We start from the raw sequence: 55,833 nt of genomic DNA on the forward strand, positions 1-55,833 counted from the left end.
TCCTGAGGGTCGGGCGGGTGGCGTCCTGGCCGGTCTCGCCGATCGAGGCGTTTCCGACCTTCCTGCTGGACTTCAAGGTCTTCCCCGGCAACTCGGGCGGGCCGGTGTTCTGGACGGCGAGCGCGCGGCGACGGCCTGACGCGCCCGCGCCCGATCACCCCTTCATCGCGGGCCTGCTGGCCCAGGAGGTGGTGTCGGGCGGCGAGCGTCTGGACCTCGGCGTGGTGGTCCACGCCGAGTATATCCGCGAGGCTATCGCCCTGCTGGACGTCAGCCCGCCAAGACCTCGGCGCTGATCCGCTGCAGCAGTTCGCCGCCCTGGCCAACGGCGGCCAGGCGGCTGGAGGCGTGGCCCAGCACATTGGCGGCATAGACTTCGTAAAGGTCCATCCGGCCGCGCAGCCAGCCGTCGTCCGATCCCTGCGCCAGGCTGGCGTTGGCCGCCAGGGCGCCCTTGGCCAGCATCCAGCCGCCGATCACGTCGCCCAGCAGCGTCAGATAGGCGTCCGCGCCCGCCAGCACGTCGGCGGCGGCGTTCGGATCGGCCTTGCGGTCCAGCAGCCACAGGGTCGCGTCCTCGACCGCCTCGATGGCGGTGGCGAACCGCTCCAGCGGCTTGCCGTCATAGACGCGCGCCAGTTCGACCAGAGTGGCCTTCATCTCGGCGATCACCAGCCGAGCCGATTCGCCCCCGTCCTGGCTCAGTTTGCGCCCGACCAGGTCCATGGCCTGGATGCCGTTGGTGCCCTCGTAGATCGGGGCGATGCGCGCGTCGCGATAGTATTGCGCCGCGCCGGTCTCTTCGATGAAGCCCATGCCGCCGTGGATCTGAACGCCCATGGAGGCGACCTCGCAGCCGACATCGGTCGACCAGGCCTTGGCTATGGGGGTGAGCAGGTCCTCGCGACCCTTCCAGCGCCGCCGATCCTCTTCTGTGGCGGCGTGGCGGGCCAGGTCGGCGGCGACTCCGGTGGACAGGCAGATGGCGCGCGCGGCGGCCGTCTTAGCCTTCATGACCGCCAGCATGCGGCGCACGCCCGGGTGGTCGATGATCGGGGTGTTGACTTGGCCGGTCCAGACGCTGCGGCCCTGGCGACGCTCCAGCGCATAGGCCAGGGCGTGCTGATAGGCGCGCTCGGCTATGCCGACGCCCTCCATGCCCACCGCCAGACGCGCGGCGTTCATCATGACGAACATGTGCGACAGGCCCTCGTTGGGCCGGCCGACCAGTTCGGCAGTGGCGCCCTCGTAGCTCATGACGCAGGTCGGCGAGGCGTGGATGCCCAGCTTGTGCTCGACGCCGACGGGGCGGAAGGCGTTGCGGTCGCCCAGCGTCCCGTCCGCCTTGACCGCGAACTTCGAGGCCAGGAACAGGCTGATGCCCTTGGGGCCCGGCGGCGCGTCGGGCAGGCGGGCCAGCACCATGTGGACGATGTTGTCGGTGGCGTCGTGGTCGCCCCAGGTGATGAAGATTTTCTGGCCGTTCAGGGCGTAGGTCCCGTCGCCCTTGGGCGTGGCCGTGGCGGTTAGCGCGCCCAGGTCCGAGCCGGCGTGCGGCTCGGTCAGCACCATGGCCCCGGTCCATTCGCCCGACACCAGCTTGGGCAGATAGGTGGTCTTCTGATGCTTGGTCCCGTGCGCCTCCAGCGCCTCGATGGCCGCCAGCGACAGCATAGGGCACAGACCGAACGCCATGTTGGCGCTGTGCACCGTCTCATAGGCCGCGAGTTCCAGCGCCTTGGGCAGGGCCTGGCCGCCGGCCTCGGTCGAGGCGGTCAGGCCGGTCCAGCCGCCCTCGGCGAACTGGCGATAGGCGTCGGCGAATCCGGGGGCTGCGGTCACGGCGCCGTTGGCGTATTTCGATCCGGCCTGATCGCCGAGCCGGTTCAGCGGCGCCAGCACCTGTTCCGAGAACTGCGCGGCCGCCTCGATTACCGCGCCGGCGACTTCCGCGTCGAAGTCTGGAAAGGCGCCCGTCTCGGTCAGGGCGTCGCCGCCGGCGACGAACCGCAGGGTGAAGGCCAAGTCTCGAACAGGGGCGCGATAGGTCATGAGCCGTCTCCTGGAAACGCTTTGGCGTTTCTTGCGACGATGCCGTGACGGCAGGCAAGAGGCGAGGTCGCCGCGCATGCATCAGCGCTTGGCCTGAGGGCCCCGCTGGGCCAAGCTGGACGGCGAAAAGGGGAGTGGCTGATGGCCGAACCGCGCAACCGCTATTCGACAGTCTCGCTTACGCTGCACTGGCTGATCGCCGTGCTGGTCGTGGTGCAGATTTTTCTGGTCAGCGACGCCAACACAGATGGTCCGAACGCGGGCTTCTGGATCGGCCTGCACAAATCGACGGGGCTGAGCATTCTGGTGCTGACCCTGGTCCGGCTGGGCTGGCGCATCGCCAATCCGGCCATCGCCCTGCCGGCGGATCAGCCCAAATGGCAGCGGGTCCTGGCGCGTGCGACCCATGTGCTGTTCTACGTCGTTTTATTGGCGCTGCCGCTCACCGGCTGGCTGGCGTCCTCTGCGGCGGGTCGCGACATCGCCTGGTACGGACTGTTCCAATGGCCGCTGTTGCCGATCGGCGGCGGACGCGAGACGGCGGGTCAGCTGATGGACATTCACCGCGCCCTGCCCAAGCTGCTGTACGTTCTCCTGGCGCTTCACGTGGCGGGTGCGCTGAAGCACCAGTTCATCAACCGCGACAATGTGCTGCATCGGATGATCCCCTTCATCCCCCGCCGGCCGTGACGCCTTCCTCCGCGCGCGACGCCGCCGACGCCCTGCGTGCGGGGCGGCTTATCCTGCTGCCGACCGAGACCGTCTATGGCCTCGGCGCCGATGCGGGTGATGCCCAAGCTGTGGCGGCGGTGTTCGAAGCCAAGGGCCGGCCGCGCTTCAACCCGCTCATTTCCCACGTCGCCGACGCCGTCGCAGCCGAGCGTATCGCCGTGATGGATGACCGCGCTCGCGCCCTGGCCGAGGCGTTCTGGCCGGGGCCGCTGACGCTGGTCATGCCGGTGCGGGACCGTGAACGGGTCTGCGACCTCGCGCGCGCGGGATTAGACAGCGTCGCGGTCCGCGTGCCCGGTCATGCTAGGGCGCGCGAGATATTGGCCCTGTTCGACCGGCCGGTGGTGGCGCCGTCGGCCAACCGGTCGGGACGGCCCAGCCCGACGACCTTCGCCGACGCGGTCGAGGAAACGGGCTTCGCCGTCGCGGCCGCCGTCGATGGCGGCGACTGCGCGGTGGGGGTTGAGAGCACCGTGGCCTCGGTGCTGGACGGCCGGGTCAGCTTGCTGCGTCCCGGATCGGTCACGCGCGAAGAAATCGAAGCGGTGGTCGGCGCTCTGTCAGATGACGGGCAGGGACACCGTTCGCCGGGGCGGCTCTCGGTCCATTACGCCCCTGACGCGCCCGTGAGGATCAACGCTGTCGAGGCGCAGACTGGGGAAATCCTGCTGGGCTTTGGGCCCGTTCAGGGTGATCCGCGGTTCGTCTTGAGCCGCGGAGACGACCTGCGCGAAGCCGCGGCCAATCTGTTCCGGCGGTTTCGGGAGGCGGATCGCGAGCGGCCGACCGGCATCGCCGTCGCCCCGATCCCGGCGACGGGTCTGGGCGAGGCGATCAATGATCGGCTGAAGCGCGCGGCGGGGTTCGTCGGTTAGGGCTGAACCGCGCGGACCGTCGGGGCGGCCGGGGGGGCGCAGCCCTGCTGCTGACCTATGCCCTTCAGGTAGGCGCGGCGGGTGAGCCCTGCGCGATAGGCGCGCTCGACCTCCTGGCTGTGCGCATGAGCGCCGGTGAGGCGCCGAACCCAACTGCGGAAGGGGATGAAATCTGTCGTGGTGTCGCGCACCAGGCCCAGCGCAGCGTCGGCGGCCTGCTCGTCGGTGCGTGATCCGTCCGGCGCCAGGTCAGAGTCGAGGTCGGGGCCCAGCGCCTCGTCCAGCTTTGTGATTTCGGCGGCGATGGCGGCGCAGCCGGTGATGCCGGCGATGCCGTAGGGGCGATAGCGCGCTTCGATCAAGGTCTCAGGCACCTCGGCGCGACGCAGGTTCAGGTCTTCGAGCGGGGCGGCCACGGCGTCGCCGACCCCGCCCTGAAACCGATCGGTTCCATGCTGCAGGGACATGCCCCCGCCGCATGCGGCGAGCGGGAGGGCGAGGCCGGTGATGACGGCGCAATGGTGAAGCTTCATGCCCCCATAGCGCCGACCGACGCTCTCGGTTCCCTCACGAAGCCGTGGCTATTCCGCCGTCCAGCCGCCGTCGATGGAGAAGCTGGCCCCATTGGCCGACGCGCCCAGGTCTGACACCAGATAGAGGAACAGGCCCGCCAGTTCGTCGGTCGTGACGAACCGCTTGGTCGGTTGCTTCTTCAGGATGACCTCGTCGATCACCCGATCCTTGGAAATGCCGTGGGTGCGCGCCTGATCGGCGATCTGCATCTGAACGATCGGCGTCTCGACGAAGCCGGGGCAGATGGCGTTGCAGGTGATGTTCTCGCGCGCCAGCTCCAGCGCGACGGTCTTGGTCAGGCCGATGACGCCATGTTTGGCGGCGACGTAGGCCGACTTGAACGGGCTGGCGACCAGGCCGTGGGCCGAGGCGATGTTGACGATCCGTCCGCGGCCCTGCGCCTTCATGATCGGCACCGCCGCGCGGGTGGCGTAGAAGGCCGAGGACAGATTGATGGCGATGATCTGCTCCCACTTGTCGGTGGGGAACTTCTCAATGGCTTCGACGTGCTGGACGCCGGCGTTGTTCACCAGAATGTCCAAGCGACCCAGGTCGTGCTTGGCGAAGGCGACCATGTCGGCCACCTCGTCGCCCTTGCGCATGTCGGCGCCGTGGTAGCGCACGCGCACGCCGTTGGCGGCTTCCATCTCGGCGCGGATGCGCTCGATCTCCGACGGATCGCCCAGACCGTTCAGCACGACATCGCCGCCCCGCGCCGCAACCGCGCGCGCCAGGCCCAGTCCGATGCCGGACGTCGAGCCGGAGATCACGGCCACCTGACCCTTCAGTTCGCCGACGCCCCGGAAGGCGGCCTTTTCACCATCGGCGGCCTCGCCGCGTTTGGGCCACTGGAACATGCGCTGCATCCACCCTTGTCGTTATCGTCAGCCCGATCAGCCTAGCCGTTGAGAACGAGCTTGGCGACGGCCGGTTCAGTTATTTCCCTGCCTGGTGAATATCCAGTCGGTCTCTGTCGAGGCCGAGGCGTCGAAGCGATAGCCGTCGCGATCGAAGCCTTTCAGGTCACGGGCGTTTTCAATGCGCTGTTCGACCGCGTAGCGCGCCATCAGACCGCGCGCCTTCTTGGCGAAGAAGGATATGATGCGGCTTTCGCCGTCGCGGATCTCGCGGAACTGCGGCGTCACGATCGGCAGGGTCAGGGCCTTGGCGTCGACGGCGCCGAAGTATTCCTGGCTGGCCAGGTTCACCAGGGTCGGGTCGGCGTGCCCCTCGGCGTCGGCGTTCAGCTGCTTCGAGATCCGATCGCCCCAGAAGTCGTACAGGGTTTCGCCGCGCCGGGTTTTCAGCCGCGTGCCCATCTCAAGCCGATAGGGCTGCAGGCGATCCAGCGGGCGCAGAACGCCGTAGAGGCCTGACAGAATGCGAAGATGATCCTGGGCAAACGCCATGGCCTCGGCGTCCAGAGACCGGGCGTCCAGACCCTGATAGACGTCGCCGGCGAAGGCGATCGCGGCCTGCAGGCCCATGTCGGGGCTGTCCGGGTCGAAGGCCTTGAACCTGGCCTGGTTCAGCTTGGCCAGGTCTTCGGACAGGTGCATCAGCCGGCGCAGATCGGCCTGGGTCTGGCGACGGGCGGTGCGCGCCAGGCTGGCGGCGTCCTCCATCATGCGGGCGCGCGTGGCCGGCAGAGGGGTCTTGGGTTCGGCGAAGTCCAGCCGCTTGGCCGGGGACAGGACGATCAGCAAATCGGTTCTCCGGGGACGGTCGCGTCCAGATAGGGCGCTTCGCCGCCGATTTGAACCGCAAGGCTCAGAACAGAACGGCGGGGTTCATGATCCGCTGGGGGTCGAGCGCCTGGCGGATCGCGCGCATGGTGTCGATCTCGAGCGCCGACTTGTAGCGCCTGGCCTCGTCGGTCTTGAGGCGGCCCAGGCCGTGCTCGGCGGAGATGGAGCCTTCGTAGCGTGCGACGATGTCGTGCACGACCTGCGACCCCTCGGCCCATCGGGCCAGGAAGGCGGGCAGATCGGCGCCGGGCGGGCACAGCACGTCGTAGTGCAGATTGCCGTCGCCGACGTGACCGAAGGCGGACACCCGCGCCCCCGGATGGAAGCGCTCCACCGCGGCGGTCGCCTCGTCGAGGAAGTCGGCGATGCGCGAAACGGGCACCGACACGTCATGCTTCCAGCCGCCGCCCTCGGGCTTGAGCGCGGCGGACTGCTCTTCGCGCAATTTCCAGAAGGCGGCGCGATGGGCCTCGTTCTGAGCGATGGCGGCGTCGGTGATCAGACCACGTTCGAAGGCGTCGACCAGCAGTCGCTCCAGCGCGCTTTCGGCCGCGCCGGGCTCGCCGGAGGCCAGTTCGATCAGGACATACCAGTCCGGCGTCGTCTCCAGCGGCTCGGGGACATCGGGGATGTGGCGGATGGCCAGGCCGACACCCAGTCGTTTCATCAGTTCGAACGCCTCGACGCCGCCGCCCGTCTCGGCCTTGGCGCGGGCAAGAAGTTCGATCGAAGCCGCCGCGCTTTCCAGGCCGACCACGGCGGTGGCGCGGCTGCGCATGATCGGAAACAGCTTCAGGGTCGCGGCGGTGACGACGCCTAGCGTGCCCTCGGCGCCGATCAGAAGCTGTTTGAGGTCATAGCCGGTGTTGTCCTTTCGCAGCCGCTTCAGGCCGTTGAAGATCTCTCCGTTGGGCAGCACGGCCTCCAGGCCCAGCACCAGGTCGCGCATGACGCCATAGCGCAGCACCTGGGTGCCGCCCGCATTGGTCGAGATCACGCCGCCGATGGTGGCCGTGCCCTCCGCCGCCAGACTGAGCGGAAAGCGGCGGCCGGCCGTGGTCGCCGCCTGCTGCGCTTCCAGCAGGGTCACGCCGGCCTCGACAGTCATGGCGTCGTCCAGCGGCGTGACATCGCGCACGGCCCGCATCCGCCGCATCGACAGCAGGACTTCGCCATAAGGAATCTGCCCGCCCACCAGGCCGGTCCCGCCGCCCTGAGGCGTGATGGCCACGCCGTGTTCGGCGCAGATCCGCACGGCCTGCGCGGTCTGCTCCGTCGAGCGCGGGGTCAGCATCAGTGGCGTGTGGCCGCTCCAGCGTCCGCGCCATTCCGTCAGCCAGGGCGCGATCTCGGCCGGATCGTCGGTCCAGCCGCCGTCGCCGAGGGCGGACTTCAGAGCAGCGATCGCGGCGGGGGAGGGCGCGGGCATGACCCGTTCTGGCAAAAGCGTGTGCGCGGCGAAAGCGCAAAGCTATGCTCAGGCATGATTCATGCTCGAGTGCGATCGTGACGCCTGTGCCCGCCGCCGGCGTGGTTTGTCTGCGTGGCGATCAGGTGCTGCTGATTCGGCGGGGTCTCCCGCCGCGCGTCGGCGAATGGAGCCTGCCGGGCGGCCGGATTGAGCCGGGCGAGCGGGCGGCAGACGCGGCGCTGCGCGAACTTGTCGAAGAGACCGGCGTGACGGCGGAGCTGGCCGGGCTGATCGACGTGGTGGACGGCCTCTTTCCAGAGATCGGCCGCCACTATGTGCTGATCGACTATCTGGCGCTGTGGCGCGAGGGGGAGCCCGTGGCCGGCGACGATGCGGTCGAGGCGGCGTTTCATCCGATCGCGGCTGTCGATCACCTTGTCGGCTGGGACGAAACGCGTCGGATAATCCATGCCGGTGCAGCCATGGCGAGCCGCTTTTAGATTACGGCGTTGTCATCGTCGCAGCCTGCGGTTTTCGTGGTCTTTGAGCGGGCTTGCCCGTAAGCTTCGGATATCGAGGGAGGCTGACTGAATGACCTGGTTTCTGATCGCGCTCGCCATATTGGGCGTGGGCTTTGTGTTCAGCGTCGTGAAGATCGTGCCGCAAGGGCGCGAATTCACCGTCGAACGCTTCGGCAAATACACCAAGACCCTCTCGCCCGGCATCCACATCCTGACGCCCTTCGTCGAGAAGATCGGCCGTCGCATGAACATGATGGAGCAGGTCCTGGATGTGCCGACCCAGGAGGTCATCACCAAGGACAACGCCATGGTGAAGGTCGACGGCATCGTCTTCATCCAGGTGATGGACGCCGCCCGCGCGGCCTATCGCGTGGACAACCTGCCGTATGCCATCTCGCAGCTCTGCATGACCAATCTGCGGACGGTGGTCGGCTCCATGGAGCTTGACGAGGTGCTGAGCCAGCGCGACGCCATCAACACGCGTCTGCTGCACGTGATCGACTCGGCCACCGAGCCGTGGGGCGTGAAGGCCAACCGGATCGAGATCAAGGATCTGACGCCTCCGACCGACATCACCAACGCCATGGCGCGTCAGATGAAGGCCGAGCGCGAGCGCCGAGCCGTCATCACGGAAGCCGACGGCGAGAAGCAGGCCGCCATCGCACGCGCCGAGGGTGCCAAGCAGGCCGCCATCCTGGAGGCCGAAGGCCGCCGCGAAGCCGCCTTCCGTGACGCCGAGGCTCGTGAGCGCGAGGCCGAGGCCGAGGCTAAGGCGACGGCCATGGTGTCCGAGGCCATTGCGCGCGGCGACGTCAACGCCATCAACTATTTCGTGGCTCAGAAATACGTCGAGGCCTTCGCGGAACTGGCGCGCAACCCGACGGCCAAGACGGTCATCGTCCCAGCCGAGATGTCCGGCCTGGTCGGCACCATCGCCGGCCTGGGCGAACTGGTCGGCCTGGCCAAGGAGCAGCAGCAGGGCCGCACCGATACGCGCGCCTCCGCACGACCTGCGGCCGCGCCTCTGACGTCGGCCTCGGCGCCGCCGGCCCAGCCCCGTCCGCCGCGCAACACCGGCGGTTCGGTCCCTCCCACCACCTAAGGATAGAGGCGCGAGATCATGGATCCGGTCCTTTCCATCTACGCCGCCCAGCCGTTCTGGATCTGGTTGGGCCTGGGCGTCTTCCTGCTGGCGATCGAGGCGGCCTTCACGACCGAATGGCTGCTGTGGCCGGCCGTTTCGGCCGGCGTGGTCGCACTGATGACCGCGCTTGGCCTGCGCTTCGGCTTCGGCGTCGAGCTGATCATCTTCGCCGTGCTGACGGTGATTTCGACCCTGGCGTCCAAGCGTCTGGTCAAGCGGGTCAATCCGGCCGAGGCCCCGGACATCAACGCCCGCGACACCCGCCTGGTCGGACAGCGTGCGCGGGTCACCGAAGCCTTCGTCGGCGGCCGGGGGCGGGTGTTCGTCTCCGGCGCTGAGTGGGCGGCCGACATTGAGGGCGCCGCGCCCCTGGCCGGTGAAGACGTCATAGTCGACAGCGTGATTGACGGCGGTCGGCTGAAGGTGCGCTCGGCCTAACGCCGCAAAGCGATCTCGGCCACGCCGCGATTCGCCAGCCCGTCGGCCCGTTCATTCAGGACGTGGCCGGCGTGGCCCTTCACCCAGTGCCATTTGACGTCGTGGCGCGCGCGAGCGGCGTCCAGCCTGCGCCACAGGTCGTCGTTCTTGACCGGCTTCTTGTCAGCCGTCTTCCAGCCGCGCGCCTTCCAGCCGTGAATCCATTCGTTGATCCCTTGCATGACGTATTTGCTGTCGGTGTGCAGGTCGACGCGGCAGGGACGCGTCAACGCCTCCAGAGCCATGATGGCGGCCATCAGCTCCATGCGGTTGTTGGTGGTCAGCGGCTCGCCGCCCCACAGTTCCTTCTCGCGGCCCTGGCCGGCCTGAAGGATCGCGCCCCAGCCGCCAGGACCAGGATTGCCCTTGCAGGCGCCGTCGGTGTGGATGATCACGTGACTCATGGGCGCGGCCTTACAGCTTCCCTTGGCGCGCCGCCATCTGTCGGCCTATATGACCGAGTAGGCATCGAGACGGGCGCAGTCGCCCCCATCCAGGAGTATTCGCCGTGGGCGCCATGAGCATCTGGCACTGGGTCATCGTGATCGCACTGATCGCCCTCCTGTTTGGCGGGCGCGGCAAGCTGTCCAGCCTGATGGGCGACGCCGCCAAGGGCATCAAGGCCTTCAAGGAAGGTTTGAAGGACGACGACAAGGGGCCGACCGACGGCGTCAGCTCCCTGCCGCGCACCGATGCCGAGAAGGAAGAGCTGAAGCGCTGATCCCGTCGCTTCGCGAAAGTCATCGATAGATGGGTGGTCTTGGTCCCGGCATAAGCGGGCTGGAAATCCTCGTGATCGGCCTGCTCGCCCTGTTGGTGGTCGGGCCAAAGGACCTGCCTGTCCTGATGCGGCGTGTCGGCAAGGTGATGGGCAAGGCCCGCGCCATGGCCAATGATTTCCGCGCCAGCTTCGACGAGATGGCGCGTCAGTCCGAGCTGGACGAACTTCGCAAGGAGGTCGAGGCGCTGCGCACCGGGCAAGGGATGCATCCGCTCGGCGCAGACGCGGAGGAGGCCTTTCGAGCAATCCGTCAGGATCTGGATGCGCCCGCCGCCTCATCATCGGCCCATCCTGTGCTGACTGGTCCCGAGGAATGGCCCGACATGCCGGTGTCGGAGGTCGCGCCCGAGCCGCCCCCGGACGTCTCCGAGCCTGTCACAAAGCCGGAGCCGAAGGCGACGGTGAAAACCAGAACGGCTCAGCCCAAGGCGCGCAAGTCCGCTACGCGGTTCAAGAAGGTCGACCCATGAGCGCCGCCGACCGCGACGAGGCTGAAATCGAGGCGTCGCGCGCGCCCTTGATGGATCACCTGATCGAGCTGCGGAACCGGCTGCTGGTCTGCGTGGTCGCCTTCATCGCCGGCTTCATTCTGTGCTTCGCCTTCGCGGAGCCTCTGTATGTTTTCCTGGTGAAGCCGTTTGCCGCTGCGGCGGCCTTCCATGCGGCCGTGCCACCGGGCGGGCATGTCTCGCCGCTCGATCTGATCGCAGGGACGATAGGGTTGCGCCCCCTGCCGCATGTTGATGGTCAGACGGTCAATCTGATCTACACCGCGCCGCTGGAAATCCTGTTCACCAAGATGAAGCTGGCGGCCTTCGGCGCCGTCATCGTGGTGTTCCCGATTCTGGCCTGGCAGCTGTATCGCTTCGTCGCGCCGGGCCTGTACCGCAATGAAAAGGGCGCCTTCCTGCCGTTCTTGTTCGCGGCGCCGGTGCTGTTCCTTCTGGGTGCGGCGCTGGTCTATTTCGTCATGCTGCCCTTCGTCATGTGGTTCTCGCTCAGCCAAGCCATCAACCAGGATGGCGTGACCGCGGCCCTGCTGCCCAAGGTGTCGGAATACATGAGCCTCGTGACGGCGCTGATCCTGTCGTTCGGCCTGTGCTTCCAGCTTCCGGTGATCATGACCCTGCTGGGTCTGGCGGGGCTGATTTCGTCCAAGTTGATGGCGGAGGGGCGCCGCTACGCCATCGTCGCCGTGGCCATCTTGGCCGCCGTCGTCACGCCGCCCGACCCGATCAGCCAGCTGATGCTGCTGGTGCCGCTGGTGCTGCTCTACGAGGTGTCGATCTGGTGCGTCCGCATCATCGAGATACGCCGCAAGAAGCGGGATGAGGAAGAGCTCTCGACAAACCGAGCCTAGGTTTTCGGAGCGAGGATAATGGGTCAAGCCGATCGCTACACGCCTGCCGGGGTGTCCCGCCGCGGCTACATGGCCGTCCTGGCGTCGATCAGTGTCGTCAGCGTCGTTACGGACAAGGCCCTTATCAATGCGCATCTCTGGCTTTCGGCGCCGCACAGCTTGGCCGTAAGTGTTGCGTTTTTCGCGGCTTGGCTCTTCGTTTTGGCCCGTTTTAGACCCGTGCCCCCGGCAAACCGATGGCTTGTTTTGGGGACCCTTGCACTCGTTATTTCGCCGATCGTCAGCTGGCTGTGGGGCGGCTGGTGTCTCTTGGTTGGTGACTGTGAGTTCTGATGGGTTGGCTAAACGCAAGACAAAGGGCCGGCGGATCCCTCCGCCGGCCCTTCTTTTCGTTCAGCCGCCGTCGATCAGCAGCTGTAGTACATGTCGAACTCGACCGGGTGGGGGTGCAGCTGCAGGCGCGCCACCTCTTCCTGCTTCAGGGCGATGTAGGCGTCGATGAAGTCGTCATCCATGACGCCGCCCTTCTTGAGGAAGGCGCGATCGGCGTCGAGCGCCTCGAGCGCTTCCTTCAGCGAACCGGCGACCTCAGGGATCGAGCCGCGTTCTTCGGGCGGCAGGTCGTACAGGTTCTTGTCGGCCGGCGCGCCCGGATCGATCCGGTTCTCGATGCCGTCCAGGCCCGCCATCAGCAGCGCCACGAACGTCAGATAGGGGTTGCCCATCGGATCGGGGAAGCGGGCTTCGATGCGCTTGGCCTTGGGCGAGGACACCCACGGGATGCGGATCGACGCCGAGCGGTTGCGCGACGAATAGGCCAGCTTCACCGGCGCTTCGTAGCCCGGAACCAGGCGCTTGTAGGAGTTGGTGGTCGAGTTGGCGAAGGCGTTGATGGCCTTGGCGTGCTTGATGATGCCGCCGATGTACCACAGGCAAAGATCCGAGAGCCCAGAGTATTTGTCGCCCGCGAACAGGGGCTTGCCGTCGCGCCAGATCGACTGGTGCACGTGCATGCCCGAGCCGTTGTCGGCGAACATCGGCTTGGCCATGAAGGTCGCCGACTTGCCATAGGCGTGGGCCACGTTGTGGATCACGTACTTATACAGCTGCAGCCGGTCGGCCATGGTCAGCAGGTCCGAGAACTTCAGGCCGAGCTCGTGCTGGGCCGGCGCCACCTCGTGGTGGTGCTTCTCGGGATCCAGACCCAGCTCCTTCATGACGCTGAGCATTTCGCCGCGCAGGTCCTGGCCCGAATCGACCGGATTGACGGGGAAGTAGCCGCCCTTGGCGCCGGGGCGGTGGCCCAGGTTGCCCTCGGCGTATTCCGAACCGGTGTTGGCCGGCAGCTCGACCGAGTCGAAGCTGTAGCCGGTGTCGTGGGCCGCAGTGGACCAGCGCACGTCGTCGAAGACGAAGAACTCGGCCTCGGGACCGAAGAAGACCTGATCGCCCACGCCCGATGACTGGACATAGGCCAGGGCCTTCTTGGCCATGGAGCGGCTGTCGCGATTGTAGGGCTCGCCCGTGTCCGGGTTCAGCACGTCGCAGAACAGGAACAGGGTCGTCTGCTGATAGAAGGGGTCGATCCAGGCGGTCGACAGGTCGGGCTTCAGCAGCATGTCGGACTCGTTGATCGCCTTCCAGCCGGCGATGGACGAGCCGTCGAACATCGTGCCTTCTTCGAGGAATTCCTCGTCGACCAGGTCGATGTCGAAGGTGACGTGCTGAAGCTTGCCGCGCGTGTCGGTGAAGCGGAGGTCGACGTACTGGACGTCTTTGTCGGCGATGTCCTTGAGGATGGCCTTGGCGCTCATGATCTCGAAGGGTCCTTTTCTTGGTCTTGTCAGGCGTGGGGAGGGGAGGGTGACGAAAAACGGCCGTCGCTAGGACGGCCGAGGGTGGGTTCAGATAGCTTGGGGGCCGGTTTCTCCGGTGCGGATGCGGATGACGTCCTCGACCGGAGAGACGAAGATCTTGCCGTCGCCGATCTTGCCTGTCCGGGCGGCGGACTGGATGGCCTCGAGGACGGATGCGACCATGTCGTCAGGAACCACCACCTCGATCTTCATCTTGGGCAGGAAGTCGATGACGTACTCGGCCCCGCGGTAGAGCTCTGAATGGCCCTTCTGACGCCCATAGCCCTTGGCTTCGATGACGGTCATGCCCTGGACGCCGGCGTCCTGGAGCGCTTCCTTCACTTCATCGAGCTTGAACGGCTTGATGACGGCTTCGATCTTCTTCATGGCGGTCCCGTTGCGTGGCCGTTGCGGCTCTACGCTCGGGCTCTAAAGGGACAGTGCATTGCACTATAAGGCAAGCGTCTTTTCGATTTTCGTCCCCAGCCGGAGCGCGTCATGAAGGCTGAAGTCAATGCGCCGGCGGTCTGGCTCGCAAATTTTCCCTGGCCGGGCGACGACACCCACAAGCACAGCCGCGGGCGCCTGGGCGTGGTCTCGGGCCGGGCTGGCCATACCGGCGCCGCGCGTCTCGCCGCCCGCGCGGGGCTCAGGATAGGCGCTGGTCTCGTCAAGGTGCTGTGTCCGCCAGACGCGGTCTCGGTGCTCGGCGGGGCCTTGGAGGCGGTGATGATTCAGCCGGTCGAGGATCCGGAGGATCTGCGCGAGGCGGCCCAACCCATGGACGCGGTTGTCATCGGCCCGGCGGCAGGCCTTGGCCGTGCAACCGAGGATAATCTGCAGGCATTGGCCCGCACCGGCGCGGTCCTCGTCGCCGACGCAGATGCGCTCAGCCTGTTCGCAGGCCGCTCTGCCGACCTCTTCGCCGTCCTGGATCACGACGACGTGCTGACACCCCATGAGGGCGAGTTCGAGCGCCTGTTTCCCAGCTTGCTGCTCAAGGGCCGTGAGGCGGCCGCGGCCGAGGCCGCCCAGCGCGCCGACGCCGTGGTTGTTCTGAAGGGCGCGCGGACGGTCATCGCTGCGCCGGACGGCCGCATCCGGGTCAATCCGAACGGTTCGCCCTGGCTTGCGACGGCCGGGACTGGCGACGTGCTGTCCGGCATGATCGGCGGACTGGCGGCGCAGCGCATGAACAGTTTCGACGCCGCCTCCGCCGCCGTCTGGATGCACGCCGAAGCGGCTCGCGCCGTCGGGCCAGGATTGATTTCCGAAGACCTGCCCAACCGCCTTCCGGCCGTTCTGGCCGAGTTGCACGGCGGCTGAACCTAGTTGGGCGCGACCCGCCAAACCGTATTGGAGAGATCGTCGGCGATGAATAGGGCGCGCGTTCGGGGGTCGAACAAGACGCCTACCGGCCGACCGCGCGCATTGCCGTCTTTCCAGAAGCCCGTCACGAAATCGACCGGCTGTCCGACCGGACGACCGTTTTGGAAGGCGACCCAGGTGACCTTGAAGCCTGACGGGTCCTGACGGTTCCAGCTGCCGTGCTCGCCGATGAAGGCCCCCTGGCTGAACGCGCCGCCGAAGCCGCCATCAGCGGCGAAGTGCAGACCTAGCGCTGCGACGTGGTTGCCCAGAGCATAGTCGGGCGTCAGGGCGCGCTCGATCAGTTCCGGCTTCTGCTTCTGCGGGGCGACGCGCGGGTCGGGGTTCTTGCCCCAGTAGCTGTAGGGCCAGCCATAGAAGCCGCCATCCTGCACGGCGGTCAGATAATCGGGCACGAGCTGCGGACCCAGCTCGTCGCGCTCGTTCACGACCGACCAGAGCTGGCCCGTCGCCGGCTCGATGGCCAGGGCGGTCGGGTTGCGGATTCCCGTCGCGATGGTGCGCCGCGCGCCGGTTTCGCGGTCGATCTCCCACACGACGGCGCGCTCCTCCTCGACAGCCATGCCGCGTTCACCGACGTTGGAGTTCGAGCCGATGCCGACGTACAAGAATCGGCCGTCGGCGCTGGCCGTCATGGCCTTGGTCCAGTGGTGATTCAGCTGCGAGGGCAGCTTGGTCAGCTCCTCGCCCGGCGTCGTGATCTGGGTCTGTCCGTCCTGATAGGCGAACCGGAGCACGGCATCCTGATTGGCGACATAGAGGTTGCCGTCGACGAAGGCCAAGCCGTAGGGGGCGTCCAGATCGTCGATGAAGACCGAGCGGCTTTCGAACTGCCCGTCGCCGTCGGCGTCGCGCAGCAGAGTGATGCGGTCGCCGCTCCGCACCTGGGTGTTGCCCCGCTTCTTGATGACGCCGGCGATGACGTCCTTGGGCCGCAGCGCTGGGGCCCCGCCGCCGCGGCCTTCGGCGACCAGCAGGTCGCCGTTGGGCAACATCAGCATCTGGCGCGGGATCAGCAGGCCCGTGGCTATGGGGCTGATGGTGAAGCCTGCAGGCACGGTCGGCATCTCGCCGTCCCAAGCGGCAGGCAAGGAGATGTTCATGGCCGGAAGCAGGCTCTCTCCAGCGCTCGGCAGCTGCGGCCGGGCGCCGGTTTCGCGCAGATCGGGGTCGCTCGGGGCGCTGCAGGCAGCCAGCGCGGCCATGGCGGCCAGGGTCGCTACGCGCTTCATCACATCACCTCCGAACGAACAGGGCGGGTGTGCAGAACCCACCCTGCGGCTACCGCCAGAAGCGCCGTCAGGATTGAAAGGGTCAGGCCCACCGCGCCGACAGAGCTCCAGGCGTCGCGGCTGTGGTGCAGCGCATTGATGAAGCCCAAGACAAACATGATGATCAGAATGATCAGATAAATCAGACTTCGGGTGAGGCCGCCTGTTTTGCGGGATCGAACCGCGTCGGCAATCGCCCACAGCAGCACCAGGCCGGCGAAAAGCAGGCCGCCCGCGATCAGCCAGGAGGAGAAGTTCGTCCACTGCATCTCGCCGGTGTTCAGATAGGCCACATCGCTCGCAATGGCGCTGGTGAACAAGGCGATCGGAAAAGCCAGCAGGATGCCGTGAAGCGCCCTCCCTATCCCCGGTGCATACGGCGTGCGTGCGGCCATTCGATCCCTCCTGCCCGTTTGATGGTCATAAGGAGTAATCCCTTGGGCGCGCGGGGGTTGCGAGGTCAGATGAATAACCTTGACCATACGAAAAACGCCCCGGCCTTGCGACCGGGGCGTTGGCGGCGGTTCAGAGCCGGTCTGTCGTCAGCCTTGTGAACGCTGGGCGCGCAGGGCAGGGCGGGGCAGGTCGTAGCGGTCGTTCTCCATGACCTGGACCCAGGCCCTGACGAAGTCGCGCACGAACTTCTCGCCGGCGTCCGCCGAGGCGTAGACCTCGGCCAGTGCGCGCAGCTGGGAGTTGGAGCCGAACACCAGATCGGTGCGCGTCGCCGTCCAGCGCTTCTCGTGGGTTTCGCGATCCGAACCGACGAAGGTCTCGTCGGAGTGGTCGTCCACCTGTTTCCAGGCCGTCTTCATGTCCAGCAGATTGACGAAGAAGTCGTTGGTCAGCTGGCCCGGACGATCCGTCAGCACGCCGTTCTCGGACGCGCCGTGATTGACGCCCAGCACCCGAAGGCCGCCGACCAGCACGGCCATCTGCGGCGCGGTCAGCCCCAGCAGTTGCGACCGGTCGACCAGCAGCTCTTCCGTCGGCACGTTGAACCGCACCTGCAGATAGTTGCGGAAGCCGTCGGCGCGCGGCTCCAGCACCTTGAAGCCCTCGACGTCGGTCTGCTCCTGGGTCGCGTCGGTGCGGCCGGGCGTAAAGGGCACGGTGATGTCGTGGCCCGCCGCCTTGGCCGCCTGTTCAATTCCAACTGAGCCGCCCAGCACGATCAAGTCGGCGATGGAGACATTCAGACCCGAGGACGCCTTGATGTCCTCGTAGGCCTTGAGCACTTTCGACAGCTTGGCCGGCTCGTTGACGTCCCAGTCCTTCTGCGGGGCTAGGCGGATGCGCGCGCCGTTGGCGCCGCCGCGGTGGTCCGACCCGCGATAGGTCGAGGCCGAGGCCCAGGCGGTGCGCACCAGGTCCGCCACCGACAGGCCCGACGAGGCGATCGCCGACTTCAACGCCCCCACGTCGGCGTCGCTCAGCTTGGGACCGGTATGCGCCGGGATCGGATCCTGCCAGATCAGGTCTTCCTGCGGCACCTCAGGCCCGAGGTAGCGGATGCGCGGGCCCATGTCGCGGTGGCACAGCTTGAACCAGGCGCGGGCGAACTGGTCGGCGAAATAGGCCGGGTCAGCGCGGAAGCGCTCCATCACCTTGCGGTATTCGGGGTCGACCTTGAAGGCCATGTCGGCGGTGGTCATCATCGTCGGCACGCGCTTGCCGGGCGTGTGAGCCGCCGGGGCCAGGGTCTCGTCAGGATTGCCGACCGGCTGCCACTGCTTGGCGCCTGCGGGCGAGCGGACCAGTTCGTATTCGTGGTCCAGCAGCATGTCGAAATAGGTCATGTCCCAGGTGATGGGCGTCGGCGTCCAGGCGCCCTCGATGCCGGACGTGATGGTATGATCGCCCATGCCGCTCTCGTGGCCCGAAACCCAGCCCAGGCCCTGTTGAGCGATGTCGGCGCCCTCGGGCGAGATGCCGACCTTGGAGGCGTCGCCGTTTCCGTGGGCCTTGCCGAAGGTGTGGCCGCCGGCGGTCAGGGCGGCGGTCTCGACATCATTCATGCCCATGCGGGCGAAGGTCTCGCGGATGTCGCGCGCGGACTGCAGCGCCTCGGGCACGCCGCCCGGTCCTTCCGGATTGACGTAGATCAGGCCCATCTGGATCGCGGCTAGAGGCTCTTCCAGCGCCATTTCCTTGTCGGGCTGGATGCGGGTCTCATTGCCCTCGTCGCCGACCCAGTTCTCTTCCGTGCCCCAGTAGACGTCCTTCTCGGGCTCCCAGACGTCGGCGCGGCCGCCGCCGAAGCCGAAGACCGGCCCGCCCATGGATTCAATGGCGACATTGCCGGCCAGGATGAACAGGTCGGCCCATGAAAGATTGGCGCCGTACTTCTGCTTGATCGGCCACAGCAGGCGGCGCGCCTTGTCCAGGTTGCCGTTGTCCGGCCAGGAGTTGAGCGGGGCGAACCGTTGCTGGCCCGCGCCCGCGCCGCCGCGGCCGTCGCCCGTGCGATAGGTGCCGGCCGAGTGCCAGGCCATGCGAATGAAGAAAGGACCGTAATGCCCGTAGTCCGCCGGCCACCAGGGCTGGCTGTCGGTCATCAGGGCATGCAGGTCGCGCTTGACCGCATCGTAGTCGAGCTTCTTGAACGCCTCGGCGTAGTCGAAGTCGTCGCCCATCGGGTCGCCGGTGCGGCCCTGCTGGTGAAGGATGTCGACCGCAAGGTGGTTGGGCCACCAGTCACGATTGGTGCGCCCCAGAAGCGAGCGCAGGGCGCCCTTTTCCTTCTTGGGATCCGAAAGCGGGCTCGATCCGCCTGCGTGTCCATCCATGGCCGTTCCTCCTGTCGATTGTCGTTGGAGGTCAGCCTATGCCCGTCGCTTGAGAAAGCAAAATCGATAAAGCTTAATGTCGGGAGCAGAAAAATCTATAGATAACGGCGCGGAGCCGAGCTCCGCGCCGTGGTTCATCAGTGGTCGTGCGAGCCGTGGCCGTGGGTGTCGGCGTCGGTCTCTCCCGGGGCCACGCCCTCGCCGCCGGTCTCGGCGAACCAGAAGGGCTGGCGTGGCTTCTGGCGCGGGGCGACCTCGTTCATGCCGGAATCGTAAACCCGGCCGTTGGCCACCGTGTAGGCGATGGCCGTGGTGTTGCGGATGTTCTCCAGCGGATTGGCGTTCAGCACCACCATGTCGGCCAGCTTGCCGACCTCCAGCGAGCCCAGGTCGCGGTCCATGCCCAGCGCCTTGGCGCCGTTCAGCGAACCGGCGCGCAGGATGTCCAGCGGCGCCATGCCGCCCTGGGCCAGGCTCCACATCTCCCAGTGGGCGGCCAGGCCCTCGCGCTGGCCGTGGGCGCCGATCTGGACGTTGACGCCCTGCTGGGCCAGGCGCGTGGCCTCGCGCGCGACCGAGATGTGGTTCCACTCGTTGTCCGGGGCCGTGCCAATGCGGCGGGCGCGGGCGTCCAAGGTGCGACGCGGCACATACTGGGTCAGGATCGGATCGTCCCAGACCGGGCTTTCCTGATACCAGTAGTTTTCGCCGTAGCTGCCGCCATAGGCGACCACGATGGTCGGGTTGTAGGCGACCTGGGTCTGGCGCCACAGCTGATGCACGTCGTCGTACATGCGCTGGGTCGGGATGGCGTGTTCGATGGTGGTGTGGCCGTCCACGATCATGGTCATGTTGTGCTGGAACAGCGATCCGCCTTCGGGCACCACCATCATGTCCAGCTGACGCGCCGCCTCGATCACCTGCTGGCGCTGTTCGCGCCGGGGCTGGTTGTAGCTCTTGACGCTCCAGGCGCCGGCCGCGCGCATCCGGCGCAGCGTCGACAGGGCGTCGTCCAGGCTGTCGATCTTGGCGGTCGAGGCCGTGGTCGCGCCATACAGGATAGTGCCGGTCGAGAAGATGCGCGGCGCCACCACGCGGCCCGCCCGGCCCAGCTCGCTGTGGGCGAAGATCTCGCTGGTGTCGTTGGACGGGTCGTGGATCGTCGTCACGCCGAAGGCCAGCGAGGCGTAGTTGACCCAGCTCTGCTGCGGGATGATCTCGCTGGAGCCCATGGCCCCGTGCCAGTGGGTGTCGACGATGCCGGGCATGATGGTCTTGCCGGCCATGTCCAGCGTCGGGGTTCCAGCCGGGATGGCCGTCGAGCTGGCCGGACCGATCGCGGCGATGCGGTTGCCGTCAATGATGACCACGCCGTCCTCGATGACCTGGTCGCCGTTTAGGGTGATCAGCCGCGCGCCGGTCAGGGCGATGCGCCCATCGGGCCGGTCGGTCGCCACGCTGAAGCCGATGTCCACGCCGGTCTCATCGGGCTTGGGCAGGGTCTCGGGGGCGCCGTCCACAAAGGCGAAAGCCTGGTTCAGGTCGCGGGTGAACAGTTCGGACCCCAGCGACCAGCGAAGACGACGGGAATCGCCCGACCAGCTCAGCCATTCGCCGGCGTCGCGCGTGACCCGCGCCTGGGGCAGGGCCTTGCCGTCGGGGCTCAGGGCCACCGGGCGGCCCGTCGTCACGAAGGGCGCGACATAGGCGTTGAACCGTTCGGTCCAGCCGATCCAGCGGCCGTCGGGCGACAGCGAGAACTCGGTCGCCCATTCCGAGGTCAGGTGGGTGCGGCGGTCCTCGCCGTTGCGGTCGACCGACACCAGCGCTCGCTTGTCGCCGTCGCGGTCGGTCAGGAACAGCCGGTCGCCGTTCGCGCCGAACTGGGGCGCCGAGCCGCGGTCGCTGACCAGGACGGCCTGGCCGTGGCCCGAGGCCGAGACACGATAGATCCCGGTGTCACGGCTCCACAGGGCCGAGGTCAGGCGGCCGCCCGAAATGGCGCGATACACCACCTCGCGGCCGTCGGGCGAGAAGGTCGGCTCGACATAGTGGCCGGGCCGGCTCGAGACGACGCGGCCGGTTCCGCCCGAGGCGGGGACCACGCGCACCGTGCCCAACTCGCCGTCGTTCCAGGTCGTGTAGACGATCGAGCGGCCGTCGCGCGACCAGCTGGGATAGAGTTCGAAATGCTCGTCCTGACGCGTCAGGCGGCGCGCCTGGCCAGTCGGCAGATCGCGGATCCACAGATTGCCCAGCGCCTCGAACACGACGCGCGAGCCGTCCGGCGACGGCGTGGCCCAGCGGATCATCTTCACGTCGAAGCGGTCGGGCGCGACCTCGACCGGGCGGCGCACGGCGTCCTGAACCCGGCGGGTGTCGTTGACGCGGAACGGGATGTCGGTCGCCTGACCCGAGGCCACGTCGACGCGTCGGATCTTGCCGCCGGCCCACAGCACGATGGAGCGGTTGTCCGGCGTCCAACTGATGGCCGGATAGACGCCGTGGACGGCCCAGGTCTCCTGCATGTCGCGGTCCAGCCCGTCATAGACGGCGGTCTCGCGCCCGGACTCGATGTCCATGATGTAGAGCACCGACTGGTACCGGACGCGCCGGATGAAGGCGATCGACTTGCCGTCCGGCGACGGGGTCGGCCGGATCGAACCGCCGGGGCCGGTGATGTAGGGCTGAACCTCGCCGGTCTGCAGATCCATCCGCCGGATGACGTAGATCTGCTCGTTGACGTCCTTGCTGTATTCGAACACCCCGCCCGGCGTGGCGTCGTCGCTGAAATACAGATAGCGGCCGTCGGGCGAGAAGGCGGGCTCGCCCGTGTCCTTCTGCTGGGTGCGGCGTTCGGTCAGCTGCACGCCGCCGCCGCCCGAGCGGTGGTACATCCAGATCTCGCCGGCCCCCAGCGAGCGGGCCGAGGTGAAGTGCTTGCGCCCCACCACATATTCGCCGTCCGGCGTCCACTCCGGCTGGTTCAGCAGGCGGAAGCTCTCTTTCGACAGCTGCACCGGGTTGGACCCGTCGGCGTCCATGACCCACAGATTGTCGCCGCCGGCGCGGTCGGATGTGAAGGCGATGTGGCGGCCATCCGGCGACCAGCGCGGCTGCATGTCCCACGCCACGCCCGACGCGATGGCGCGCGCCTCGCCGCCGCCGATGGGCATGACGTAGATGTCGCCCAGCAAGTCGAACACCAGGGTGCGGCCGTCGGGGCTAACGTCCACCGACATCCAGGTGCCTTCGGTGACATTGATCGGAACGTCGCGCGCCGGCCCGGGCGGGTTCTGCACATCCCATTTGGGCGTCTCAGCGCGGGGAGGCGTCGCGTCGGCCGCCGGCGTATCCGTCGTCGCCGGCTGAGCCGCATCCTGAGCCCAGACAGGTGAAGCGGTTACGGCCAAAACAGCGGCGCTCGCCAGCAGAAGACGCTTCATGTCGATTTCCCCGATTTGATGCCGAGACATTGCCGCGCTTTCCGGCGCGCGCCCCTTTGGCCCGTCAGACCATCTGTTTCACGCGAAGTCCAGCCGATGCGGCGTCGCGGTCAGCGGCTGGGTCATCGCCCGTCGCCGCGATGGAGAAAGCCGCCAAGACTGCGGCGGACATCACCCGCAGGCGGCGAAGAAGCGGTCCACGTCGGCGACGGTGGCCGGGTGGGCGACGTAGGTCTCTCGCGTCTCGCCCTCCCATCGCGCGATCCAGCCCAGCGAGCGGAAGCGCTGAAGCACGGGATCCTTGGCGTCGGCCGACGCGGTCAGGAAAACGCCGTCGCGCACGCCCAGCGGTTCAGCTTCGGCGCGGTAGCGTTCAGTAGAGCCACCCGACTCCAGGTGCAGTTCTCGATCACCGTCAGAGCCTGGCGCCATCATCGCCACCTGGCGGGCGCCGGCGGTGCATTCGAACGCCAGCTCCAGATCGTCGGACGCCTCCGAGCCAAAGGCCAGCTTGGCCTCGCCGCCATCCTGGGTCAGCCGCCAGTCCAGGCCGGCGACCGGGACGGGCGCGCCCGAAACGACGCTTTCGGGGGAGGACGCGGTGGCGCAAGCGCCGAGGCCGAGCAGGGCGGCGGCGGTCAGGAGGATGGGAGTGGACTTCATCCGCTGCAAAGCTCCGCGAAGCGCCGAAGGCGGGGCAGGGCGTTGCGGCCCACCTCGATCGCGCGCGACCCGTCGGACCAAGCCAGGTTCAACTTCCCGCTGGCCAGAAAGGCCGCAAAGACCGGGTGATCGGTGCGAAGCGCGGTTTGCAGCTGGCCGCCGCGAGCGTTGGCGACCTCGACAGCCGCTGTGGCCTGTCCCGAACGGGCGGTGGCGAAACCTGTCGGCGCCTGGACGTCATAGAGGGAAAGACGCGCGACGCCCGACCCGGGATCGCATTCCAGTGTCGAGCGCAAGCGCGGCGTGTCGGGTACTTCATTGGCCAGCACCAGCGGGCCGTCGCCTTCATACAGCGTCCATGTCCAGGCGTCGTTCTGGACAGGCGCAGGCGATGCGCCCATCGCCCAGGCGACGGTCAGGGCCGCGATCAGACTGGTCATGGATTCAGCCCCCGCTGACGACCGAAGGATCCATTGTGGATCAGGCGCGGCTGGAACCGCAATAGGCCAGGAAGGTCGCGGCCATGTGACGCTCATCGTCGCTGGCGGCCAGGCGCGCTTCGCCGGCCTCGCCGCGCACCGACAGGGGCCGCCCTTCGGCCAGGCCGCGCAGGGCGGCGTCGTTCAGCGGCAAGGTGCTTTCCTCGAAGTCGCCGGCGGACAGGGGGTCGAGGCTCTGAGGGCCCATGGAGGCGCGAACCAGACGGGGTGTGTCGGGCTTCATGTCGCCGTAGACCACGACCTCGGCGTCGCCGGGCGAGCAGGTCATCATCAGAGCCAGCTGATCGGAGTTGGGCATGCCGTAGGCCAGCTTGGCCATGTCGTCTTCATGGCTCAGATGCCAGCCGGCGCCGTCCGAGCGTTGGTCGTCGGTCGCGTTGGTCTGCACCGCGAAGGCGGCGAGGGCGACGGCGGCGAGAGCGGGGACCACGACCTTGATCATGATCGCTGAACGCGGGTTGGGCGTTAAGAGTTCACGGCTCAGCTTGGAGAGAATTGGATTCTTTCGCCCGGACGGCTATCAGGCGCCCCTTCCTGTTTGCGAGCGCCTTTATGTCCGACGCCCTGCCCGACCGCCTGTCCGTCGATCCCGACAGCCCGTTTCACGACGCCGATCTGCTGGCGCGCGGCATCGGCGTTCGCTTCAAGGGCGAAGAGAAGACCAATGTCGAGGAATACTGCGTTTCGGAAGGCTGGGTCCGGCTGGCGTTGGGCAATCGCGTCGATCGTCGCGGCAAGCCGCTGACGGTGAAGCTGCAAGGGGTGGTCGAACCCTATCTGCAGAACGACTGACGTTTCCGGCAAGGCCGACTCGGGTCTAGGTTTCGACCTTCGACCCGCCGGAGCGCCCCCGTGAACATCCGTCTCTCCCGTATTCTTGTCGCCACGGTCGCGCTTGCGGCCTTCACTGGCCCGGTGGCCGCTCAGGACGCCCAGGCGATCCGCACGGCTGAGCAGCTTCGCGACCGCGCCATGGCGGGCTCGGGCGCCTATTCGATCGTCGAGGCCATCACCACCCGCTTTGGTCCGCGTCCGGCCGGCACGGCGTCCGAGCGGGCCGCCGCCGAATGGGGCGTCGGCTATCTGCGCGCCGAAGGCTTCGACAATGTCCGCCTGCAGGAGTTCCCCCTAAGCGCCTGGTCTCGGGGTCAGGAGTCGGTCGAGATCGTCGGCCGCCATGCCCAGCCCCTGGCCGCCGTCGGCCTGGGCGGCGGCCAGGCCACCCCACCCGAAGGCATCGAGGCCGAGGCGGTGGTGTTCGAAACCTTCCAAGGTCTGCTGGACGCGCCGGCCGGGTCGCTGACCGGCAAGATCGCAGTCGTGCTTCAGGACACCATCCGCGCCCAGGACGGCCGCGGCTACGGCTCGTCCTCGGTCATGCGCTTCCAGGGGCCGACCGAGGCGGCGGCGCGCGGCGCGGTCGGCTATGTGCTGCGCTCTCTGGGCACACACGATCACCGCTTCCCGCACACCGGCGCGACGCGGGTGGGCGAGGGGACCGTACCGGCCTTCGCCATCAGCCCGCCTGACGCCGATCAGATCCGCCGCCTGGTCGCCCTGAACGAAGGCCCGATCCGGCTGCGCCTGAAATCCACGGCCGCCTTCGAGGCGCCCGGCCGGTCGCAGAACGTCATCGCCGAGGTGCGCGGCCGCGAACGTCCCGACGAGATCATCACCATCGGCGGCCACCTGGACAGCTGGGACCAGGGCACCGGCGCCATCGACGACGCCGCAGGCATCGCCATCACCACTGCCGCGCTCAAGCTGATCGCCGACCTGCCCCAGGCTCCGCGCCGCACCATCCGTGTCGTCTGGTGGGGCGCCGAGGAGGTCAGCCAGCCCGCGCCCGCTCAGGGCCTGGCGGGCGCCCGCGCCTACGCCCAGTCGATCGAAGGCGAGGTCGCCAACCACATCGCCATCTCCGAAAGCGATTTCGGCGCCGGCCGCATCTACGGCCTCAGCCTGCCCGGCGGACAGGCCGACAGCGACTTCCAGAAAGCCGCCATGCGCGTGCTGACGCCCATCGGCGTGCTGTGGAACCCCGCGCCCGCGCGCGGCGGCGGCCCCGACACCGGCCCCAGCGTCGCGCTCGGCGTGCCCGCCTTCCAACTGGCCCAGGACGGCACCGACTACTTCGACGTGCACCACACCGCCGACGACGTCATCGACCGCATCGACCCCAAGGCGATGGATCAGAACGTCGCCGCCTGGGCCGCCCTGCTGTGGCTGATCGCCGACAGCGACGTCGACTTCCGCGCCGCGGCGCCGACGCCCTGAGGCTTGGCGCATATCGGCTCGGCCGATATACGAGGCTTCAGTGCGGGCGTGGCGAAACTGGTAGACGCAACGGACTTAAAATCCGTCGGGCCTGGCCCGTGCCGGTTCGACCCCGGCCGCCCGCACCATTCAGGATTTTGGCAAGCGCTCTCCTTTGACAGCCGGACCTTGCACGGACTGCGGGGAATCAGTCGGAGGTGGCTGCAGCGTTCGGGGCCTATTCGCCCAGCGCAGGCTTTCTTCCGCGGCCTGCAGTCTCGTCCCCTTACCGCGAGCGATGAGGGGCGGCCACGACGCCGCGCTCAGGCAGGGTCTCTTCGCCGAAATGATGCTCAATGCGGCCGGTCAGCATCTCCTTGCGGGAGAACACCTCCTCCTGGCCGTCGATAAGCAGTTCGTCCTCGCCTGGATCGTCGTCGCCGGGAGGGCTGACAGGGTCCGAGCCGTGGGGGGTCATGATGGATCCTAGTGAGCTTTCTGAGGCGGCCCGCGGACTCGATGACGGGGCCCTAACGCGGGGCGCTATTGAGGTGGAACAACACCGGCCCACGCGAGGTTGCTTCGACTCGCCGCAGGAGGACGCTTTGTGAACAATCGAGCACCGGAAACCGAGAGCATCAGCCCATGATGGCCGCATCCCCATGGCTGCTGGTCGTCATCGGCGTGGCGATCGTGCTGGTCGCGGTTCTCGCCTATGGTCAGATGCAGTCCCGCAAGCGCGATCGAGAGGTTGATCCGCACACGCCGTCGGACGATCCGTCCAAGGGAATGTGATCCCCTTCGATCCAGCTGCAGGCTTCGAGCCAGCAGCGGGACATGGGAGTCCTGCGACATTGGGCCGCATTATCGCTGCGATGGGCTTTCGCGTCGCCGCCGTTGAATACTGACGTTACGGAACCATCAGCCTTCAGGAAAAACAGTCATGATCGCTCGACGCACCTTCCTCGCCACGTCAGGCGCTCTGGCGCTCAGCGGCGCCTGGACGCCCGACGCCTCGGCTCGTCAAACCAATGTGCGCGATCTGATCACCACCCGGTTCCGAGGGGCTGATCAGGACGTGCCGGTCATCGGCATCGGCACTGCGAGGCGTTATGCCGAGCCGGCCGACGCGGCGGCCATGAGCGCACTGCGCGACACCGTGGGCCGTTTCGCGGAGCTGGGGGGCAGTCTGATCGACACAGCCCCTTCCTATGGGCGCGCGGAGGAGGTTGTTGGCGAACTGGTGCAAGACCTCGGCATTCGTGACCGTCTCTTTATCGCCACCAAGGTCGGCGCCGACAACGTCGAGCAGGGCGCGGCCCAGATCGAAGCCTCGTTCCGCAAGCTGCGTACGGACGTGATCGACCTGATCGCGGTGCATAATCTGCGGGGACTCGACAACCAGCTGGCGCTTTTGCGTGATCTGAAGGCCTCCGGACGCATTCGGGCGCTCGGCGCCACAACATCCGCAAAGCCACAGTACGCGGCCTTCGAGGCCGCCATGCGTCAACACTCGCTCGACGCCATCCAGATCGATTACGCCCTCGACAATCGAGAGGCGGCGGATCGGATTCTGCCCCTTGCGCAGGAACAGGGCGTGACGGTCATGATCAACTTGCCGTTCGGCCGGGGTCGATTGTTCCAGGCTGTGCAGGATCGGCCGCTGCCGGACTGGGCGGCCGAGATCGGAGCCGCCAGCTGGGCCCAAATCTTCCTGAAGTACATCGTTTCCCATCCGTCGCGGCCTATCGCCATCCCCGGCACGGCCCAGGTGCGCTATGCGGATGACAACCTGGGCGCGGCGCGCGCCCCGCTGCCCGATGCGGCCATGAGGCGTCGCATGGAGCAGTATATTGACGCCGTCTGACGATCCGTCGCCACGGCGTCTGGGACAGGCTGCGCCGCGCTTCAACCTGATCGCGGTGCGCCAAGAAGAGCAGCCGGCGGTGATCGGCGGCTTCCTGATGTTCTTCCTGCTGTTCACCAGCTGGTTCATGCTCCGGCCGGTGCGCGAGATGTTCGGCGTGGCCGGCGGCGTCGACAATCTTCAGTGGCTGTTCACCGCCACCTTCGCGGCCACTCTGATCGTGGCGCCGGTGTATGGGTGGGCGGCCGGGCGGCTGCCGCGACGGCGGCTTCTGCCGCTCGCCTATCTGGTCTCGTCGGTGGTGATGATCGGCTTCGGGGTAAGCCTCGCGCTGGACCCGGGGAATGTGTGGGTCGGACGCCTGTTCTACGTCTGGGCTTCGGTCTTCAACCTGTTCGTCATCTCCATCGCCTGGAGTCTTCTGGCCGATGTGCTGGACCGCGACCAGAGCCAGCGGATGTTCGGCCAGATCGCCGCCGGCGCCAGCCTGGGCGGCTTGACCGGCCCGGTGCTGAGCGGATTGCTGATTGCGCCGCTCGGCGAGGCGGGGCTGTTGTTCATTTCCACGGGCCTGCTGCTCTCCACCCTCGTCTGCGTCCTCTGGCTGCTGCGTTGGCGCGACCGCATGGGCCCGCGACGCGACGGCCCGACGCCCGAGCGTATCGGAGGTTCGATCTGGGGCGGGCTCAGGCTGATCATCGCATCGCCCTACCTTCTGGCGGTCGCGGCTTTCGTGTTGCTGCTCACCTCGGTGACGACCTTCCTCTATTTCGAACAGGCGCGCATCGTGTCGGAGACGTTCGCCGACCGCACCCGCCAGACCCAGGTCTTCGCGACGATCGATGCGGTGGTGCAGGCCTCGACGATCGGAATCCAGCTTTTCCTGACCGGCTGGATCGCGCGCCGTCTTGGCGTGGTGGTTCTACTCACAGCCGTGCCGGTCATCATGGTTTTCGGCTTTGGGCTCCTGGCGTTCGCGGCCACCTTCCCCATCCTGGTTTTCGTCATGGTCGTGCGTCGGGTGGGCGAGTACGCCCTGGTTCGGCCGGGCCGGGAGATGCTGTTCTCGCCGCTCGATCTGGAGACCAAGTACAAGGCCAAGAACGCCATCGACACGGTCGTGTACCGGGGCGGCGACATGATGTCCGCTTGGCTGAACACCGGGATCGCCAGTCTCGGGGCGGCCTGGTTGGTCGCTTTGCTGGGTGGTCTGATTGCGGGCGTATGGGCCGCAGTGGGCTGGAACGTCGGGCGTCGGCACGACCGGTCGGACGTCGGACGGGCCTGACGCTAGAACGCCTTATACGCGCAAGACGCCCCCGAATGCCGCTTGGCCAGAGGGCAGGCGGCGGGTAACAGCACCGCCGTCGTGAATGCGTTGTGAGGACGTGATGATTCGTGGATGGCTCGCTTTCCTGACTCTTTCTGCGAGTCTGATGGGGACCACGCCCGCCGCTCTCAGCCAGCCGTTGAGCCCGGGCGTTGAGCCGCACGCCGCGCCGGCTCTTGTAGTCGTTGTCGTGGTCGATCAGCTGGGCGCTGATCTGTTCAATCAATACCGCCCGCGTTTCCAGGCTGGGCTGAAGACGCTTTCGGATGAGGGCCTGGTCTACGCCAACGGCTACCACGCCCATGGACTCACTGAGACCTGCCCGGGCTTCTCGACCATACTGAGCGGCCGGCACCCGACGGAAACGGGCATTCAGGCCAACTTCGGCTTCGATCCGGAAACGGGCCGACCTTTCTATTGTCTAGAGGACAGGCGGAACGCGCTCGCGCACGGCCGCAACACCGACAACGGCCCGGTGGGACCGGCGCTGCTGCGCGCCACGACCCTGGGCGACTGGTTGAAGGAGCAGAGCCCCGCGAGCCGCGTCTTCGCCGTTTCCGGCAAGGATCGCGGCGCCATCAATCTGGCGGGCCATCGGCCCGACGGCGCCTATTGGCACACGATGGATTTCGGCTTCACGACCTATGTGGAGCCGGGCCAGGACGCCGCCGAACGCCTTGCGCCCATATCCGCCTTCAACGCGCGAACGGCCGAGCGCCTGCGCGCTGATCCGCCCGCCTGGGACTTCACCCGCGACCAGTGCCGCGCCCTGGTCGGAACCTTGACCGTGGCGGGGCAGGCGTTCCATTCGACCCTGCCGCCGGCGATGTTCGAGCTGGATGTCTCGCCGCTGCTGGACGAGATCACTCTGGAAGCCGCGACTGAGCTTCTGGAGACCCAGCAACTGGGCCGTCGAGGCGTGACCGATCTGCTGGGCGTCAGCCTGTCGGGCACGGACCGCATCGGCCACGCCTACGGCGCCCAGGGGCCGGAGATGTGCGAGCAGATGCATCGCCTCGACGTCGCTCTGGGCGATTTCCTGAAGCGTCTGGAGGATGTGCCCGGCGGCGTTCTGCTGGTCCTGACGGCCGATCACGGCGGCTCTGACATTGTAGAGCGGCTGGCCGAACGGGGCGAGCCCCGCGCCCGCCGTGCGGACCCGACCATCATCCCGCGCCTGAACCTGATGCTGCGCGAGCGTTTCGGCTTCGACCACGACGCCGCCGCCTATTCGGCGACGGGCGTCTCGCTGCGCGGCCCGGAGCGGACCGCATTGACTGGAGCGACGCGAGACCAGGCCATAGCGGCCGCCGTCGCCTTCCTGAACGATCAGCCGGACGTGGCCATCGCCGTGGCGCGCGACGAACTGATCGCCGACCCCGTCCCGGCCGATACGCGCGAGCCGGCGGCCTTGAGCCTCCGAGAACGTCTGCGTCTAAGCGTTGTCGCCGATCGGTCGCCGGAAATCATGTACGGCCTGACGCCCTTCACCGTGCGGGGCGGCGGGCGCATCGGATCGTCGGCCATGAGCCACGGCTCGATCTGGGATTACGACCGCCGCGTGCCGATCCTGTTCTGGACGCCCGGCGACGGGGGGCAGGAGCGGCCGGCGCCCATCCGCACCATCGATATCGCACCGACCTTGGCCAATGCGCTTGGGCTGGAGACGCCGGAAGTGGACGGCCGCTGCATTGATCTGGGGCTGGCCGTGGCCGGGGCCTGCGGGCAGGGCGCGCCGTAAACTCGTGTTTCGGCGGGCGTTCCGGCCTTACCCGGGACGCGGTTCATTGGCAGAACAGGGGTGGAAACGCCTCCCGACGCCAATGAGAAGATCATGAAAAGAGCCCGGCGCGCGCGCATCGTCGCCACCCTGGGGCCCGCCAGCCGCGCCCCCGGCACCGTCAAGGCCCTGGCCGAGGCCGGTGTCGACGTGTTTCGCTTGAACTTCAGCCACGGGTCGCATGAGGATCACGCCGCCGCCTTGAAGGCCGTGCGCGGCGCCGAGATGGCGTTGCAACGACCGCTGGGCGTGCTCGCCGACCTGCAAGGCCCCAAGCTGCGGCTGGGCCGGTTCGCCGATGTGGAGATTTCTGTGAAGCCCGGCCACGTCATGCGGCTGGACCTGGATCCCACGCCGGGGAACGAGGCGCGGGTTCAGATGCCACACCCTGAAATCTTCAAGGCGCTGCGCACCGGGATGCTGCTGCTGATCGACGACGGGCGGGTGCGCCTGCGCGTCGGCGAACGCGCCGACACCTGGGCCGATGTGACGGTTGAGAGCGGCTCCAAACTGTCGGACCGCAAAGGCGTGGCCGTGCCCGAGGCGGTGGTGCCGGTCTCTGCCCTGACGCCCAAGGACCGCGAGGACCTGGCCTTCGCTCTGCGCCTCGGCGTCGACTGGGTGGCGCTCAGCTTCGTCCAGAAGGCCGAGGACATGGCCGAGCTGAAGCGGCTGGTCGGCGGTCAGGCCGCCTGTCTGGCCAAGATCGAAAAGCCTCAGGCCCTGACGGACCTTGAGGCCATTCTGGACTACTGCGACGGCGTCATGGTCGCGCGTGGCGACCTGGGCGTCGAACTGGACCCAGAAGAGGTGCCGGTCGCCCAAAAGCAGATCCTGCGCGCCGCCCGCCAGCGCGGCGTGCCGGCCATCGTCGCCACCCAGATGCTGGAGTCCATGACCTCCAGCCCAGCGCCGACCCGCGCCGAGGCGTCGGATGTCGCCAACGCCGTCTATGAGGGCGCCGACGCCCTCATGCTGTCGGCCGAGACAGCGTCGGGCGCCTATCCGCTGGAAGCCGTCGGCATCATGAACCGGATCATGGAGCGGGTGGAGCGCGACCCGCTCTGGCCCGGCCTGATGGACGCCGACCACGCCGGCATGGACATCCACGACGTCGACGCCCTGGTCGCCGCCGCGCGCAAGGCCGCCGAGGCCCAGTCCACCGCCTGCATGGTGGTCTTCACCACCCTGGGCGGCACCGCGCGCCGCATGTCGCGCGAACGCCCGCTGCAGCCTGTTCTGGCCCTGACGCCCAAGGCCGAAACCGCACGCCGCCTGTCGCTGGTCTGGGGCCTGGAGCCGCGCCTGGGCAAGGAGCCGACCTCACTGGAGGACGTCACCGAAGACGCCGTCCAGTCGGCCATGAAATACGGCCTGGCCGAGCCGGGCCAGCGCATCCTCATCCTCGCCGGCACCCCCTTCGGCGCGCCCGGCGCCGCCAATCTGCTTCGCCTCGCCCATGCGCCGGCCAAGAGCAGGCGGCGGCGCTAGTCCGGATCTTCGCGCTTATCCTGCCGCGATCACGCCGCAGGCGACGCGGTCGCCCGAGCCGCCGATGGGCTGGCTGTTGTGGTCGTCAGGCTGGGCGTGGATGACTATGGCCGAGCCGTCCGCGTCCAGCAGGTGCGCGCCGGGGCCGCTGTCGGCCAGGCGGGCGAAGGTGGTGAACACCTCGGCGTAGGCGCGGCCCTGGGCGTCCGCATAGATGTTGGGCAGGTCGCCGAAGTCGTTCTGCTGGGCGTTCAGCAGGCCGTGCACCACATCGGTCGAGCCGCCGTGGACGTGGGCGCCGGCCGACTGGAAGCCGGGACCTTCGCAGGTTCCGGTCTCGTGCAGGTGGATGCCGTGCCACCCGGGGGTCAGGCCGGTGGCCTCGATGCGGATCACCACCCCTTGCGGACCCTGGCTGAAGGTGGCCGTGCCGGCCTGTCCGCCTTGGCCGTTCGTCAGAGGGGCCGTTGCCGTGGCGCCGACGTCGGCGCGCTGCGCCGTCAGGGCCGGAGCGGGCGCAGCGGCCGGGCTGGTGGCGTCGGCCGCCGTCGTGCCTTCGGGCTGGCTGCAGGCGGCCAGCGGGGCGGCGATGAGGACGGAGGCGAGGAGCATGGCGCGCATGATGTTTTTCCCTTGTCAGACGGGGCGTTTGAACCGGCGCGCGTCATTTGGCGCCACAGCCCCTGGATGCTAGAAACCCAGGCAGCGGATCACGTTCCGATTCCGGCCCAATAAAGCCCGATTTCCTTGACCGACGACACCTTGCAGAACCCGCCCGCCCCCCGCGGCGGCGACATCTCCAACATCACCATCGAGGACGAGCTGCGTCGCTCGTATCTCGATTACGCCATGAGCGTGATCGTCAGCCGCGCCCTGCCGGACGCGCGCGACGGTTTGAAGCCCGTGCACCGTCGCATCCTGTACTCGATGCACGATCTGAACATGACGCCCGAGCGCAGCTATTCGAAGTGCGCGCGCGTGGTCGGTGACGTGCTGGGCCGGTTCCACCCGCACGGCGACGCCTCGGTCTATATGGCGCTGGTGCGCATGGCTCAGCCCTTCTCGATGGGGCTGATGCTAGTCGACGGCCAGGGCAACTTCGGTTCGGTCGACGGCGATATGCCGGCTTCGATGCGTTACACCGAGGCCAAGATGGCTCCGGCCGCCGTCGCCCTGATGGCCGACATCGACAAGGACACTGTCGATTTCCAGCCCAACTACGACGAAAAGGAGCTGGAGCCGGTCGTCCTGCCGAGCCGGATTCCGAACCTGCTGGTCAATGGCGCGGGCGGCATCGCCGTCGGCATGGCGACCAACATCCCGCCGCATAACCTGGGCGAGGTCGTGGACGCGGCCCTGGCCCTGCTGGACGATCCCGAAGTCTCGGACGACGCTCTGCTGGACATCGTGCCCGGCCCCGACTTCCCCACCGGCGGCGAGATCATGGGCCGCACCGCGCCGCGCAACGCCCTGCGCGACGGACGCGGCTCGGTCATCGTGCGCGGCAAGGCCTCGATCGAGGAGATCCGCAAGGACCGCGAGGCCATCGTCATCACCGAACTGCCGTTCCAGGTGAACAAGCAGAGCCTGATCGAACGCATCGCCGAAATGGTGCGTGAGAAGCGCCTTGAAGGCATCTCCGACGTCCGCGACGAATCCGACCGTCAGGGCATGCGCATGGTGATCGAGCTGAAGCGCGACGCCTCGGGCGACGTGATCCTGAACCAGCTCTATCGCTACACGGCGCTGCAGTCGTCGTTCGGCGTCAACATGCTGGCGCTGAACCGCGGTCGGCCCGAACAGATGGGCCTGCGCCAGCTGCTGCAGATCTTCCTCGACTTCCGCGAGGAGGTGGTGGTCCGCCGCGTCAAGTTCGAGCTGGCCAAGGCCCGCGACCGCGGCCACGTCCTGGTCGGTCTGGCCGTGGCCGTGGCCAACATCGACGAGGTGATACACATCATCCGGTCGTCGGCCGATCCCGCCGAGGCGCGCGAGCGGCTGCAGGCCAAGGCCTGGCCCGTCGGGGACATGATGGCCCTGGTCGAGCTGATCGCCGATCCGCGCACCGTTCTGGTCGAGGGCGACAAGATCCGCCTGACCGACGAACAGGCCCGCGCCATCCTGGCCCTGACGCTCAGCCGCCTGACCGGCCTGGGCCGCGACGACATCTTCGGCGAGGCGCGCGGCCTGGCCGACACCATCCAGGGCCACCTGACCATCCTGTCGGACCGCAAGAACGTCTTGGGCATCATCCGCGACGACCTGATCGCGGTGAAGGACCAGTTCGCCGTGCCGCGTCGCACCGTCATCGGCGAAGGCGACGCCGAGATGGAGGACGAAGACCTGATCCCGCGCGAGGACATGGTCGTCACCGTCACCCACGGCGGCTACGTCAAGCGCGTGGCGCTCAACGCCTATCGGACCCAGCATCGCGGCGGCAAGGGCAAGTCCGGCATGACGATGAAGGACGAGGACGCCATCACCGGCGTCTTCTCCGCCTCGACCCATACGCCGGTCCTGTTCTTCGCCACCAACGGCCGGGCCTACAAGCTCAAGACCTGGCGTCTGCCGCTGGGCGCGCCGACCTCGCGCGGCAAGGCCTTCGTCAACCTGCTGCCCATCGAGCCGGGCGACAGCATCATGAACGTGTTGCCCCTGCCCGAGGACGAGACCACCTGGGGCGACTACGACATCATGTTCGCCACTCAGTCGGGCGATGTGCGCAGGAACAAGCTGTCGGACTTCGCCACGGTGAACCGCGCCGGCAAGATCGCCATGAAGCTGGAAGACGGCGACCACATGGTCGGCGTCGGCCTGTGCACCGCCGACGACGACGTCATGCTGACGACGGCCTTGGGCCGGGCCATCCGCTTCAAGGCCGACGACGTCCGCGTCTTCAAGGGCCGCGATTCCACCGGCGTGCGCGGCATCCGTCTGCAGGACGGCGACCAGGTTATCTCCATGGCCGTGCTGGGCCGCGTCGACGCCTCGCCCGAGGAACGCGCCGCCTATGTCAAACACGCCAACGCCATGCGCCGCGCCGTGGGCGAAGAGACCGAGGAGACGCCCGCAGAGGGCGACGACGAGGCGGTCGCGGAAGCCAGCCTGTCGGTCGAGCGCATCGCCGAACTGGGCGCGGCCGAGCAGTTCATCCTGACGGTCACCGACACCGGCTTCGGCAAGCGATCCTCGGCCTACGAGTATCGCCGCACCGGTCGCGGCGGGCAGGGGCTGACGGCCCATGGCCTGGGCGGCCGCGCCGGCACGCGCCTGGCCGCCGCCTTCCCGGTTCAGGACGGCGACGATCTGCTGATGGTCACCGACGGCGGTCAGATGATCCGCACGCCGGTCAGCCAGGTCCGCGTGGTCGGCCGCTCCAGCCAGGGCGTCACCATCTTCCGCACGGGCAAGGACGAGAAGGTCGTCTCCGTCGAGCGCCTGCCTGAAAGCGCGGACGGCGAGGCGGACGTGGCCGTTGACGAGGATCCGGGCGAGGGCTGAGCCCTTTCCCGGCGGCTGGAACGATGATCCTCATCGACGGTCAGCCCGCGTCGCCTGACGATCTGGCGCACCAGGCGCTGGTCAACTACGGCGCCTACACCTCCTTTCGCGTGGAGGGCGGCGCGGCGCGGGGGCTGGATCGGCACCTGGCGCGGCTGGAACAGTCGGCGCTCGCCCTGTTTGGCGAGGCGGTGGTCGAAGGGCGTCTTCGGGGTCTGATGCGCTTGGCCGTAGGCGGCCGCGAGGCGTGCTGGCTGCGCGTCAGCCTGTTCTCGCCCGAGATCGGCCATCGCGATCCCGGCTTCGTGGGCGCGCCGCGCGTCATGACAGCGGTGTTCGATCCGCCGCCGCCGCTGGCCGGTTCGGTGCGCCTCATGACGCTGGATTACGAACGCGAAGCGCCCGAACTGAAGCACACCGCCACCTTCGGCCTGATGCACGCACGCCGCGCAGCGCGGGCGGCCGGATTCGACGACGCTCTGTTCGTCGATCGGGCAGGGCGCATCTCGGAAGGCAGTCTCTGGAACATCGGCTTCGTGCAGGGCGACACGGTGGTCTGGCCACAGGCGGCGATGCTGGCCGGCGTGACCCAGGCGATCCTTCGCGACGGGCTGGGTAGGGCGGGCCTGACCCAGCAGACGCGGGCGATCACTCGCGACGACCTGCGGACCTTCGACGGCGCCTTCCTCTGCAACAGCGCCACGCCGGCCGCCTCGGTGACGGCCATCGACGAGCTGACCTTGGTGGAGCCGTCCGCCCTGATCCAGCGCCTGCGTGATCTGTGGGCGGCGTCGCCGTTGCAGCCGCTATGACCATCACGTCGCTGTCAGGCGCACTAGGCCGTTGATTTCGCGCCTGCTAAACGAACCGCGAGAGGCGAAGGGGGACCCGCCATGCGCATCGGCCTTTATCCAGGCACCTTCGACCCCGTCACCAACGGGCACATGGACATCATCGGCCGAGCCGTGAAGCTGGTCGACCGGCTGGTCATCGGTGTGGCGCGCAACGACGACAAGGGCCCGCTGTTCACCACCGACGAGCGGGTCGAGATGCTGAGGGCCGAGGTCGAGGGCCTGGGCGGCGACATCGTGGTGCAGCCGTTCGAGACGCTGCTGATGCATTTCGCCGAAAGCCTGAACGCCAACGTCATCATCCGGGGGCTGCGGGCCGTCGCGGACTTCGAGTACGAGTTCCAGATGACGGCCATGAACCAGCGCCTCAATAGCGACATCGAGACCGTCTTTCTGATGGCCGACCCCCGCCACCAGGCCATCGCTTCGCGGCTGGTCAAGGAGATCGCCCGGCTGGACGGCGCGATCGAGAGTTTCGTCAGCCCCGCCGTCGCCGCGCGGGTGCGGGCCCGAGTGAAGAACGGACACTGATCTTGAAGACCAAGACCCTGCTTTCGACCGCTCTGGCGGCTCTCGCCCTCTCTCTGGCCGTCGCGCCCATCGCCTCCGCCCAGGCGTCGCGTACGGTTGAGCCGCAGAACCTGATGGTGATCGACACCGCCAAGGGGCGCATCCTGGTCGAGCTGTCGCCGACGGCCGCCCCGGCCCATGTCGAGCGGCTGCGCACCCTGGCCGGTCAAGGCTTCTACGACGGGCTGAAGTTCCACCGCGTGATCCCGAACTTCATGGCCCAGACCGGCGATCCGCTGGGCACAGGCGCGGGCGGTTCGGAGCTGCCGAACCTTCGAGCTGAATTCAGTTTCCGTCGTGGACGCGAAGGTTTCGTAGAGGTTCCCAATGCGGGCCAGGGTGTGTTCGGCCTAGTCGACGCCCTGCCGGTCCAGACTCAGCCCGACGCGCAGATGATGATCAACGCGGACTTCAAAGTGGCTGCGAACGGCCTGTTCTGTCCCGGCGTGCTGGGGATGGCGCGGTCGGGCAGTCCCGATAGCGCTAACAGCCAGTTCTTCCTTATGAGCGGCCGCAACGCCAATCTGGACGGGCTCTACACGGCCTTCGGCCGCGTCCTGTCGGGGCTGGACGTCGTACGCGCGCTCAAGCCTGGATCCGAAGCCGAGGACGGCCGCGTGATCGATCCGGACGTCATGAGCCGCGTGCGCATGGCTTCCGACCTGCCTGACGGCGAACGCCCGCAAGTCACCGTGACCACGCCGACGGTCGAGATGATCGAGGCCGAACGCGCCCGTCGGGGCGCAGTCTTCAGCGTCTGCGACATCCAGCCCGTGGTCGAGGTCGCGGGCTGAGCCTCTTCCGGGGAGGGAAGAGAACATGAGAACAACCGCCGCCGCACTGACATCTGTCCTGGCCCTCACGGCCGCGCCCGCATGGGCGCAAGAGGCCCCTGCGCCCACGGCGGCGCCGACGCCCGTCCCGGCGCCCGCGCCCTCCGAATGGCGCGAGGTGGCGCCCGACAATCTGCTGGTCATCGACACCAACCGCGGGCGTATCCTGATCGAGCTGTCGCCGCTGGCCGCGCCCGGCCATGTCGAGCGCATCCGCCTGCTGGCGCGGCGCCAGTTCTACGACGGCATCGTCTGGCATCGGGTGATCGACTGGTTCATGGCCCAGACGGGCGATCCGCTGGGCACCGGAGAGGGCCAGAGCTGGTATCCCAACCTGAAGGGCGAGTTCACCTTCCAGCGCACGGCCGAGACGCCGTTCGTCGCCGTCGCTCGGCCGACGGGATCCGAGGTCGGCTTCATCGGCTCTCTGCCGGTCCAGACCCAGCCTGACAGCCTGCTGGCTCTGAACGGTTCGGGGCGCGCCTCGACCTGGGGTCTGTACTGCCCCGGCGTGGCCGGCATGGCGCGCGACGACGATCCCGACAGCGCCAACAGCCAGTTCTTCCTTATGCGTCAGGCCTATCCGTCGCTGGAGAAGCGCTACACCGTCTGGGGCCGCGTCGTGTCAGGCCTGGACGTGGTTCGGGCGATCAAGGTCGGCGAGGGTGACAACGGCGCCATGGTGGGCGAGCCGGACCGCATGATCCGCGTGCGCGTCGCCTCCGACCTGCCCGAGGGCGAGCGACCGACGGTGCGCATGGCGGATGCGGCCTCAACCGCCGTGACCGAACTGGTGCGGCAGGCGCGTCAGGCCAAGGGCGCGGACTTCTCGATCTGCGACATCGACCTGCCGGTTCAGGTGTCGGACGGCGCGGCCCCGGCGGCTTAGGTTTCCGGCTGCGCCCGTCCCTGGTTGCGTCCGCGGCCTCTCCCGCGTCGGCGTCGGCGCGAAGGCTGATCCTGACGCATCCGCTCCAGCAGCAGGCCTTCGCGCAGGCCCCGGTCGGCGACGCGCACGCGCTCGCACGGCCAGGCCCGCTGCACGGCCTCCAGAATGGCGGCCCCGGCCAGAACCAGATCCGCCCGGTCCGGTCCGATGCAACTGTCGGCCGCGCGGCCGGCCGGCCCCATGCGGCGCAGGCGGTCGGCGGCGGCCTCGCACTGGCCGCGCGTCATCCATAGCCCGTCGACGAGGTCGCGCTGATAGCGGCGCAGCCCCAGATGGATGCCCGCCAGGCTGGTGATTGCGCCCGAGGTGCCGATCATGTGGCCGCGCCCGGCGGCGAAGTGATCATGGACATGGGCGGCGCCGGCCCCGCCGCGCGCGATGGCGGCGCTCATGTCGGCGACCATGGCCTCGTACCAGTCCGGCGCCGACCCCTCGGGCTCGGGATGCCGCTCGGCCAGGGTCACGACGCCCAGCGGGGCCGACATCCAGTCCAGGGTTTCGAAACCGCGCGCGCCTTTGGCCAGCCACGAAATCTCCGTCGACCCCCCGCCGACGTCGACGACCAGCACGGCCTCCGCGCGCGGATCAAACAGGTTCAAACAGCCCGCGACCGACAGACGGGCCTCTTCGGCCGGGTCGATGATGCGCAGCCGCAGGCCGGTGCCCTTGCGTACTCGTTCCACAAACGCCTCGCCATTCTCGGCGGCGCGGCAGGCTTGGGTCGCCACGGCGGTGAAACGGTCGGAATCGACGCCGCGCCGGATCAGTCGTTCGGCGCACAGGCCCAAGGCGTCATAGGCGCGGTCCATGGCGCCTGTATCCAGGTGGCCAGTGCGCGAAAGGCCCTCGCCCAGGCGGACGATGCGGCTGAAGCTGTCGACGACGCGAAAGCCGTCCCGCGCCGGCCGCGCGATCAGCAGCCGGCAGTTGTTGGTCCCCAGGTCGAGCGCGCCGTAAAGCGGCGCGTCGCGGCCTGACACCCCTTGGCCCCCTTGGGACCGCCGGGACTGGGACCGGTCGTCGCGCCGCGCGGGCGCGCCTTCGGTCTCCGGCATGGGCCGAACTCGGTTGTATTGGGCGCGCCATGCTGGCGCCCGTCCCGATCAACCTAGACCTGCCACGAACCGTTCGCCAAGCCGAAAGGATGACGAAACGCCTTCGGCCGCCTAGATAGGTTGAAAGGCCGTCAGAGCCGCTCAGGAGCGTTTCATGTCCGATTTCGAACACGTCTTCGAACAGCCGCCGGAAGGCGCGGCCGCCGACTGGACCATTCCCCAGAACTGGTCGGCCTACACCGAGGTCGAGCACGACACCTGGAACACCCTGTATGCGCGGCAGATGAAGGTCCTGCCCGGCCGCGCCTGCGAAGCCTTCATTCGCGGCCTGGACGCCCTGGACCTGAACGCCGGCGGCATCCCGGACTTCGACGTCATCAATCCCAAGCTTCAAGCCCTGACCGGCTGGACGGTGGTGTGCGTGCCGGGCCTGGTGCCCGACGAGGTGTTCTTCGACCACCTGGCCAATCGCCGCTTCGTTTCGGGTCAGTTCATCAGGAAGCCGGACCAGCTGGACTATCTGCAGGAGCCGGACATCTTCCACGATGTCTTTGGCCATGTGCCGATGCTGACCGATCCCGACTTCGCCGCCTATATGGAGGCCTATGGCAAGGGTGGACAGCGCGCGGCGGGCCTGGGGATGCTGCCCAATCTGGCGCGCCTGTACTGGTACACGGTCGAGTTCGGCCTGGTGCAGGAGGCCGAGGGCCTGCGAATCTACGGCGCCGGCATCGTTTCCTCGGCGACCGAAAGCGTGTTTGCGCTCGAAGATCCGTCGCCCAACCGCATCGGCTTCGATCTGGAGCGGGTCATGCGCACCCTGTACCGCATCGATGACTTCCAGCAGGTCTATTTCGTCATCGATTCCATCGAGCAGCTGAAGCGCGACACGCTGCAGGATTTCGGTCCGATCTACGACCGCCTCAAGGACGCCGAACCCCTGCCTATCGACGCGGTGCTGGACCACGATCAGGTCTTCACCCACGGCACCCAGGCCTACGCCGCCCGGGGCGGACGTTTCGCGGCCTGATCATCAACTTCGCATGACAGTGTCACGGAATCGGGACTAGGGTCGCTTCATCAGACGAGGGAAGGAGACGTGTCTGCAGTCCTGTCGCGTCGATAACCCCCCGCATCGCCGGGAGGGCCTGATGCAGGTCCTGTCCCGTCCCCCTTCCGGCTGGCCCGCCCTGGTGCTGAACGCCGACTTCCGGCCGCTGTCCTACTATCCGCTGTCGCTGTGGCCCTGGGAGGAGGCGGTCAAAGCCGTCTATCAGGAACGCGTCGAGGTGGTGGCCCTGTACGACAAGGTCGTGCGCTCGCCCTCGATGGAGATGACGCTGCCCAGCGTGATCGCCTTGAAAAGCTACGTCGACCAGGACCGCAGCCCGGCCTTCACCCGTTTCAACGTCTTCCTGCGCGACGGCTTCGCCTGCCAGTACTGCGGCGATCACACCGAACTGACCTTCGACCACGTAGTGCCCCGCTCGCGCGGCGGCCGCACCACCTGGGACAACATCGTCGCCGCCTGCGGACCCTGCAATCTGCGCAAGGGCGGCCGCACCCCGGCCCAGGCCGGCATGCCCCTTCGTCGAGGCCCCCACCAGCCCAGCGCCTGGCAACTCCAAGACGCAGGCCGCCGCTTCCCCCCGCACTTCCTGCACCAGAGCTGGCTGGACTACCTCTACTGGGACATCGAGCTCGAACCCTAGCGTTCGCCTGCTTTCCAGTTGTTGCCCAAGTGTCTGTTTTTCTGACCTAAAGAGCGATTCGGGCGATTACCCGAGGTGACTGCCCGATCCTCCGATTTGCTTCGTTCTGGTGGCCATATGGAGACCAGAAAACAGGCTCTAAGCGCGCCACGGCGGGACGGAGGAAAGCCCTGCCCGAACGCTGACGCTCGCAGTCGAGCCTATTAAGTTTTAATCACGCGCTCGGCTCTGACGCGCTCCGCGAATGGTCTTTCACGCAAAGCAGCTTCAAGCCGCCAAAGCCCCTCGAAGACTTCAGCATCGGCTTCACCCATCAGCCTCCGATAGGCTGGCACAAAGGCGTCTCTTGCGGCGAGAAGCGCCCGAGCTTGTTCAAGGCCGAGGTCGGTCAGGGACACGATCGTGCGACGCCGGTCGGCCGGGTCGATATGGGTCTGCGCGACACTCAGGGTCTTGAGGGTGCGTACATAGCTGTTGATTAGCGGATGCGACTGGGTCGTTGCCTGAGCGATGGCCATCACCGGCTGAGGTCCATGGGCATAGAGAAAGTGGACCACTGAGACGGCGTTGTGCGGGACAATGAGCCCGAACTCTTCAAATACTTGATCACATGCCTCGACGAACCGGTTGCTCAGCCGCCGCAAAATATGCGGCAGCCAGATCACGCCCTGCGAGTGAACGAAGTCTTCCATCAGCCTGTAATACCGCGACGGGAAGAGACTTGCATCCTATTTGGTAAAATTTTACATAAAATATTACATAACGGAGGCGATCATGAGTTCGGATCGATGGATCGTTGGCTCAGCGACGGCGGTCTTCGTCGTCCTGTGCGCGGTCTCAGGTCGCGCGGAGGCGGCGACGACCCGCCTGGACCACTATTTCCAGGCCTTGGCCGAGCGGCGGGAGTTCAGCGGGAGCGTTCTGGTCACGCAGCAGGCTGAACAGTTGTTCGCTGCAGCCTACGGCCTGGCTTAGCGATCGCCGGAGACGCCGATGACGGTGTCGACGGAGTTCCCCTATGCTTCCATTTCAAAGCTATTCACGGCCACGGCGATCCTGCAGTTGGAAAGCAGGGGCTTGGTGAATCTCGATGCCTCCGTAACCCGCTATCTGCCGCAGTTTCCCTATTCCGAGGTGACGGCCCGGCACTTGCTCAATCACACCTCTGGCCTCCCATCCATGAGCGCCATGTTCGGACAGCGCTCGGGCGAGACGCCGGATCATGTGATCACAAATGCCAATGCGCTCGCCAGTCTGCCTGAACCGCGAAGCCCTCTGCTCCATGAACCCGGAGCGGGTGCGAACTATGAGAATCTCAACTTCGCCGTTCTGGCGCTGATCATCGAGACGGTCAGCGGCGAAAACTATCCGGACTATATCGCGGCGCATATCCTCCACCCCGCAGGCATGACGCAGACGCGCTATTTGCCGCTATTTCAACGGTATGAGGAGCCAGGACGGACAGTAGGGCTGGCGCAGGGCTACTATTTTCCGACCGGGTTCGCCGACCCCCCGTTTGTGGGATCAGACATCCCGTATGCGCGCCAGTTCTGGATGCGCTATGCCCTGACGGGCTTTGGAGACTACGTCGGCACGCTGCGGGACTTAGTCCGGTTCGCGGACGCCTATGACGAACTGGTTCCACAGGCGCAGAGGGCTGCAGCTTTCCGAGTCAGTCGGATGGGGGATGGCTCGTTACATCCGAACCGTATTGGACTGTCCTGGTACATCGGCGGCGATGAAGCGCGGGGTACGCTGGTATTTCATGCGGGCGGATCGATCGGATCGTCATGCATCCTCGTCCACAACCTCGAACGCGATCAGACCGTGGTCGTGTTCAGCAACTCGCCGGAGGACGTGAACCGACTGGCGTTTGACGTGACGCGGATGATCAATGGCCAAGCGGTGGAGACGCCACGTCGAAGCTTGGCTCGCGACTATGTCCGGCGGCTTCTGGCCCGTGGAGAGGAAAGCGCCCTGGCCTATCTGCGATCACACCTCGACAGCCCCGACTATGTCCTAGACGAGGACGAGCTTAATATCATGGGGTATGAACTCATGGCGCCGGCTGACCCGCTTAAACTCGGGCTGACAAGTGATCTGGCCGCGGCCTTGACCGTGTTCAAAACCAATCTGGATCTCCACCCGCAAAGTTGGAATGCATTCGACAGCTACGGCGAGGCGCTAGTCAAGTCAGGTCGCACGGATGAGGCCATCGCCATGTATCGAAAGTCTTTGGAGCTGAATAACAATCCAGGAGGGCGAGCGGCTCTGGAGGCTCTGTTGACGAAATCCCAGCTTCAATAGGGACTGACGCAGTACGATTGCTGTCTGCATGAAGATCGCCCCACCAGACGATCTGATTTTGAGAGCAAGAGTTCGAGGCGAACCAAGCGCCAGCAGCAGACGTTGGCTTGGCGGACGAAACCGGCACTTGCCGTCGTCATTGCCCAAACCTCATCAAGAGGACGACATCCTGCCTCTGGTACTTTCTGCGTCTTCCAGAATGGCGGTGTAGGCGACCGCGCAGGCGGAAAGCAGCTCATCGAAGGCGTCGCACATACGCCGCGTCGCAATGGGTCCGCCGCCGATGCGTGAGAACTCGAAAAGCCCCTCGCTTCTACCCGCTTCCAAGATGCCGCGGACTTGCGTTCTCGACACACCCAGCCTCTCGCCGAGCTCGCCAAAACCCAGCTCGCACCGCCCCTGTGCGTATTGATCTCGCAGTATCGTGAACAGCAACGGCATGCCGGCGCCGCGTCGGTATAGTAACCGCATCGGCGCATTCCAGCGGAAAGGCTCGACCGTCTCTTCGGCTCGAGCGGCCCAGGCCGCACGGTATCGAGCGTGCGCCAGGGGCTCGCCCGCCGCGATCGCATCGTATCGGCCATCCGTGAAAATTTCCGTCAGCCCGCCCAAGAGCGCCGACAGAAAGCGCCGGTCGTGGTCGACGAGAATGATCGAGGGACGTAGCAGCCTCACCCTGCCGTCAGTCGGACTTCGCGGAGTGTCGACAAGCCCCCGCGTTCGAAGCCGGGCCACGATTTCACTGACGGATCGGGCGCTTGCAAGGCCGCATCGCGCGACGACGGTCTGAAGACGCGCGATGGTCGCCCAAGTCTGCGGCTGGTCGTGGCGGCTCGCGCAGTGGAGGCCGACAATCAGCCGACCGATCACTTGGTGCTGAGCCTCAATCATCAGCGGCGTCTGAGCCCGACAAGTCTCCAGCTCGACGATCATGTCGGTCAGATGCCGCTGTCGAAAGTCCGCGAAACCGGGATGCGCGCGTACCGCCTGGGTGCTCATCCGGCCTTCGGAAACTGGATGGCGATTCAACGGCACGGCGAGGGTCCCTCCACTTCGCACTCGCGCTCCCGATCGCAGCACGGGGCCTCACAGGATTACAGGAAGAAACTTCCAAGCGCGGCAATGCCTCAACTGTTACTGTCGATGACCGCCTAAAGACTAGAAAAATCGTAGCCTTAGCTTTTTTACGATGTCGGAGCGCCGTGCCATGGGTCGCCAATCATTGCTCACCACAGCCTTGCCCCTCGTGGTGGCTGGAGTTGTCTCTGCGGTCAGCGCCACCGGAGCGCAAGCTCAGCAGAGCTGCATTCTGACCGAGCCGGCGGTGAGCTCTGAGGTAACGGGCAGCGCATCATTCGGCTGCGGTGTCGCCAACATAGTCAGTGGGGATGACAGCATCGCCTTAGGCCGGCGCAATCGTGCCACCGGTGATCAAGCAACGGCGATCGGGAGCGGCAACGCGGCAACAGCAGACTTTGCGCAAGCCTTGGGATATGAAAACACCGCAAGTGGCCAATCCGCCGTGGCCATAGGCTCGTCAAATTATGCGACCGGCATGTACGCAACCGCTATTGGATCTCTGGCCGATGCAAACGGTCATTCGTCGATAGCCATCGGCCGTCAAGCCTTTGCCTGGGGCGATGGCGGGATCGCGCTGGGCTATCAGTCAATGGCTTTGCAGGCCGACTCCATCGCCTTTGGGTACTATTCGAGAGCACACCATGAGGCCATCGCTCTCGGAGCGCATTCCGAAGCCTCGGGTCCGGGGTCGCTTGCAATTGGCGCGTACGCGGTCGCCGCCGGCACGGAGTCAATTGCGCTGGGGTCCTACTCGGTCGCCCATCGAGACCGCGCCGTGTCGTTCGGACGGTCAGACCTGCTACGCAACCTAGCTTACATCGCCGATGCGATTGAAGACACCGACGCTGTCAACCTCAGGCAGATGCGCGAGCATAGTAACGAACTGGGTCGAGGCCTGTCTGCGTGGTTCGGCGGCTCGGCCGCCTATTCGGCCGGCCAGTTCACGGCGCCAGCCTTCACGGTCCAAGGTGGACAGTTCACCGACCTGACGAGCGCCTTTGCCGCCGTCGACACGGCCCTGGACAGCCTGCGCGCCATCTCCTCGACACCAGGGCCTCCTGGCCCCCAAGGGCCTCAGGGGCCCGCTGGCCCTCAAGGTCCCGGAGGGCAGCCGGGACCGGCCGGTCCTCAAGGGCCTGCTGGTCCCCCCGGGCCTCACGGCCCCTCAGGCGCCGGACAAGACTATGTGGACGAGGGCGACGCACGGACGCGTTCGCAGGCTGCCGAGTACGCCGACCAAGGTGATGCTCGCACGCTGCAGCTGGCGCAAACCCACGCCGACCGGGCAGATCAGGAGGTTCTCCATCAGGCCAAGGCGCACGCTGACGCCGGGAATCTGGCCACGATGGAAAGTTCTCAAGCCTATGCAGACGCCGGCGACGCCCGGACCTTGAGGGGTTCGATGAGCTACACGGATCAGCGTGTCGGCCAACTCGCGGACAGGATGGACCGCTTTCAGGCCGATGTGGGTCGTCGGTTCGACGACATGGACGCGAGGATCGACCGCCAAGGCGCGATGATGACGGCGATGGTCAACATGGCCGCCAATGTCTCGGGGCCGGCTGGGGAAGGTCGGGCGGCCGTTGGTTTGGGCTTTCAGAACGGCCAGGAGGCCGTCTCGGTGGGCTATGGGCGCCGCTTCCGCAACGGCGTTTCGGTCTCCGGAGGAGGATCATTTGGTCGAGGCGGCGAACGGTCCGCCGGCGTCGGAGTAGGTTTCAAGCTTTTCTAGGACGCGAACCGATCGCATTTCGCGGCCGTGAGGCCTCCCGCCAGTGCAGGCATGCGACCTGCTCCTTGCGCGCACCAGTCCGGGCGAGCCGGCGAATGATGATGACGGGCGAAAATATCGCCCGAATGTAGAGCTCGGCCCAGATATTGGCAGGACTCGAGCCGTTGACCAGTCCAGAAATTGACCAGGGGCAGTGTTAGTGACTGGGGTGACCTGCCTCGGGCTGGCTGCCGAGAGCGACCCGCATTGGCATGCGCCTGAGAGTATCCCTTGATCGCCGTGGAGTTCACTTAAAGACATTGGCAGCCTCCGCTTGTACGCGTCCGGAGTGGAACCGCTCGGGCGTGATTGTCCCGCGTCGCCACCCGCCACCACGATCATGGGGTATCTCCAGCATACTTGGGGAATGCAGGGGATACCCGAGCGTCAGTCCTTGATCTCGGCCGTGCACGGGCGATCGTCAGGGCCGTGTTCGCCATCGCAACGGCGGAGGGCGGCGAGCTCGTGCTGAGGCGTCTCGATCAGACGATTGCGGCCGTCTTCGCCGCGCACGAGCGTGAAGGCGTCGTACAGCCGGCCGGTGGCGGTGAAGGCTCTGAACAGCAGTCGATCGCCGTCGACGTCGATCAGCTGATAAAGCTCGGTGTTCTCGGCGGCGCGCACCGGTTGGGTGTCGGCGCGGTCGTTCAGGCCGTACATCTTGGAGCCGACGACCGACACGACGTAGACAGGTCCCTGGGGGCGGCCTGCATCGCTGGTGGCGTGCGAGGCGGCAGCCCCGGCGGGGTCGGACACGCGGGCGTAGCAGTGGTCATGGCCCTGGAGCACCAGGTCGATGTTGCGCGCATCAAAGATGGGCTTCCAGGCCGCCTTCAGCGCCTCTGTGTCGTTGGGCCGTGCGCAGGTGAACAGCGGCTGGTGGAACACCGCAATGTTCCAGTCCGCCGGGCTCTCGGCCAATACGCGGTCGAGCCAGTTTGTCTGGCTGTCGAGCGCGCCCAGATCCAGGGCGGCCGTACCGTCCAGGACGATGAAGCGCACGCCCTGATAATCGACGAAATAGGTGGTCGCCTCCGCGCCGGGCGCTCCATTGCCAGGCAAGGCGAACTGCAGCGGCCAGTGCGGGCCGAGACGGCGCGATTCCTCGCCGTCCGGCAGGATGTGGTCGACGTACTCGTGGTTTCCGGTCGCTGGGATCTGGGGCGTCATGGCGAAGGCGCGACCGCCGGCCTCGGTCCACTCACCCCATTCGTCATCGTGGACCTTGGTTTCGCGCTGAGCGACCAGGTCCCCGGCGTGAAGGACGACGGCGGCGGGGCCGGCTTCCTTGAAAGCCGAGCGGATGACGCGCGAGGCGACCGACAGGATGTCGTTTTGGGTGTCGCCCAGATAGATGATGCGGAACGGCTCCGCCTCGGCGGCCGCCGTTCGGAACGGCAGCCACTCGCTCCAGCCATCGGCGGCGCGCACGCGATACACATAGCGGGTCGCCGGTTTCAGGTTCTCGAAGCGCGCCTGATGATAGATCGCGTCGCCGTTCTCGTTGGCGATCGGCGCGCTGACGCCGTTCACGGTCACCGCCGCGTGGCCGAGCAGGGGGCCGTCGATCTCTTCCGCGATCTGGACCTCGGCCGACGTCTGACGCGTGTCGGTGCGCCAGGCGACGGCGGCGCCCGTGGCGGCGTCTGCTGCCGGAGACAGCACGATGCGGTCGGCCCACCCCTTCGCTGCATAGCGTCCATTCGGCGCGTGGGCGGGCGGCGGCGCTGGGTCGGGATCCGGCGGCGCTACGACCTGGGCCTGGGCTGATGTGGCCCACAGCGTCAGGGACGCCGCTGTAGCGGCCATCAGGACTGATGTCTTGCCGTGGCGTATGGACCTAGACGTCTCCGAGCCGACGCGCATCAGAAGTTCACCCGCGCGCCGACGAAGAACAGGCGACCGAAACGCTCCCGTTCGGTCGGCCGCGACCGCACGCCGGCGTATCGCACCCCTTCGGAGTCCGTCAGGTTCTTGGCTTCCAGATAGACGTTCACGTGCTCAGTGACATCGAAGTCGGCCGTGAAGTCCAGCTGCGAGCGCCCTTCCCAATAGATGTCCAGGCGGGGATCGCCATAGTTGAACTCCTGCAGGAAGTCGCTGCGATCGGTCCAGGCCAGGCGGGCGTTGAAGCGCGCGGTCTCATAGAAGGCCGACAGATTGACGGTGGTGTCCGACTGGTTCGGCAACGCCGCCTTGGTTCCCCGTCCCGGCCCGGCGAAGGGCAGGGTCATCTCGGCGTCGGTCCAGGTGTAGTTCGCGGCCACGCCGAAACCCGACAGCCAGCCCGGCAGGAAGGTGAACTGCTGCTGGTAGTTGAACTCGACGCCCCGGATGAAGCCGTCAGGGGCGTTCTCGGGCCGGGTGATGTCCGCCGCCAGCCCGGCGTAGGTTCCGCGTGAGGTCAGCTCGAACACATAGTCCTCGAGGTCCTTGTAGAAGACCCCGGCCGAGATCACGCCCAGCGGCTCATAGTAGTACTCGAGGCTGGCGTCGAAGTTGTTCGACAGGGTGGGCTTCAGGTCGGGGTTGCCAGCTGTCAGATCGATGACTTCGCCAGCCGTGCGATCGCCGCTCTCGCTGATGCGCGGGACGTTGTCGCGGTAGCGGGGTCGGGCGATGCCGCGCGTCAGCGCAACACGACCCACCAGATTGTCGCTAAAGGCGTACCGCAGGGTCGCGTTCGGGAAGACCTCGGTATAGCTGCGCGAGAAGCTGCTGACGGTGAAGTCCTCGGTGTCCTCGTTGAACACCGGCGCCGCGCCTTCAAAGTCCGTCCGCTCGACCCGCAGGCCCAGGATCAGGTTGGCCCGATCGAACTGGATCCTGGTCATGCCGTAGGCGGCGTAGATGTCTTCCTGAGCCGTGTAGTCAGTGGTGGTCGAGTTTGCGATGCGACGATAGGCCGGAGCCGCCGTCAGCGGGCCTTGGCTGCCGAAGTAATCCAGCACCAGGTCGGCGTCGTACTTGAAGCCGAGGTCATAGTCGAAGTTGCGTGACGGCGTGTCCGACAGCAGGTCGGCGAACCCCAGCGCCGGCCGGGCCGAGGCGTCGCGGTTTCGGAAGCTTTCCTCGTCGGACTCGATGTCGCGCTGGCGAAGGCGACCGCCGAACTTCCACTCAGCAGGCTGATTGAACAGGGTGGTCGGGATGCTGAGATTGATCTCCGCCGCCGTCTCGTCCTGGGTGGTGCTCTGCCAGCGATTGACGTGTTCGCGGAACGCGTAGTTGGCCGGGTTCAGGTGCTCCTGGCTGGTGAACAGCGACAGGTTCGGATTGTCGAAATCGCCCGAGAAGTCGTAACTGAGATCCGGCCGCGCCGTGGATCGGAACAGCAGTTGCTGGCGGTTCGGATAGGTCTGCTCGCCGCGCGCGAAGGACACGGTGTAGTCCAGCGTCATCGTGTTGATGTCGTGCTCGCCGCCGGCGCTGATCGCCAGGTTTTCGTCGCGCACGACGCGGTGACGGAACTCACGGGCGAAACGGCCGGCGGTGAAGCTCGCCGACTGTTCGGTTGCGCCGGGCTGGATCGTGCCGTCCTCGTACAGGATGGCCAGCAGGTTGCGGAACTCGTCGTCGGTGCGGCGCGCCCAGGTCCCGCGGACGAAGTAGCGGTTCAGCGCATCGGGCCGATACTCCAGCGCGCCGGTGAGGCTGAGGCGCTCGCGGCGGGTGTCGTAGTCCTTGAACTCCTGCACGGGCACGCCGAGGATGTCATTTTCATCGGCGTCCTCGATCAAATCCCAGGCGGACTCGATGTTGTCCACGCGACGGTCAGTCTTGGCGTAGCTGGCGGACACTACAGCGCCGAACTGACGATCCGGGCCAAAGGTGTCGGACGCCACGACCGAAGCGCGGCGATCGTTGGTCGAGCCCATCTCGTTGTAGCTGCCGCCGGCGTTGAGGCGGATGTTTCGGCCGCGGCTGTCGAAGGCGGAGCGCGTCACCAGATTGATCGAGCCGGCAATGGAATCCGCGTCCTGGCTGGGCAACAGGGTCTTGTTGATCTCAAGCGAGCTGACGACTTCGGAGGGCAGGGCGCCCAGATCCACCGCGCGGGTGTCCGGGCTGGTGCCGGGGATGGACACGCCGTCGACCGTGATCGAGGTGAAGGCGGCGGGCGAGCCGCGCAGGCTGACGAAGTTGCCTTCGCCCTGGTCCCGCTCGACGCCGATGCCCGGCACGCGCTGAAGCGCCTCGGCGATGTTGGAGTCAGGGAAGCGGCCGATCGAGTCCGAAGACACGACGTTGCTGGTGTTGTCGGCCGTGCGTTGCTGGTTAAGAGCGCGCGCAACGCCGTCGCTCAGCGATCCGACGACCACGATCTCAGCCACCTCGGTCACGTCCGACACAGTGATGTCTGCAACGGTGGCGACGCCGGCTGCGACGGTCACTTGGCGGCTCATTGTCGGATAGCCGAGGTAGTCGACCTCGACCGTATACTGTCCCGCCGGCATCGACGGCAGGATGTAGCGCCCCTGACGATCCGTCGAAGTCGCGAAGCCCAATTCGCGGATAACCACCCGTGCGCCGGGCAGCGACGCCCCAGACGCGTCTGACACGCGCCCGGTCAGAGTGTTCTGCACGGCGGCGGCGTCCCCGACGACATCCGCGAGAACCGGCGCGGCGGCGCCCAAAGCCGCGGCGATGATAAGCGCGCCGGCCGAGGCCTTGAGCGATAGACCCGCGCGTTCAGCGCCGACAGGCTTGATGATCATGTCGATGTTCCCCGAAGATTCGCGCTAGCGGCGCGGTCAGCGGGGTCGGTAGCGATGAGTTGTGACCCTTCGTCGTGACTTCTGTAACGCTGCAGCAATGATTGGACGAAGGCGTTGTGTCACTCGCCCGTTCCGAAAGTCGCCTGTTTGCAGATTTCGGCTTGTCCGCTCTGGCGCTTCCCTGACTCGGGGGCTTCGGCGGCGCTGCCGTCGTGTCCGATCGCCGCTACTTCAGCCCGTCACTGGCTAAAGTGTGCGCCACTACGGCGTTGGCGTGGCCATGACCAAGCCCGAGCTCGTTCTTAGAAGCGTGACGAGCTTCATATGCCTGGCGGGGCAACCGGCGCGTACTATCTGCGGCCAGTGAGCAATGAGCTCGCAAAACTTCTTCTCGATAGAGGTTGCGTGCTTCTCGGAAACGCCGAGCTATGGATCAGGCAACCAGGGCGTAGTTTGGTGAGCGGCGCAGCCGGCTGGCGTCCGTCAGCGGCGGCGCGCCGCAGAGCCGACGGTAATCGCGGCTGAACTGCGAGGGGCTCTCGTAGCCGACTGCGAAGCCGGCGCTTGCCGCGTCCATTCCCTCTATCACCATCATTCGGCGCGCCTCCTGCAGGCGGACCCGTGTGCGGTACTGCAGCGGGCTAAGCGTCGTGGCGGCCTTAAAGTGGCTGTGGAAGGACGACGGGCTCATGCCGGCGTCGGCCGCCAGGCGCTCGACTGTGAAGGGACGAGCGTAGTTGCGTCGCAGCCACGCGATGGCCCGGGCGACCTTGGCCAGGCGGCTCTCTGTCGCTGCGATGTGGCGGATCATCGGCGCCTGCGCCCCCGACAGAAGTCGGTAGAGGATCTCCCTCTCGGCGAGCGGCGCAAGCGCGGGCGCGTCCTCGGGCGCATCGAGCAGGCGCGCCAGCCGCACTGCCGCGTCCAGCAGGCCTGGCTCCATCTGACTGACCCCAAGCGCAGGTCCCGTGGGTTCCGGTACTGTTTCCGAAGATATCTGCAGCATCAGCTCGGTCAGCGCAGGCAGGTCGATGTCGAGCGCCAGGCAGAGGTAGGGTCGCTCCGGGCTGGCCTCCAGCACCGAGCCGACCAGGGGCAGGTCGACGGAGACCGTCAAATACTTCGCGGGGTCGTAGACGTAGCTGCGCCCGCCCACCTCCACCGCTTTGCGTCCTTGAGCGATGATGCACAGCGAAGGTTTATAGACAGCGGGTACAGCCTGGGTCGGCGTGCAGGATCGGATAAGGCTGAGCCGCGGCAGGACGCTGGCGTGCATCCCGTCCGCCGACGCATGGTTGGCGATGATTCCAGCGAGCTCTTCGATCTGGCGCATGGCTCACCCTGTCGCGGCTGTGCGCGCACAGCAAGGCTCGCAGTAGAATGTTGCAGGATCGTGCAAGAATGACGGAGGGCTGTGCTACCGCCCGCGTCGCAGCCCGGCGACAAGGCTCCAACGCCGGCGCTCTCCTGTGTCGGCCTCAATAGGGAGCAAATGCCATGTCCGACACTCAGAGCAAGGTTGTCGTCATCACCGGGGCAAGCAGCGGCATCGGCGAGGCCGTGGGCCGCGGCCTCGCCGCCGCCGGCATGAGGGTGGTCCTGGGCGCCCGCCGCACCGATCGGCTGCAGACCATCGTTGAAGAGATCCGCGCCGCCGGCGGCGAGGCTGAAGCACAGGCGCTCGATGTCGCCGATCGCGCCGCATTCGAAGCCATCGTCGCCTTCGCCGAGGCGAGGTTTGGCCGCGTGGACGTGCTCGTCAACAACGCCGGCGTCATGCCGCTGTCGCCGCTGGCGGCCCTGAAAACCGACGAGTGGGATCAGATGATCGACGTGAACATCCGTGGCGTCCTGAACGGCATCGGGGCGGTCCTGCCGCGATTCCAGGCCCAGGGCGCAGGCCACGTGATCAATGTGGCGTCGGTGGCCGCCTACGGCGTCTGGCCGACGACGGCCGTCTATTCGGCGACTAAGTCCGCGGTTTGGGACATGACCGAGGGCCTGCGTCAGGAGCATCCGGAAATCCGGACCACGATCGTCTCCCCCGGGGTCGTGGAAAGCGAACTCGCCGCGACCATCACCGACCCGGACACCGCGGCCTACATCCACGAAGCCCGCAAGGTCGCCCTCAAGGCCGACGCCATCGCTCAGGCCATCCGCTACGCCATCGAGCAACCCGCTGACGTGGCCGTAAACGAAATGGTCGTCCGCCCGATGGGTGGGGCGTTCTGAGCGTCGGGTCGGGGGTGCGCGGCTCAGGTCGCGTGCTCCCGAGCTTTGCAAGCCGGTCCGGCCTGCCCACCCTCACGAGAACAGGGGGAACGCTTACGGAAAGGCGCCGTTGGCGGACACAGGTCGTCCGTTCATCTACTGACCATCGCCAGAGCCTGAGGCGAGAGGCGTAGGTCATGGTCGGTCTCCTTTGGATCTTAGCGATCAGCGGGGCCGCAGGGTCGCGGCGATCCGTTCATTGGCGATCAAGGCGGCGACGCCTGTCAGGGCGCTTGCGATGGGGACGACAAGCAGGCCCAGCCCTAGGGTGTTCGCTAGGCCATCAGCCGCCGCCGCGTCGCTGACGGCCCCCACGATGACGGGACCAAGTGCTGGACCGACGAGGCCGGAGCCGATCATCATCAGGCTGGTGGCCAAGGCCTGTTTGCCGGGCCCCGCGACTAGGTGCGCCGCGCCGAAGGCCCAGGGCAGCAGCAGGGCGAACGAAAACATCGTCGGCACGAACAGTACGATCGACATCCAGCCGGTCGGCGCAAACAGGGCTGCGGCGGTCGTTACGGCTGAGATCAGGAACAGCCAACCCGGCGGGCCGATGATCCGGCCTCGCCCAGAGCGCACGGCCCGATCGAAGCCCCGCCCGCCCAAGAGTGCGCCGATCACCCCGAGCCCGCCTTGCAGCAGGCCGAAGGACAGGCCCACCTCGCCGGCCGTGAAGCCGTGGGTGCGGATCAGGAAGGGGGCGGAGAAGGCGTAGAAGGGCGCCGAGGCGAAGCCGATCATGAGGGCCGCCACAAACAGCCAGCGGAAGCCCGGCGCCGTCATCAGGCTCAGAGCATCTCGGACGAAGGGGGTTCGATCCGCCTCGGTGCGCGGCCGGGGCGGCGTGGGCCGGATGATCAGAGCGGCGAGCACGAAGGCGAGACCACCGAGGGCGCCGGCGCCGACGAGGGCCGTGCGCCAGCCCACGGTGTCGGCCATGGCGCCGCCGGCGGCGAAGCCGACCATGGTGCCCAGCGGGATGCCCATTGAAAACAGTCCGAGCGCCAGGCCGCGCCGTTCGGGCCGGACCTGACGCGCGATCAGGGCATGCCCCGCCGGCATGCCGCCCGCCTCGCCGAACGCCACGCCGAACCGGGTCAGGGCCAAGACGAGGAAGCTTGCTGCCAGCCCGCCCAAGGCAGTCATGGCGCTCCAGACCAGAAGACACCCCAGCAGCACCAGCCGCGGCGACCCGCGGTCGGCCATCCGCGCCAGCGGCAGCGACAGCAGGGTGTAACAGACTGCGAAGGCCGCTCCGGTCAACAGGCCGATCTGGGTGTCGCTGAGCCCCACGTCGGTTTTGATCGCCTCGGCGAGGATGAAGGGCAGGATGCGGTCGATCTGGCTTATGGCGCTGATCAGCAGCAAAGCCGCCAGCAGCGCCCAGAGCCTCCATCCGCTGACATAGGCGGGCGCGGGGATGTCGACTGCGGTCATCGGCCGGCCTCGAAATGCACGCCGGTGAGGGCCTCTGATATATCCCACAGTCGTCGGCAGGCGGCCTCGTCAAAGGCCGGAGCCGGAACACGGGCCTCCGCAGGGAACCCGCTCAGCTCCGCCCGGCCGTCGGGGCCATAGTACACCCCGCCCTGCGCCTGCGGCGCCGTCGCGGCGAACAGGGCAGGCAGGGCGCCTTGCGGCACCGGCTGGAACAGGAACCACAGCAGGCCGCGCATCATGCGCCGAACACCGCTGGCGCCGCCCGGCGTGTTGTAGAGCAGCCCCGTGCGGGAGATGCCGGGATGGACCGGGATGCTGGTCAGACCCCAGCCCTCGGCCAGGCTGCGACGCTGTAGCTCCAGCCCGAACATCAGGCACGCCAGCTTGGATTGGGAATAGGCGGGCATGGGCCGATAGTCGGTCTGTTGCAGGTCGGCGAAATCGATCTTGCCGCCCCGCGCCG

General features: G+C 67.1%; 54 protein-coding genes and 1 tRNA gene (2 of these 55 cut by a window edge). 30 read left to right on the forward strand and 25 right to left on the reverse strand.

Annotation, left to right across the window (positions count from 1 at the left end; genetic code table 11):
* A protein-coding gene (locus E4M01_RS06135; protein ID WP_135062688.1) for a serine protease crosses the window boundary here: on the forward strand, positions 1-296 show its end. It extends 541 nt beyond the left edge of the window; 296 of the gene's 837 nt are visible here — the last part of the coding sequence; the start codon falls outside the window, past its left edge; its stop codon occupies positions 294-296.
* On the opposite strand, the gene E4M01_RS06140 is transcribed toward E4M01_RS06135, so the two are convergent.
* Positions 271-2,052, reverse strand: coding sequence for an acyl-CoA dehydrogenase (locus E4M01_RS06140; protein WP_135061738.1), 1,782 nt, complete (start codon positions 2,050-2,052; stop codon positions 271-273). The genes E4M01_RS06135 and E4M01_RS06140 overlap by 26 nt on opposite strands.
* 141 nt (positions 2,053-2,193) lie before the next feature.
* Here E4M01_RS06140 and E4M01_RS06145 point away from each other — a divergent pair, with 141 nt between their 5' ends.
* Together E4M01_RS06145 and E4M01_RS06150 are read left to right on the forward strand one after the other, a co-directional pair.
* A complete protein-coding gene (locus E4M01_RS06145) occupies positions 2,194-2,742 on the forward strand; it encodes a cytochrome b (protein WP_135061737.1) in 549 nt (182 codons plus the stop codon).
* Positions 2,739-3,659: an L-threonylcarbamoyladenylate synthase gene (locus tag E4M01_RS06150; protein ID WP_135061736.1), complete on the forward strand. Its 921-nt coding sequence runs from the start codon at positions 2,739-2,741 to the stop codon at positions 3,657-3,659. Before E4M01_RS06145 ends, E4M01_RS06150 begins: the two co-directional genes overlap by 4 nt.
* On the opposite strand, the gene E4M01_RS06155 is transcribed toward E4M01_RS06150, so the two are convergent.
* From E4M01_RS06155 to E4M01_RS06170, 4 genes are all read right to left on the reverse strand, one after another.
* Positions 3,656-4,192 (reverse strand): hypothetical protein, encoded by a 537-nt coding sequence (locus E4M01_RS06155; RefSeq protein WP_135061735.1) that lies wholly within the window; start codon positions 4,190-4,192, stop codon positions 3,656-3,658. The two genes, E4M01_RS06150 and E4M01_RS06155, sit on opposite strands and share 4 nt — an antisense overlap.
* 48 nt (positions 4,193-4,240) lie before the next feature.
* Complete coding sequence (locus tag E4M01_RS06160) at positions 4,241-5,089, reverse strand: 3-hydroxybutyrate dehydrogenase (RefSeq protein WP_135061734.1); 849 nt, start codon at positions 5,087-5,089, stop codon at positions 4,241-4,243.
* A gap of 75 nt (positions 5,090-5,164) precedes the next feature.
* On the reverse strand, positions 5,165-5,938 hold the full coding sequence (gene yaaA / locus E4M01_RS06165; protein ID WP_135061733.1) for a peroxide stress protein YaaA: 774 nt from the start codon (positions 5,936-5,938) through the stop codon (positions 5,165-5,167).
* A 64-nt stretch (positions 5,939-6,002) separates the two neighbouring features.
* Complete coding sequence (locus E4M01_RS06170) at positions 6,003-7,409, reverse strand: FAD-binding oxidoreductase (RefSeq protein WP_135061732.1); 1,407 nt, start codon at positions 7,407-7,409, stop codon at positions 6,003-6,005.
* A gap of 74 nt (positions 7,410-7,483) precedes the next feature.
* On the opposite strand from E4M01_RS06170, the gene E4M01_RS06175 reads away from it, so the two are divergent.
* From E4M01_RS06175 to E4M01_RS06185, 3 genes are all read left to right on the forward strand, one after another.
* Positions 7,484-7,891, forward strand: a complete 408-nt coding sequence (locus E4M01_RS06175) for an NUDIX hydrolase (RefSeq protein ID WP_371682920.1) — start codon at positions 7,484-7,486, stop codon at positions 7,889-7,891.
* Positions 7,892-7,982: 91 nt separating this feature from the next.
* The gene (locus E4M01_RS06180) at positions 7,983-9,014 is read left to right on the forward strand and encodes an SPFH domain-containing protein (protein WP_135061730.1); all 1,032 of its coding nucleotides are present in this window, start codon (positions 7,983-7,985) and stop codon (positions 9,012-9,014) included.
* An 18-nt stretch (positions 9,015-9,032) separates the two neighbouring features.
* Positions 9,033-9,494, forward strand: coding sequence for an NfeD family protein (locus tag E4M01_RS06185; protein WP_135061729.1), 462 nt, complete (start codon positions 9,033-9,035; stop codon positions 9,492-9,494).
* On the opposite strand, the gene rnhA is transcribed toward E4M01_RS06185, so the two are convergent.
* Complete coding sequence (gene rnhA, locus E4M01_RS06190) at positions 9,491-9,937, reverse strand: ribonuclease HI (protein WP_135061728.1); 447 nt, start codon at positions 9,935-9,937, stop codon at positions 9,491-9,493. The two genes, E4M01_RS06185 and rnhA, sit on opposite strands and share 4 nt — an antisense overlap.
* A gap of 104 nt (positions 9,938-10,041) precedes the next feature.
* On the opposite strand from rnhA, the gene E4M01_RS06195 reads away from it, so the two are divergent.
* From E4M01_RS06195 to E4M01_RS06210, 4 genes are all read left to right on the forward strand, one after another.
* On the forward strand, positions 10,042-10,254 hold the full coding sequence (locus E4M01_RS06195) for a twin-arginine translocase TatA/TatE family subunit (RefSeq protein ID WP_135061727.1): 213 nt from the start codon (positions 10,042-10,044) through the stop codon (positions 10,252-10,254).
* A 71-nt stretch (positions 10,255-10,325) separates the two neighbouring features.
* Positions 10,326-10,784: a Sec-independent protein translocase protein TatB gene (tatB, locus tag E4M01_RS06200; RefSeq protein WP_245158153.1), complete on the forward strand. Its 459-nt coding sequence runs from the start codon at positions 10,326-10,328 to the stop codon at positions 10,782-10,784.
* A complete protein-coding gene (gene tatC, locus E4M01_RS06205; RefSeq protein WP_135061725.1) occupies positions 10,781-11,674 on the forward strand; it encodes a twin-arginine translocase subunit TatC in 894 nt (297 codons plus the stop codon). Before tatB ends, tatC begins: the two co-directional genes overlap by 4 nt.
* A gap of 18 nt (positions 11,675-11,692) precedes the next feature.
* Complete coding sequence (locus E4M01_RS06210) at positions 11,693-12,007, forward strand: hypothetical protein (protein ID WP_135061724.1); 315 nt, start codon at positions 11,693-11,695, stop codon at positions 12,005-12,007.
* Between the two features lie 74 nt (positions 12,008-12,081).
* Here E4M01_RS06210 and glnA read toward each other — a convergent pair whose 3' ends face one another.
* Both glnA and E4M01_RS06220 read right to left on the reverse strand, forming a co-directional pair.
* Positions 12,082-13,491 (reverse strand): type I glutamate--ammonia ligase, encoded by a 1,410-nt coding sequence (gene glnA / locus E4M01_RS06215; protein ID WP_135061723.1) that lies wholly within the window; start codon positions 13,489-13,491, stop codon positions 12,082-12,084.
* A gap of 87 nt (positions 13,492-13,578) precedes the next feature.
* Positions 13,579-13,917, reverse strand: a complete 339-nt coding sequence (locus E4M01_RS06220) for a P-II family nitrogen regulator (protein WP_135061722.1) — start codon at positions 13,915-13,917, stop codon at positions 13,579-13,581.
* Between the two features lie 111 nt (positions 13,918-14,028).
* Here E4M01_RS06220 and E4M01_RS06225 point away from each other — a divergent pair, with 111 nt between their 5' ends.
* Entirely contained in the window at positions 14,029-14,856 is an 828-nt protein-coding gene (locus E4M01_RS06225) for an NAD(P)H-hydrate dehydratase (RefSeq protein WP_135061721.1), read from the forward strand.
* Positions 14,857-14,858: 2 nt separating this feature from the next.
* On the opposite strand, the gene E4M01_RS06230 is transcribed toward E4M01_RS06225, so the two are convergent.
* From E4M01_RS06230 to E4M01_RS06260, 7 genes are all read right to left on the reverse strand, one after another.
* Positions 14,859-16,151 carry a sorbosone dehydrogenase family protein gene (locus E4M01_RS06230; RefSeq protein ID WP_135061720.1) on the reverse strand — a complete coding sequence of 431 codons (1,293 nt, stop codon included), beginning with the start codon at positions 16,149-16,151 and terminating at the stop codon, positions 14,859-14,861.
* The gene (locus E4M01_RS06235; RefSeq protein WP_135061719.1) at positions 16,151-16,585 is read right to left on the reverse strand and encodes a DUF2231 domain-containing protein; all 435 of its coding nucleotides are present in this window, start codon (positions 16,583-16,585) and stop codon (positions 16,151-16,153) included. The genes E4M01_RS06230 and E4M01_RS06235 overlap by 1 nt, the downstream gene beginning before the upstream one ends.
* A 147-nt stretch (positions 16,586-16,732) precedes the next feature.
* Positions 16,733-18,979, reverse strand: a complete 2,247-nt coding sequence (gene katG, locus E4M01_RS06240; RefSeq protein WP_135061718.1) for a catalase/peroxidase HPI — start codon at positions 18,977-18,979, stop codon at positions 16,733-16,735.
* Between the two features lie 137 nt (positions 18,980-19,116).
* Positions 19,117-22,425, reverse strand: a complete 3,309-nt coding sequence (locus E4M01_RS06245) for an amidohydrolase family protein (protein ID WP_135061717.1) — start codon at positions 22,423-22,425, stop codon at positions 19,117-19,119.
* Between the two features lie 171 nt (positions 22,426-22,596).
* Positions 22,597-23,088: a hypothetical protein gene (locus E4M01_RS06250; protein ID WP_209316080.1), complete on the reverse strand. Its 492-nt coding sequence runs from the start codon at positions 23,086-23,088 to the stop codon at positions 22,597-22,599.
* Positions 23,085-23,528 carry a hypothetical protein gene (locus E4M01_RS06255; RefSeq protein ID WP_135061716.1) on the reverse strand — a complete coding sequence of 148 codons (444 nt, stop codon included), beginning with the start codon at positions 23,526-23,528 and terminating at the stop codon, positions 23,085-23,087. Before E4M01_RS06255 ends, E4M01_RS06250 begins: the two co-directional genes overlap by 4 nt.
* A gap of 40 nt (positions 23,529-23,568) precedes the next feature.
* The gene (locus tag E4M01_RS06260) at positions 23,569-24,030 is read right to left on the reverse strand and encodes a hypothetical protein (RefSeq protein WP_135061715.1); all 462 of its coding nucleotides are present in this window, start codon (positions 24,028-24,030) and stop codon (positions 23,569-23,571) included.
* Between the two features lie 110 nt (positions 24,031-24,140).
* Here E4M01_RS06260 and E4M01_RS06265 point away from each other — a divergent pair, with 110 nt between their 5' ends.
* The 3 genes from E4M01_RS06265 to E4M01_RS06275 all read left to right on the forward strand — a co-directional run bounded on the left by E4M01_RS06265 (position 24,141) and on the right by E4M01_RS06275 (position 25,993).
* The gene (locus tag E4M01_RS06265; RefSeq protein WP_135061714.1) at positions 24,141-24,380 is read left to right on the forward strand and encodes a DUF3297 family protein; all 240 of its coding nucleotides are present in this window, start codon (positions 24,141-24,143) and stop codon (positions 24,378-24,380) included.
* A 60-nt stretch (positions 24,381-24,440) separates the two neighbouring features.
* A complete protein-coding gene (locus E4M01_RS06270; protein WP_245158152.1) occupies positions 24,441-25,865 on the forward strand; it encodes a M20/M25/M40 family metallo-hydrolase in 1,425 nt (474 codons plus the stop codon).
* A 42-nt stretch (positions 25,866-25,907) separates the two neighbouring features.
* Positions 25,908-25,993: transfer RNA gene (locus E4M01_RS06275), tRNA-Leu, on the forward strand.
* Between the two features lie 137 nt (positions 25,994-26,130).
* Here the strand turns inward: E4M01_RS06275 and E4M01_RS06280 are convergent.
* Positions 26,131-26,322 (reverse strand): hypothetical protein, encoded by a 192-nt coding sequence (locus E4M01_RS06280; RefSeq protein WP_135061713.1) that lies wholly within the window; start codon positions 26,320-26,322, stop codon positions 26,131-26,133.
* A gap of 167 nt (positions 26,323-26,489) precedes the next feature.
* Between E4M01_RS06280 and E4M01_RS14290 the strand changes: the two genes are divergently transcribed.
* From E4M01_RS14290 to pyk, 5 genes are all read left to right on the forward strand, one after another.
* Positions 26,490-26,639: a hypothetical protein gene (locus E4M01_RS14290; RefSeq protein ID WP_167765241.1), complete on the forward strand. Its 150-nt coding sequence runs from the start codon at positions 26,490-26,492 to the stop codon at positions 26,637-26,639.
* Between the two features lie 148 nt (positions 26,640-26,787).
* Positions 26,788-27,711, forward strand: coding sequence for an aldo/keto reductase (locus E4M01_RS06285; RefSeq protein WP_135061712.1), 924 nt, complete (start codon positions 26,788-26,790; stop codon positions 27,709-27,711).
* Complete coding sequence (locus E4M01_RS06290) at positions 27,698-28,999, forward strand: NTP/NDP exchange transporter (protein ID WP_209316081.1); 1,302 nt, start codon at positions 27,698-27,700, stop codon at positions 28,997-28,999. The genes E4M01_RS06285 and E4M01_RS06290 overlap by 14 nt, the downstream gene beginning before the upstream one ends.
* A 148-nt stretch (positions 29,000-29,147) precedes the next feature.
* A complete protein-coding gene (locus E4M01_RS06295) occupies positions 29,148-30,782 on the forward strand; it encodes an alkaline phosphatase family protein (RefSeq protein ID WP_167765239.1) in 1,635 nt (544 codons plus the stop codon).
* A 93-nt stretch (positions 30,783-30,875) separates the two neighbouring features.
* Entirely contained in the window at positions 30,876-32,312 is a 1,437-nt protein-coding gene (pyk, locus tag E4M01_RS06300; RefSeq protein WP_135061710.1) for a pyruvate kinase, read from the forward strand.
* A gap of 15 nt (positions 32,313-32,327) precedes the next feature.
* On the opposite strand, the gene E4M01_RS06305 is transcribed toward pyk, so the two are convergent.
* Complete coding sequence (locus E4M01_RS06305; protein WP_135061709.1) at positions 32,328-32,933, reverse strand: superoxide dismutase family protein; 606 nt, start codon at positions 32,931-32,933, stop codon at positions 32,328-32,330.
* 126 nt (positions 32,934-33,059) lie between these two features.
* On the opposite strand from E4M01_RS06305, the gene gyrA reads away from it, so the two are divergent.
* The 5 genes from gyrA (at position 33,060) to E4M01_RS06330 (ending at position 38,956) form a co-directional block, all read left to right on the forward strand.
* On the forward strand, positions 33,060-35,813 hold the full coding sequence (gene gyrA, locus E4M01_RS06310) for a DNA gyrase subunit A (protein ID WP_135061708.1): 2,754 nt from the start codon (positions 33,060-33,062) through the stop codon (positions 35,811-35,813).
* A 23-nt stretch (positions 35,814-35,836) separates the two neighbouring features.
* Positions 35,837-36,625, forward strand: coding sequence for an aminotransferase class IV (locus E4M01_RS06315; protein WP_135061707.1), 789 nt, complete (start codon positions 35,837-35,839; stop codon positions 36,623-36,625).
* Between the two features lie 81 nt (positions 36,626-36,706).
* Positions 36,707-37,195: a pantetheine-phosphate adenylyltransferase gene (coaD, locus tag E4M01_RS06320; protein WP_135061706.1), complete on the forward strand. Its 489-nt coding sequence runs from the start codon at positions 36,707-36,709 to the stop codon at positions 37,193-37,195.
* A gap of 2 nt (positions 37,196-37,197) precedes the next feature.
* Positions 37,198-38,028, forward strand: coding sequence for a peptidylprolyl isomerase (locus E4M01_RS06325; protein WP_305764569.1), 831 nt, complete (start codon positions 37,198-37,200; stop codon positions 38,026-38,028).
* Between the two features lie 25 nt (positions 38,029-38,053).
* Positions 38,054-38,956, forward strand: coding sequence for a peptidylprolyl isomerase (locus E4M01_RS06330; RefSeq protein WP_135061705.1), 903 nt, complete (start codon positions 38,054-38,056; stop codon positions 38,954-38,956).
* Here E4M01_RS06330 and E4M01_RS06335 read toward each other — a convergent pair.
* On the reverse strand, positions 38,953-40,071 hold the full coding sequence (locus E4M01_RS06335; RefSeq protein ID WP_135061704.1) for a Ppx/GppA phosphatase family protein: 1,119 nt from the start codon (positions 40,069-40,071) through the stop codon (positions 38,953-38,955). The two genes, E4M01_RS06330 and E4M01_RS06335, sit on opposite strands and share 4 nt — an antisense overlap.
* A gap of 154 nt (positions 40,072-40,225) precedes the next feature.
* Here E4M01_RS06335 and phhA point away from each other — a divergent pair, with 154 nt between their 5' ends.
* Entirely contained in the window at positions 40,226-41,101 is an 876-nt protein-coding gene (gene phhA, locus E4M01_RS06340) for a phenylalanine 4-monooxygenase (RefSeq protein ID WP_135061703.1), read from the forward strand.
* Between the two features lie 121 nt (positions 41,102-41,222).
* Positions 41,223-41,783 (forward strand): HNH endonuclease, encoded by a 561-nt coding sequence (locus tag E4M01_RS06345; RefSeq protein ID WP_135061702.1) that lies wholly within the window; start codon positions 41,223-41,225, stop codon positions 41,781-41,783.
* A 203-nt stretch (positions 41,784-41,986) separates the two neighbouring features.
* On the opposite strand, the gene E4M01_RS06350 is transcribed toward E4M01_RS06345, so the two are convergent.
* Positions 41,987-42,475, reverse strand: coding sequence for a MarR family winged helix-turn-helix transcriptional regulator (locus tag E4M01_RS06350; protein ID WP_135061701.1), 489 nt, complete (start codon positions 42,473-42,475; stop codon positions 41,987-41,989).
* Positions 42,476-42,557: 82 nt separating this feature from the next.
* Here E4M01_RS06350 and E4M01_RS06355 point away from each other — a divergent pair, with 82 nt between their 5' ends.
* Complete coding sequence (locus E4M01_RS06355; protein WP_135061700.1) at positions 42,558-42,758, forward strand: hypothetical protein; 201 nt, start codon at positions 42,558-42,560, stop codon at positions 42,756-42,758.
* 18 nt (positions 42,759-42,776) lie between these two features.
* Positions 42,777-44,090, forward strand: coding sequence for a serine hydrolase domain-containing protein (locus E4M01_RS06360; RefSeq protein WP_135061699.1), 1,314 nt, complete (start codon positions 42,777-42,779; stop codon positions 44,088-44,090).
* Positions 44,091-44,243: 153 nt separating this feature from the next.
* Here E4M01_RS06360 and E4M01_RS06365 read toward each other — a convergent pair whose 3' ends face one another.
* On the reverse strand, positions 44,244-45,089 hold the full coding sequence (locus E4M01_RS06365) for a hypothetical protein (RefSeq protein ID WP_135061698.1): 846 nt from the start codon (positions 45,087-45,089) through the stop codon (positions 44,244-44,246).
* A gap of 208 nt (positions 45,090-45,297) precedes the next feature.
* On the opposite strand from E4M01_RS06365, the gene E4M01_RS06370 reads away from it, so the two are divergent.
* On the forward strand, positions 45,298-46,902 hold the full coding sequence (locus tag E4M01_RS06370) for a YadA-like family protein (protein ID WP_167765237.1): 1,605 nt from the start codon (positions 45,298-45,300) through the stop codon (positions 46,900-46,902).
* Between the two features lie 426 nt (positions 46,903-47,328).
* On the opposite strand, the gene E4M01_RS06375 is transcribed toward E4M01_RS06370, so the two are convergent.
* The 3 genes from E4M01_RS06375 to E4M01_RS06390 form a co-directional block, all read right to left on the reverse strand.
* Positions 47,329-48,750, reverse strand: coding sequence for a metallophosphoesterase family protein (locus E4M01_RS06375; protein ID WP_135061696.1), 1,422 nt, complete (start codon positions 48,748-48,750; stop codon positions 47,329-47,331).
* Positions 48,751-48,806: 56 nt separating this feature from the next.
* A complete protein-coding gene (locus E4M01_RS06380) occupies positions 48,807-51,659 on the reverse strand; it encodes a TonB-dependent receptor (RefSeq protein ID WP_135061695.1) in 2,853 nt (950 codons plus the stop codon).
* Between the two features lie 433 nt (positions 51,660-52,092).
* Positions 52,093-52,992 (reverse strand): AraC family transcriptional regulator, encoded by a 900-nt coding sequence (locus E4M01_RS06390; RefSeq protein ID WP_135061694.1) that lies wholly within the window; start codon positions 52,990-52,992, stop codon positions 52,093-52,095.
* Positions 52,993-53,156: 164 nt separating this feature from the next.
* On the opposite strand from E4M01_RS06390, the gene E4M01_RS06395 reads away from it, so the two are divergent.
* The gene (locus tag E4M01_RS06395) at positions 53,157-53,891 is read left to right on the forward strand and encodes an SDR family oxidoreductase (RefSeq protein WP_135061693.1); all 735 of its coding nucleotides are present in this window, start codon (positions 53,157-53,159) and stop codon (positions 53,889-53,891) included.
* Positions 53,892-54,095: 204 nt separating this feature from the next.
* Here the strand turns inward: E4M01_RS06395 and E4M01_RS06400 are convergent, their stop codons facing one another.
* Entirely contained in the window at positions 54,096-55,367 is a 1,272-nt protein-coding gene (locus tag E4M01_RS06400; RefSeq protein ID WP_135061692.1) for an MFS transporter, read from the reverse strand.
* Positions 55,364-55,833, reverse strand: the 3' portion of a protein-coding gene (locus E4M01_RS06405; protein ID WP_135061691.1) for an SDR family oxidoreductase. 454 nt of this gene lie beyond the right edge of the window; the window shows 470 of its 924 coding nt (coding positions 455-924); the start codon falls outside the window, past its right edge; the stop codon is at positions 55,364-55,366. Before E4M01_RS06405 ends, E4M01_RS06400 begins: the two co-directional genes overlap by 4 nt.

The sequence above is a fragment of the Brevundimonas sp. MF30-B genome, assembly GCF_004683885.1.
GTDB lineage: Bacteria > Pseudomonadota > Alphaproteobacteria > Caulobacterales > Caulobacteraceae > Brevundimonas.

Bases quoted from the DNA above. Each gene is read 5' to 3' on its own strand.
- E4M01_RS06140 (WP_135061738.1), bottom strand. From the start codon at position 2,052: ATGACCTATCGCGCCCCTGTTCGAGACTTGGCCTTCACCCTGCGGTTC.
- E4M01_RS06145 (WP_135061737.1), top strand. From the start codon at position 2,194: ATGGCCGAACCGCGCAACCGCTATTCGACAGTCTCGCTTACGCTGCAC.
- E4M01_RS06155 (WP_135061735.1), bottom strand. From the start codon at position 4,192: ATGAAGCTTCACCATTGCGCCGTCATCACCGGCCTCGCCCTCCCGCTC.
- E4M01_RS06160 (WP_135061734.1), bottom strand. From the start codon at position 5,089: ATGTTCCAGTGGCCCAAACGCGGCGAGGCCGCCGATGGTGAAAAGGCC.
- E4M01_RS06170 (WP_135061732.1), bottom strand. From the start codon at position 7,409: ATGCCCGCGCCCTCCCCCGCCGCGATCGCTGCTCTGAAGTCCGCCCTC.
- E4M01_RS06180 (WP_135061730.1), top strand. From the start codon at position 7,983: ATGACCTGGTTTCTGATCGCGCTCGCCATATTGGGCGTGGGCTTTGTG.
- E4M01_RS06185 (WP_135061729.1), top strand. From the start codon at position 9,033: ATGGATCCGGTCCTTTCCATCTACGCCGCCCAGCCGTTCTGGATCTGG.
- rnhA (WP_135061728.1), bottom strand. From the start codon at position 9,937: ATGAGTCACGTGATCATCCACACCGACGGCGCCTGCAAGGGCAATCCT.
- tatC (WP_135061725.1), top strand. From the start codon at position 10,781: ATGAGCGCCGCCGACCGCGACGAGGCTGAAATCGAGGCGTCGCGCGCG.
- E4M01_RS06210 (WP_135061724.1), top strand. From the start codon at position 11,693: ATGGGTCAAGCCGATCGCTACACGCCTGCCGGGGTGTCCCGCCGCGGC.
- E4M01_RS06220 (WP_135061722.1), bottom strand. From the start codon at position 13,917: ATGAAGAAGATCGAAGCCGTCATCAAGCCGTTCAAGCTCGATGAAGTG.
- E4M01_RS06225 (WP_135061721.1), top strand. From the start codon at position 14,029: ATGAAGGCTGAAGTCAATGCGCCGGCGGTCTGGCTCGCAAATTTTCCC.
- E4M01_RS06230 (WP_135061720.1), bottom strand. From the start codon at position 16,151: ATGAAGCGCGTAGCGACCCTGGCCGCCATGGCCGCGCTGGCTGCCTGC.
- E4M01_RS06235 (WP_135061719.1), bottom strand. From the start codon at position 16,585: ATGGCCGCACGCACGCCGTATGCACCGGGGATAGGGAGGGCGCTTCAC.
- katG (WP_135061718.1), bottom strand. From the start codon at position 18,979: ATGGATGGACACGCAGGCGGATCGAGCCCGCTTTCGGATCCCAAGAAG.
- E4M01_RS06245 (WP_135061717.1), bottom strand. From the start codon at position 22,425: ATGAAGCGTCTTCTGCTGGCGAGCGCCGCTGTTTTGGCCGTAACCGCT.
- E4M01_RS06250 (WP_209316080.1), bottom strand. From the start codon at position 23,088: ATGAAGTCCACTCCCATCCTCCTGACCGCCGCCGCCCTGCTCGGCCTC.
- E4M01_RS06255 (WP_135061716.1), bottom strand. From the start codon at position 23,528: ATGACCAGTCTGATCGCGGCCCTGACCGTCGCCTGGGCGATGGGCGCA.
- E4M01_RS06260 (WP_135061715.1), bottom strand. From the start codon at position 24,030: ATGATCAAGGTCGTGGTCCCCGCTCTCGCCGCCGTCGCCCTCGCCGCC.
- E4M01_RS06265 (WP_135061714.1), top strand. From the start codon at position 24,141: ATGTCCGACGCCCTGCCCGACCGCCTGTCCGTCGATCCCGACAGCCCG.
- E4M01_RS06280 (WP_135061713.1), bottom strand. From the start codon at position 26,322: ATGACCCCCCACGGCTCGGACCCTGTCAGCCCTCCCGGCGACGACGAT.
- E4M01_RS14290 (WP_167765241.1), top strand. From the start codon at position 26,490: ATGATGGCCGCATCCCCATGGCTGCTGGTCGTCATCGGCGTGGCGATC.
- E4M01_RS06285 (WP_135061712.1), top strand. From the start codon at position 26,788: ATGATCGCTCGACGCACCTTCCTCGCCACGTCAGGCGCTCTGGCGCTC.
- E4M01_RS06295 (WP_167765239.1), top strand. From the start codon at position 29,148: ATGGGGACCACGCCCGCCGCTCTCAGCCAGCCGTTGAGCCCGGGCGTT.
- pyk (WP_135061710.1), top strand. From the start codon at position 30,876: ATGAAAAGAGCCCGGCGCGCGCGCATCGTCGCCACCCTGGGGCCCGCC.
- E4M01_RS06305 (WP_135061709.1), bottom strand. From the start codon at position 32,933: ATGCGCGCCATGCTCCTCGCCTCCGTCCTCATCGCCGCCCCGCTGGCC.
- E4M01_RS06315 (WP_135061707.1), top strand. From the start codon at position 35,837: ATGATCCTCATCGACGGTCAGCCCGCGTCGCCTGACGATCTGGCGCAC.
- coaD (WP_135061706.1), top strand. From the start codon at position 36,707: ATGCGCATCGGCCTTTATCCAGGCACCTTCGACCCCGTCACCAACGGG.
- E4M01_RS06330 (WP_135061705.1), top strand. From the start codon at position 38,054: ATGAGAACAACCGCCGCCGCACTGACATCTGTCCTGGCCCTCACGGCC.
- E4M01_RS06335 (WP_135061704.1), bottom strand. From the start codon at position 40,071: ATGCCGGAGACCGAAGGCGCGCCCGCGCGGCGCGACGACCGGTCCCAG.
- phhA (WP_135061703.1), top strand. From the start codon at position 40,226: ATGTCCGATTTCGAACACGTCTTCGAACAGCCGCCGGAAGGCGCGGCC.
- E4M01_RS06345 (WP_135061702.1), top strand. From the start codon at position 41,223: ATGCAGGTCCTGTCCCGTCCCCCTTCCGGCTGGCCCGCCCTGGTGCTG.
- E4M01_RS06350 (WP_135061701.1), bottom strand. From the start codon at position 42,475: ATGGAAGACTTCGTTCACTCGCAGGGCGTGATCTGGCTGCCGCATATT.
- E4M01_RS06355 (WP_135061700.1), top strand. From the start codon at position 42,558: ATGAGTTCGGATCGATGGATCGTTGGCTCAGCGACGGCGGTCTTCGTC.
- E4M01_RS06360 (WP_135061699.1), top strand. From the start codon at position 42,777: ATGACGGTGTCGACGGAGTTCCCCTATGCTTCCATTTCAAAGCTATTC.
- E4M01_RS06365 (WP_135061698.1), bottom strand. From the start codon at position 45,089: ATGAGCACCCAGGCGGTACGCGCGCATCCCGGTTTCGCGGACTTTCGA.
- E4M01_RS06370 (WP_167765237.1), top strand. From the start codon at position 45,298: ATGGGTCGCCAATCATTGCTCACCACAGCCTTGCCCCTCGTGGTGGCT.
- E4M01_RS06375 (WP_135061696.1), bottom strand. From the start codon at position 48,750: ATGGCCGCTACAGCGGCGTCCCTGACGCTGTGGGCCACATCAGCCCAG.
- E4M01_RS06380 (WP_135061695.1), bottom strand. From the start codon at position 51,659: ATGATCATCAAGCCTGTCGGCGCTGAACGCGCGGGTCTATCGCTCAAG.
- E4M01_RS06390 (WP_135061694.1), bottom strand. From the start codon at position 52,992: ATGCGCCAGATCGAAGAGCTCGCTGGAATCATCGCCAACCATGCGTCG.
- E4M01_RS06395 (WP_135061693.1), top strand. From the start codon at position 53,157: ATGTCCGACACTCAGAGCAAGGTTGTCGTCATCACCGGGGCAAGCAGC.
- E4M01_RS06400 (WP_135061692.1), bottom strand. From the start codon at position 55,367: ATGACCGCAGTCGACATCCCCGCGCCCGCCTATGTCAGCGGATGGAGG.